Origin of the sequence: Pseudomonas sp. NPDC077451, assembly GCF_044543345.1 — a bacterium.
Taxonomy (GTDB): Bacteria; Pseudomonadota; Gammaproteobacteria; order Pseudomonadales; family Pseudomonadaceae; genus Stutzerimonas.
In genome coordinates this window covers 331,026-387,984 of record NZ_JBITVX010000002.1, presented here as the reverse complement: position 1 = coordinate 387,984, position 56,959 = coordinate 331,026, and the positions used below count along the sequence as shown (strand labels likewise).

The following is a 56,959-nucleotide window of genomic DNA, read 5'->3' as shown; positions in this document are numbered from 1 at the left end:
GGACAGAATGCCCGGCTGCCCCGTGAGGATCACCAAGGCACGGTCCTGCTCAGCGCGATCGAATGCCGCATTGAGCGCGTCGAACATGGCCGGAGACAGTGCGTTGACCTTGCCGTTATTCAGCGTCAGCGTGGCGATGCCGTCTTCGAGTTCGTAGGAAACCAGATCACTCATGACGAATATTCCTTGTTAAAAGTTCGCAGACGTTACCCAGCAGAACCCAAGAGGTAAAGCATCGTGACTGACCGACAGGTCATGGTTTGCGTCCGGCGCTCGACAGGCGTCGGAAGGAAAGCGAAGAGGCCTAGCCCTCGACCGGCTCCGGCTCGAGCTCAAGGACGGCAAGCAGTTCGGGATGCAGGATCGTCTGCAATTGGGGATCAGCAATGAACAGGCCGTAGGACCCATCCGGTATCCCACTGCTGATCCTGTAGGGGGTTCCGTCGGCATCGACCGTCAACTGAGACAGATCCAGATAACGAGGTTCACAAGGCAACTTGTTAGCGCCGCGTAGGACGACCACCTTTGGCCTAAGATGCAAGTGCGCGTGTTTCTCCAGCACCAACCCCACCTCTCCAGTGTGCAGTTCCACCAACGTACCGACTGGAAACACGCCGAGCCAGCGAATGAATTCATGTACCAGTGCTTCATCGAACTGCTGGCCGGCGCTACTGCGCAACACGTCGTACGCCGTCTGGATCGGGCGTGCGTCGTCATAGGCACGGTGGCTGGTTATCGCGTCAAAGGCGTCGACTATGGTGATCACCCGGGTCGTGAACGGGATCTGGTAATGGTCGAGCCCTTGCGGATAACCCTTTCCATCCAGCCGCTCATGATGGCCGTGCGCCGCGTGAATCGCAGCGGCAGGAATGTCTTCCTGGCTACACAGGGCTTGATAGCCAAACGTCGGGTGCAGCTTGATGTGCAGGAATTCTTCCTCGGTCAGCTTGCCCGGCTTGTTTAGGATCGCCGGGTCGATCTTCATCTTGCCTACGTCATGCAGCAGCCCGGCGATGCCCAGTAGTTCTATCTTATCGTCGGCCAACCCGAGGTGCGTTCCGAACCCCATTGCTAGAATGGACACAGATAGGCAGTGCAGACTTGTATAGAGATCCTGAGACTTCAGACGCGTCAACCAGAGCATGGCGCTTTCATTACGTAGCATGCTCTCGAGGTTTCGCTTCACCAATGCCTGACAGGCCTTGGTATCGATAGCCCGACCCTGCTGGACGTCCAGTAGAACCTGATCCAGAACCAGGGTACTGCTGAGATAAGCCTCGCGCGCTTCCTGTACCTCTAGGGAGAGGGGAATGCGGGCCATCTTGCGCGTCACGCGCAGCGGCGTCGCCGAAGGTACAATCATCTGCCCCTGATCGATCAGCACGCGACGAGTATCGTCGACGAACACGTAATCACAGCGTTCGCGCACCGCCTGGATATGCTCCAGCTTAAGCAGCGGGAAACCTTGAAAGAGAAAGTCTGTCTGCCGCCACGGACGATCCAGCTCGCAGATATACATCCCGAGCTCCAAGTGGCTGACGTGCAGACGACGCTTGGTGGCGATCTCTACCACCTCCGGCCGTTTACGCTTTGTTTTGAATAACTTCATCAAAGCCTTTCCTGGCTCTCATATTCACCACGCAAGATTGCGCACAGGCACAGCATTTCTTTGTAGTTCGAACCCTAGAACAACGATAGGTTCATTGCCACGCGCGCCTATCGGGATTTCCAACAAGCCCTTAAGCGCATGAAAAAACTAAAAAAGTTTTTGCCATCTGCATGCTCTTCCGCTACATTAGCGCGCCTCGAAGGACATCGCGTCCTTCGAGACCCGGTGAGGTGTCCGAGCGGTTGAAGGAGCACGCCTGGAAAGTGTGTATACGAGAAATCGTATCGTGGGTTCGAATCCCACCCTCACCGCCAGATCAAACGACAAAGCCCCCTTTAGCGGGGCTTTGTCGTTTCTGCCGTAAGCCATTCCAAGAATGGCGTCGCGCATTAAGCGCGAATGCTAGGCATATGCCCTACCAGTTATTCAAGGATAGGCGCAGCGCCGCGGTTCCTCCGCCACTATTGATGTTTCGATTCCACCCGCATTGGCAACAGCAAAGGTGTGAACGTTTCCAATCGAGCCATCAGGCCATTGGATTTAGCGATGCAGCGTTAAAAGACACCGGGCGACTTGGGACTGGCCATGGTGCAAAAACCTCGTCCCGAGCATGGACCTCGCATTAAAGGGCATAGCTAAAGCCAGACCAGCCGCCCGGGGTTCGAAACAAAGCGCTCTAGCAAAAGGCTCAGCTGGCGAAGAAATTCGACTGCAGCCCGCTCGCAAGCGAAGCACTACGCCAAGTCGCGGGCTCCGGCAAATCACCAAGACATTCCGTGGCCCACATATTGCTTTGTTTACGCTGAAGCTTAGACCGGGACTCGCCAAGCTAGCGTCCGCTCTGGAACAGCTAAGTTGCTCCGCCAGAACAACCAGAAAAATCAAAAGGCCGCCATCATGTTTAAGCACAAAAAGGTCAGGCAGGCTACGATGATCCTGTTCGCCACCGCGGTGATTCTGATCCTACCGAACCTCACTCGACTGATCAGCTAAGACTGCAAGAATGAGGGAACCAATGAAGAACCTGTACCGACTGTTGATTGCATTGATGGCAACGGTAACGACCACTGCAGCCATTGCTGCCCAGGTCGATCAGTCTGCCGCGTTGAAAGCCTTGCAGCGCACCAACACCGTCTTGATCGACGTGCGCACCGAACTGGAGTTCGCCGAAGGTGCCCTACCCGGTGCAACACGTATCGAGACAGAGAATCTTGCCGAGCGCATCACCGCGATTGCCCCGGACAAAGATGCTCCCGTAGTGCTCTACTGCCGTAGCGGCCGCCGAGCGTCAGCCGCGCAGGAGCTGCTTCAGGAGCTGGGCTACAGCCAAGTGATCAACGCTGGCGGGTATCAGGATCTGAACGGGCTCGTGCCGCTTCGCTGAAAGCACGCGCCCCTCACCGCGCCCCATCTTCGTTTCGCCTACCCCCTATCGTGGGAACTAATGCGCTGCAGTGGCTACTGAAAAAGGAGCCACTGCTTAAGCGCTTGGTCGCGCATACCGGGAGGAAACCACTTGATGAATTGGGATGTGGTGTTGGACGAAGGCCTTTGGATCAACATCGCCGTAATTGCCGGCATCACGATTGCCAGCTATCTCATCCTGCAGACCATCCTGCGGATCATCACCAACCGCCTTCGCAAGATGGCGAAAGGTTCGAGAAGCGGTTTCGTTGGCATCGCCGCGGAAATGCTAAGTCGCACCAGCCACATTCTGCTGATAGCCCTGTCGCTGCTGATTGCGCTGAAGGTCGTTGAACTGCCAGAGCGCTGGGAAACGGCGATGTCACATGGCTGGTTCATCGCGCTGGCGTTCCAGATTGCACTGTGGATGGATACGGCCGTTCGCCTGTGGATGGAAAGCCTGACACACGACGGCAAAGCTCGAAACCCGGTCACCACGACCATCATCGGGATCATGATCCGGATTGTGATCTGGACGATGATGCTGCTCTCGATCCTGGCGAACCTGGGAGTCGACATCACGGCGATGGTCGCCAGTCTTGGCGTAGGCGGTATTGCCATTGCCCTTGCGGTACAGACGCTGCTCAGCGATATATTTGCTTCGCTGTCGATCGGCGTGGACAAGCCTTTCGAGATCGGCGATTTCGTCGTCTTTAGCGGAGTCGCGGGAAATATCGAGCACATCGGGCTAAAGACGACGCGGATTCGCGCCCTCAGCGGCGAACAGATTGTCTGTGCCAATGCCGATCTGCTCAAGCAGATCCTGCATAACTACAAGCGCATGAACACGCGCCGGATCGTGTTCAAGTTCGGCATCACCTACAACACGCCATCGGAAAAGGTGCGCGAAGTCTCGGCGATGATGAAACGGATCATCGACGGTGTGGAAAATGCCAACTTCGACCGGGCGCATTTTCTTGCCTTCGACGACAGCCAGCTGACGTTCGAAGTCGTGTACATCATGCAGGTCTCGGACTACAACGCCTACATGGACGCTCAGCAAGAGATTAACTTGCAGCTGCTCGACGGCATCCGTGAGATGGGCCTGCAATTTGCCTTCCCGACCCGCAGTGTCGAGTTCATCGGTGGCAGCTTTCCCGAGGTGACGGTTGCCGGTGTCCCGAAGGAAAAACCGGCCGCCAACGAGGAGTCGCAACGCTCGCTGACAAACGGCTGACAGTCGGTGGCGGCGACCTGCCGAGAGCCGATCGCCGCCGACCGCTCAACTCATCGGACGCATTTGCTTGTGGGTCTCGATCAGCTGCGGCACTACGCCTGGATCAGCCAAGGTCGAAATATCCCCCAGTGCGTCGTGTTCGTCTGTGGCGATCTTGCGCAGGATGCGGCGCATGATCTTGCCTGAACGCGTCTTGGGTAAGCCCGGCGCCCACTGGATGACATCGGGCACCGCAATTGGCCCGATTTCCTTACGGACCCACTGTTGTAATTCCTGGCGCAACTGATCCGAAGCCTCCTCACCCGCCACCAGCGTCACGTACACATAGATGCCTTGCCCTTTGAGCGGATGCGGCACGCCAACCACCGCTGCCTCGGCCACTTTGCGGTGGGCGACCATCGCACTTTCGATTTCCGCAGTGCCCATGCGATGTCCGGAAACGTTCAACACATCATCGACCCGCCCGGTGATCCAGTAGTAGCCGTCCTCATCACGGCGGGCGCCATCGCCAGTGAAATACATGCCGCGAAAGGTCTTGAAGTAGGTATCGACGAAGCGATCGTGGTCTCGATAGATGCTGCGCATCTGCCCAGGCCAGGAATCAAGGATGACCAGATTGCCCTCCGTTGCCCCTTCGAGCAGGTTGCCGAGATTGTCCACCAGGCCGGGCACTACGCCGAAGAAGGGGCGCGTTGCGGAGCCTGGCTTCAGTGCGGTCGCGCCTGGCAGCGGGCTGATCAAAATGCCGCCCGTCTCGGTTTGCCACCAGGTATCGACGATCGGGCAACGCGATTTGCCGACCGTCTCGTGATACCAATGCCATGCCTCAGGGTTGATCGGTTCCCCCACAGTACCGAGCAAGCGCAGACTCGACCCATCAGCCCCCTCCATCGCAGCCGGACCTTCGGCCATCATCGAACGAATCGCAGTCGGCGCGGTGTAGAGGATATTCACCTGATGCTTGTCGATGATCCTGGCGATTCGCGTGACATCCGGATAGTTGGGTACACCCTCGTAGATCAGGGTGGTGGCGCCGTTGGCCAGTGGACCGTAGATGATGTAACTGTGCCCGGTGATCCAACCGACGTCGGCGGTACACCAATAGACCTCACCAGGGCGGTAATCGAATACCCGCTCGTGGGTCAGGGCCGCGTAGAGCAAATAACCACCAGAGGTATGTAGCACGCCCTTTGGCTTACCGGTGGAACCCGAGGTGTACAGGATGAACAGGGGTTCTTCCGCGCCCATTTCCTTCGGCGCACAAACATCCCCAGCCACGCGCATCAGGTCCTCGTACCAGATGTCGCGATGCGGGTGCCAGCGGATGTCGCCGCCAGTGCGCCGCACCACAATGATCTTCTGCACGCAGTGCGTCTGCGGGTTGGTCAACGCCTCATCCACGTTGGCCTTCAGCGGCACCTTTTTCCCACCACGGAGCCCTTCATCGGCCGTAAGCACCACTTTGGAATTGCCGTCGATAATCCTTCCGGCTAGGGCTTCCGGCGAGAAACCACCAAAGACCACCGAGTGGATGGCGCCGATGCGCGCGCAAGCCAGCATCGCCACGGCCACCTCCGGAACCATCGGCATGTACAGGGTGACCACATCACCCCGATGCACGTCCTGTCCGCGTAACGCGTTAGCGAACTTGCTCACCTCGTGATGCAGCTCGCGGTAAGTGATTTCACGGTGATCTGCCGGATCATCGCCCTCCCAGATGATCGCGATCTCATCGCCCCGAGTGTCGAGGTGGCGGTCCAGGCAATTGGCTGAAACGTTCAGCGTGCCGTCGGCGAACCATTTGATATCGACATGGTGGTCGTCAAAGGACGTTTGTTTGACTCGGGTAAACGGCTTGATCCAGTCGATGCGCTCGGCCTGCTCGCGCCAGAACCCGTCAGGATTGACCACCGACTGTTGATACATGGCTTTGTAAGTGGCTTCATCGGTCAGCGAACGGGCCGCCACCTCCGGGCTCACGGGATACAGGGACGCAGCGCTCATGGGCATTACCTCACTCGTCGGTCTCGTTATCTTTCGAATAACCCCTGTCGTACAGGCGAACCCTACGAATCGAACCAAGCGCCTGTCAGACATCACTATCGAGCTATGCGGGGCTACAGCTTTCCGCCGGCCAATGCTTCTGACCTCTACTGAGCATAGACCGTTAAAGGATCAGGTACTTTCCGCGCCGACGTTGTCATAACACTATCGAGATCACCGTTCGCCAAGCCGGACCCGCCTGCCTATGTCAACGCCTTCCAACGCCGTCTTCCGCCTGGCCAAAAGAATTTCCGAAAGTATCGCCTTTTATCCCATTCTGATTGCGGCGTTCTACGCCATCCTGGCGGTCACCATGCTCGCTTTCGAGACGACATCCATGGCCTCCTCGCTACAACCCCATTTACCGTCCGGGTTGACCGACCCGGATAACGCCCGCGACATTCTCAGCACTCTGATTACCAGCATCGTCTCGTTGACCGTATTCAGCTTTTCGATGGTGATGGTCGTGCTTAACGGTGCAGCGGCTCGCCTGACTCCACGGGTGCTTCCAGGGTTGATCAGTGACACGCGCAACCGAGTCATTCTCGGCATCTACCTGGGCAGCGTCCTGTACTACTTGCTGCTGATCAGCACCATCAACAAGAACCAACCAACCGACATCCCATCGGTCGGCGTTTTACTCGCGCTGCTGACGGGCATCCTCAACTTGGCGATGTTCGTGGTGTTCATTCGCTCGGTGTCACAGTCGATTCAGGTCGACTGGGTACTGAGCCAGCTTTACAGCGGTGCTTACGCCAACCTTGAAAAGCGCAAGCAACGCCTGGCAGCGGGCAAAACCATGCCGGATGATACAAATTGGTGGTGTCTTCCAGCGTCACGCCCCGGTTACCTGCGAGCGGTTAACGAGCGGCGGCTGGGCGAGTTGCTGAGCAAGCGCAACCTGTTAGCGGTAGTTCAGGTTGAGCCAGGCTTCTTTCTGGTTGAAGGCCATCCACTGATTCGCTTCAGTGAGCCCTTGAGCGACGAGGACAGAGCGGTGGCAGTCGACTGTTTCGACTTCCAGAACAACGAGTTCGCCAGCGCTAACGTGTCCTATGGCATGCGCCAGATAGCAGAGATCGCCGTAAAGGCAATCAGCCCAGCTATTAACGATCCCGGCACCGCGATGCGGGCTATCAACCTGATCGGCGTGTTGCTGCAACGGATTGGTGGTGTGCCGCCGTTCGACGTCGGCTGTTTCGACCATGGGCAACCGCGCCTCTTCTCCCCGCAACTGGCCATGCAACGCATGCTGGAAACCGTGATCGCGCCCATCCGGGTTTATGCCAGTCATGACCCGCTGGTGATGATCACGTTGCTGCAATGCATGAAGAACGCGCTGCACGACAGCCCAAGCGCCGAACAGGTCCAGGCGATTCATGACGAGATCCGGGCATTACGCGACCAGGCAGACGCCAAGGTCGAGAATTGGCGGGACCGTCATGCCGTCAACGACGCCATCGAGGGACTGTTAAAGCTCGACGGACGCAAGCATCCATGCGTGCAATTGCTCCCAATCGACTGCAAGGAGCCGACCGCATGCTGATTTGCAGAGATCGACGACAATACTGAGCGAATCGCGCCGTTATCAGGCAAGGTTTGCGAGCTCTGTCTGAGCCCTCCGCTCCGATAGATCTAAGGAATCGATAAGCTGTGTTAAGCCGGCTTTCACAGCCGTCGATGTTCAGAGTACCGCAGCTGCGCTCGTTTGATGATGCATTGAGCAAACGACAGCGCATTCGGCAACCGATACGATGCACATTGGCCTTTCAGCGCCATGTTGAAGGCTCTGTGCCTCGCCCTGGCAGAGCAGGATTTTTTTGTCCTCACCAAACCAGCCTTGGCGATACGGTCATTGTCGATCCGCCACGGCTCAGTCATCCTCGCGCTCGTTGGCCGTCCCGTAACAGGTGTTGTGATGAACGAGCAGAATGAGAACAGCTTGCCCCTTCATGGCCTTAAGGTCATAGAAATGGGCCAGCTGATCGCCGGCCCCTTCGCCAGCAAGATGCTTGGCGAGTTCGGCGCCGAGGTGATCAAGATCGAGCCGCCGGGTGTTGGCGACCCGCTGCGCAAATGGCGCAAACTCAAGGACGGGACGTCACTCTGGTGGCACGTCCAATCGCGCAACAAACAGTCCCTGACGCTGGATCTGAAAGCCGCCGAAGCCCAGGAGATTGTCCGTCAGCTAGTCGCCGAAGCCGATGTGGTAGTGGAGAACTTCCGCCCTGGCACCCTCGAAGAGTGGGGCCTGGGCTGGGATGAATTGTCCGCACTCAATCCGCGCCTGATCATGCTGCGCATCTCCGGCTACGGCCAAACCGGCCCCTACCGTGACCTGCCCGGCTTTGGGGTCATTGGCGAAGCCATGGGCGGCCTTCGCCACCTAACCGGGTATCCGGGCCAACCACCCGTGCGCGTGGGCGTGAGCATTGGCGACTCGCTTTCATCGCTGTATGGGGTGATTGGCGTGCTACTCGCCCTGCAGGAGCGCAACCGCAGCGGCAAGGGGCAGGAAATCGACGTAGCGCTCTATGAATCGGTCTTCGGCATGATGGAAAGCCTGGTGCCGGAATACGACGCCTTCGGCTATGTCCGCGAGCCGGCCGGCAGCGCCCTGCCCGGCATCACGCCATCCAACTCCTATCTGTGCAAGGACGGCGCATACGTCCTGATTGCCGGCAACGGCGACAGCATCTACAAACGTCTGATGAACCTGATCGGCCGTCAGGACCTGGCCGAAGATCCGCGCTTTGCCCATAACGACGGCCGCGCCCAGCACGCCGCACTCATCGACGCGGCCATCGGCGAATGGACGATTAAACACAGCCGTGCAGAAGTGATCGAGGCGCTCAAGGAAGCGCACGTTCCGGCCGGCTATCCCTACACCGCTGCTGATATCGTCAAAGACCCGCACTACCTGGCGCGGCAAATGATCGAACAGGTCCAGACCTTCGCCGGCCCGCTGAAAGTCCCCGGCATCCTCCCCAAACTCAGCCGCACCCCCGGCCGCATCGGCACCGGCGGCCCGCAACTGGGGGAGCATACTGAGGATGTGCTGGCGGGACTTGGGCTAAGTGATGAACAGGTTCAGGGGCTGCGCGAGCGGGGAATCATCTGAGTTCGCCCTTAGCCATGGTGCGTGCCTCCTGCAGCAGCAGCTGGTGGCGCGGCTGCCGGGGGCCCGGCCATAACAAAGCTCGACGCCCGCAGACATTAACGTCGGACCACAGCTACCTGCGAAGACTACCCTGGCTACTCCTCTTCGTTCACCCGATCCCGCAACTCCTTGCCTGGCTTGAAATGCGGCACGAACTTGCCGTCGAGCGGGACGGATTGGCCGGTTTTCGGATTTCGGCCGACGCGCGGGGCGCGGTAATGGAGGGAAAAGCTGCCGAAGCCGCGGATTTCGATGCGGTCGCCGGTGGCCAGGGCCTGAGCCATCTGCTCAAGCATTGTTTTGATGGCCAGCTCAACATCCTTGGACGAAAGAAGGCCTTGTTGGGTGACGATACGTTCGATCAACTCCGACTTGGTCATGGTTTTCCCTTCGTTTTCAAGCGGCTAGATCAATTAGGTTGCGCTCGTTTGTAGCATGTTGTTCAGAGTTTGAACAGCCTGAACGTTCGGGTCAGGTTTTTGGTTGGAGTGGTCGATGCGGCTGGGGTTTGGCGCGGAAGAAGCCCGACTTAGAGGGCGAGGCTGTGACGCTCGGCAGGCCCGGGCCTTGCATTCGCCGCGGGGCGCGCCTCCCACGAGAGCAGAAGCCGTGTAGCGGTTGGGATTTGTGGGAGGTTCGACCTCGAGGCGAAGCTTTTGGCGTTAAGCTGCTGAGTCAAACAGGAGGAACTTTATGAGTAAGGATGCTCGTTTTTCGTCAAACCGATTACGTGCGGGGCGTTGGTCTGGCGAGGGGCAGATTTATTTGGTCACGGCGGTAACTAAACTACGCCAGCCGGTCTTCCACGATCTCTTTGCCGCCCGTGAGTTGATACGTGTAATGCGAGCCGATGAGGCACGGGACTCACATAAGACACTAGCGTACGTGGTGATGCCTGATCACCTGCACTGGCTGTTGGAGTTACGACAAGGGTCTCTGTCGCAACTTGTAGGGCGCGTGAAGTCGATCTGCGCGAAGCGGATCGGTCGCAGGGTTTGGCAGGATGGGTTTCATGACCGTGCGTTGCGCAAGGAGGAGGATCTCCAGGCAATGGCTCGGTATGTGGTAGCTAATCCGCTACGGGCAGGGCTGGTGGAACGGATCGGCGATTATCCGCACTGGGATGCGGTTTGGTTGTGACTTTGTTGTTCGCACCTTCGGCGCGATTCGCCGCGGGGCGCGCCTCCCACGAAAAGCAGGGCGGTGCGGGATTTGGCTTTGTGGGAGGCCCGACTCGGGGCGAAGCTGTTGATTTGTGAGCGGGCGCGGGGTTCGCTTTCGCCGCGGGGCGCGCCTCCTACAAAAAGCAGAACGGAACAACACCGAAACGAAAAAGGGTGGGCTATCAAGCCCACCCTTTAATTCACCCTAGGACGATCAATCCTCGCGATAGCGACGCAGCTTGAGCTGCTTGCCGCCTACGCGGGTGTCCTTGAGTTTGCCTAGCAGGCGCTCGAGGCCTTCTTCCGGCAGCTCGACCAGGCTGAAGCTGTCGCGCACCTGGATGCGGCCGATATCTTCACGGGCCAGGCCGCCTTCGTTGAGGATGGCGCCGAGCAGGTTACGAGCGGCGATGCCGTCGCGGGCACCGAGCGCAGTGCGGCAGCGGGCGCGGCCTTCGGCCAACGGGATCGGTGCACGACGCTCGCGGTCGCCGCTACGCTCAGGACGATCGGAGCGCTCGCGCGGGCTGCTGGTCGGAACCAACGGTTGCTCTTTTTCGACTTCTGCCAGGGTCAGCGCCTGACCGTTAGTGGCTTTACGCAACAAGGCGGCGGCCAGTGCACGCAGGCTGCAGCCGGTGTCGGCAACTAGCTTGTCGAGCAATTCGCCATGACTGGCTTCGGCGTCGGCCACGAGCGGAGCCAGGCTGTTGGTCAGCTTCTTGATGCGCGCCTCAAGTACTTGCTGGCCGTTCGGCAGGCGGGCTTCGGCAACCTTCTGGTTGGTGACGCGCTCGATGACTTGCAGCATGCGACGCTCACGCGGCGTGACCAGCAGCAGTGCGCGACCTTCACGACCGGCACGGCCAGTACGGCCGATGCGGTGAACGTAGGACTCTGGGTCATAGGGCATGTCCACGTTGAACACGTGGGTAATACGCGATACGTCGAGGCCGCGAGCGGCGACGTCGGTGGCGACCACGATATCCAGGCGACCGTCCTTGAGCGACTCGATGACACGCTCACGCTGGTTCTGGGCGATGTCGCCGTTCAGCGCAGCGGCCTTGTAGCCCTTGGCTTCCAGCGCAGCGGCGAGATCCAGCGTGGCCTGCTTGGTCCGCACGAAAGCGATCAGTGCATCGAAGTCTTCGACTTCCAGGAGGCGCAGGACGGCTGCGATCTTTTGGTCGGCATGAACCATCAGGTGTGCCTGCTCGATGGCGGTCACTGTCTGGGTCTTGGTAGCGACCTTGATGTGCTGCGGCTCGCGCAAGTGTTTCTCGGCGATGGCGCGAATGGAGTGCGGCAGGGTCGCGGAGAACAGCACGGTCTGGCGGCTTTCCGGCATGGCTTCGAAGATGACTTCGAGGTCGTCCATGAAGCCCAGCTTGAGCATCTCGTCAGCTTCGTCGAGTACGAGGTACTGGATTGTGCCCAGCAGCGCGCTGTTGCGGCTCAGGTGGTCGACCAGACGGCCAGGTGTAGCGACGATGACCTGCGCGCCCTGGCGGATGGCCTTGAGCTGCGGACCCATCGGAGCGCCGCCGTAGACGGCGACCACGGTTAGGCCAGGCATCTGCTTGGCATAGGTTTCGAACGCGGTGGCAACCTGCAGCGCCAGCTCGCGGGTTGGCGCGAGAATCAGCGCCTGTACTTCCTTACGAGCGGGATCGATCTTCGACAGAATGGGCAGCGCGAAGGCTGCGGTCTTGCCGGTACCGGTCTGGGCCTGACCGATCATGTCGTGGCCGCCGAGAATTACCGGGATAGCCTGGCTCTGGATGGCCGAAGGCTCTTCGTAGCCCACTGCGGTAACAGCGGCGAGTACGGAGGGATGAATACCGAGTGCAGCAAAGCTGCCGATTTCCTGGGTCATGGGTCTTTTCCTGATGCTCCGCAAAGACCCATGTTCCGAAGCTGCGCATGCCATGCAAAACCCGAAGGTCACCCTGGCAGCCTGGTCGGCGGGGTTTGCGAAAACGTAATGAATGATGAATCGTCAAGGACAGCCGCGAGAAGCGGACAGCAGCCGAAGCAGCGCTTCGTGTGTTGCAGTACCTAACGCAAGCTGAGTTTCAGCCGGCGCGTACTATACCGGAATTCTGTGAATCTGTGCGTGTAATTTGTCTTTCGAGTTAGGTTCGCAGGGCCGGCTTAGAGCAGCCATATGAAAGCCAAACCTTCCGCCTAGATTGATTCTGTTTGGTTTGGCTTTTGATGGATGGCCGACCCGGGGCGTAGCTTTTGGATGTTGGCCGGCTGGTAGCGCCCTTTCGCCGCGGGGCGCGCCTCCCACAGGGTCGGCGTGAACCACCGGCTTCGATACATCATCGGCTTTTGTGGGAGGCCCGACCCGGGGCGAAGCTTTTGGCTGTTGGGCCGCCCGGAAATCGCCTGAGCTCAGCTCGCCGGCCGTAGCGCACTGATCAGCGAGTCCAGCGAGTATCCCAAACGCGGAGTTAGCGCTGCGGCGCGCTCACGCAGGCTCGCCTCGTCGAGTGTCTGCTCCAAATCGGCGGGCACGAACAAGACGACGTTCCCCTCCTTCACCGAACATTCCCAATAATGGCGATGAAACAAACCACGGAGCAGCGCCGCTCCAAGGGGTTTGTCCTCGTCAGTCCCCCACTGGTTGATGATCAGCCAACCATCCGGATTCAGCTTCTGCTGGCAGCGCTCAAGAAAACGCCACGCCAGATGCGCGGCGGCCGGGCCCACGTCTGTGTAAAGGTCGACGAAGATCAGATCAGCAGTCTCGGCCGAATCGAGCAGTTCCACCGCATCGCCAATGCGGATGTACAGCCGCGAATCGTTCTGCAGGCCCATATAACGCATCGCCAGTTCAGGCACGTCCGGACGCAGCTCGATGGCCTCGACGTCCTCCAGCGGCAGGAATTCAAGGCATGCCTGGGTCAGGGTCCCGGCGCCTAGCCCGAGGAACAGGGCTGTTTCCGGCGCCGCGTGCAGCAGACCGCCCATCAACATGGCACGCGTGTAGTCATACTCAAGCCAACTCGGGTCGCGGGTGAACGTACAGCTTTGCTCGACCGCAGCGCCAAACTCGAGAAACCGATAATCCCCCACTTCCAGCACACGGATCAGACCGAACGCGTCATGCACCTCGGCCAGCAACACTTCCTGCTTGTCCACTGCGCTTCTCCCAAACCTGTCGGTGCATCTTAACAGCCCGATTGGGAAGGGCTATCAGCGCCGAACCGGCACATCAGGTAAAATCCGGGCACTTTTTTACGGACGGAATCAATTTCCATGAGCCACGCCTGGAGCCCCACTAGCTGGAGAACCAAACCCATCCAGCAGCAGCCCGTATACCCCGATGCCGAACATCTGAAACGGGTCGAGGGCACATTGGCGAGCCTTCCACCGCTGGTATTCGCTGGCGAGGCACGGGAGCTGCGCCGGCAATTCGCCGAGGTGACGGAAGGCCGCGCGTTCCTGCTGCAAGGCGGTGACTGCGCCGAAAGCTTCGCCGAGTTTTCCGCACCGAAAATTCGCGACACCTTCAAGGTGCTGTTGCAGATGGCGATCGTGATGACGTTCGCCGCTGGATGCCCTGTAGTAAAGGTCGGCCGCATGGCCGGGCAGTTCGCCAAACCGCGCTCATCCGGGGACGAGACTATCGATGGCGTCACCCTGCCGGCGTACCGCGGCGACATCGTCAACGGCATCGGCTTCGATGAAAAAAGCCGCGTGCCGGCCCCGGAGCGGCTGCTGCAGGCTTATCACCAATCCACATCCAGCCTGAACCTCCTACGCGCTTTCGCCCAGGGCGGGTTCGCCGATCTGCATCAGGTGCATCAGTGGAATCTGGATTTCATCGCCAACTCGCAGATGGCTGAGAAATATCACCAGCTCGGCGCACGGATCGACCAGGCGCTACGGTTCATGCGCGCATGCGGCATGGACAACGCGCCGCAATTGCGCGAAACCAGCTTCTTCACTGCCCACGAGGCGCTGCTGCTGAACTACGAACAGGCATTCGTGCGCCAGGACAGCCTCAGCGGCGGCTGGTACGACTGCTCTGCCCATATGCTCTGGATTGGCGACCGCACGCGGCAGCTGGATGGGGCACACGTTGAATTCTTGCGCGGCGTGGGCAACCCGATCGGCGTGAAAGTTGGACCGAGCATGGCCAGCGACGAGCTGATCCGCCTGCTCGACATCCTCAATCCTGAGAACGATCCGGGTCGTTTGAATCTCATCGTGCGCATGGGCGCCGACAAGGTCGAGGAAGGCTTGCCGCGCCTGATCCAGGCCGTGCAACAGGAAGGTCGTCAGGTGCTGTGGAGCTCCGACCCGATGCACGGCAACACCATGAAAGCGTCCAGCGGTTACAAGACCCGCGATTTCGCCAAGGTGCTGGCCGAGGTGCGGCAGTTCTTCGACGTGCACCGCGCCGAAGGCAGCTACCCCGGCGGCATTCATATCGAAATGACTGGGCAGAACGTCACCGAGTGCATCGGCGGGTCGCGCCCTATTACCGAGGACGGGCTTTCCGACCGCTACCACACCCACTGCGACCCTCGGCTCAACGCCGACCAGTCGCTGGAAATGGCGTTCATGATCGCTGAAACGCTGAAACAGGTTCGGCCGAGCTGATACCAGCTGCGATGGGTTAAGCCCTGGCTCGGCTGGCGAGCCGGGGCATACCTCAGTTCAAACGACAGCGTAAATCGCTGGTGTCAGAAGTACGGAGCTGAAGCGGAGCTATCCGACCGTTACCAACTTACAACTGGCGTGGTGGGCTGAAGCCCACCCTACAGCGTTCGTTTGGGATGTATGGTTGAGGCCTACGGCTGCCGCTACAAACTCATCACATCGAGGAAGCGCGGCGTGGCGTCGTTGTCGATGCGCAGGCTGGTGAAGTCGAACAGGTTGCGGTCGGCCAACTGCGAGGGCACCACGTTCTGCAAGGCGCGAAACATGATCTCGGTACGACCCGGCGATTTGCGCTCCCATTCCTGCAGCATTTCCTTGACCACCTGGCGCTGCAGATTTTCCTGCGAACCGCAGAGGTTGCAGGGGATGATTGGAAACCCCTTCATCTGCGAATAGGCTTCGATGTCTGCCTCGCTGCAATAGGCCAGCGGCCGGATCACCACATTGCGGCCGTCGTCAGACAGCAGCTTGGGCGGCATGGCTTTGAGCGTGCCGCCGTAAAACATGTTGAGGAAGAACGTCTCGAGGATGTCGTCGCGATGGTGACCGAGCGCCATCTTGGTTGCACCGATCTCGTCGGCGAAGGTGTAGAGCGTGCCGCGACGCAGACGCGAACACAGCGAGCAGGTGGTCTTGCCTTCCGGAATTTTTTCTTTGACGACCGAATAGGTGTCCTTCTCGACGATGTGGTAGTCGACGCCAATGGACTTCAGGTACTCGGGCAGCACGTGCTCGGGAAATCCCGGCTGCTTTTGATCCATATTAACGGCGACAATTTCGAATTTGACCGGAGCCACTTTCTGCAGACACAGCAAGACGTCGAGCATGGTGTAGCTGTCTTTGCCGCCAGACAGGCAAACCATCACCTTGTCGCCTTCCTCGATCATGTTGAAATCAGTGACTGCCTCGCCGGCGAGGCGACGCAGACGCTTCTGCAGTTTGTTCTGGTTGACCGAGAGGTTGCCCATTTCAGAGTCCGGTGAGATGCGAAAGGCGCGCATTTTACGCGCAAAATGCACCGGCGCCCCACCCCATCCATCCAGCCGTTTGTAACGCTGGCCTTGTGCTAGGCTTTGCGACATGAACGATGATCTCGAACCCGAAATGGACCTGGCCGAGCAAATATTCGTGCTGCTGCGCGAACAACCGGAAGGTTGCAGCGAATACCAGCTGATCCAACAGCTCAAGGCCCGACATAGCACTCATATCCCCAACCTGCCGCTACTCGACAAGCTGGTGCTGTTCCGTACCCATTTCCTGGTATTTAACGCGCTGTACCAGCTGCGCGACCAGCTCTGGGGCGAGAGCCGCTACAACCTCCAGATTTCGCCGTTAAACGTGCAGCTTCAACCCTATGTGCCCGGTGCCAGCGGAGTCGCCGAAAACGATCCGTTGCGCGACTACTACCTGGACATGACCAATCTGCGCGACACCGACGAACAAGAAGTGGAATGCCTGTTGGCGAGCTTCTGGTCGCGCATGCGCGGCGATCACCTCGGCGAACGCAACGAAAATTGGGATCCGGAGCAGAAACGCGCCGCCTTGGAGCTGTTCGAGCTGGACCAGGAGGCCTCTTCGCTCAGCCTGCATACCATCAAACGGCGCTATCGCCAGTTGGTCAGCATTCACCACCCCGACCGTGGCGGCAGTACGACCCGCCTTCAGTCAATCAATCTGGCGATGGAAATACTGCAACGCTATTACCGATAGGTTCATAGCTTCCAATTGCTCTAATCAAGCCCAGTGCGCCGTACCGTCCGCTCCCTATACTGCGACTTAAGGTCGCACGCCCGTCCTACTGACGGCACGCCAGGCGAAGCGACCCTCCAAAACTGAGGAGACGCTGGCATGATCAATCACGTTTGGGGACTGTTTGCACACCCGGGCCAGGAATGGCAGGAAATCACTGGAGAGGAGCGTGAGGTCGGGCATTTGCACTTGGGAGAGGTGCTGGTACTCGCAGCGATACCGGCGATATCGGCGTTCATCGGAACCACCCAGATCGGTTGGAGCATTGGCGGTGGCGAGGCGGTAAAGCTCACCGAAAGCAGTGCATTGCAACTCACCTTGCTGTCCTACCTCGCCATGCTGTGTGGTGTGGCCGTAATGGGCGCCTTCATCCACTGGATGTCACGCACCTATGACGCAAACCCGACGCTGGTGCAGTGCATCGTGTTTGCCGCATATACCGCCACACCATTGTTCGTCGGCGGCCTGGCCGCGCTCTATCCGCACATCTGGCTGGGCATGATCGTGGGCACAGCGGCAATTTGCTACACGACCTACTTGCTCTACGTTGGCCTACCGACATTCATGAACATCCCTTCCGACGAGGGCTTCCTGTTCTCGAGTTCAGTGTTGGCTGTCGGGCTGGTCGTGCTGGTGGCGATCCTCGCGCTGTCAGTAATCATGTGGGGCATGGGGGTTGGCCCGATCTACGTACGCTAGCCTTGCCACGATACGGGCCGACGCGGAGGCCTCCGCGTCGGCCCGTTTTTGCCTGCGACATGGTGACGTTGAATCCCTGTCGCGCTTGAGCGTCTATACCAGCAAGACCTGCGCTCAAGCATCGGCATTAGGAGGCCCCCATGACCCCAGAATTCATCAGCTTGTTCACCCGGCCCGACCGCGCCTGGGAAACGATCCGTCAGAAGGAAGACGCCCACAGCCTGCATTACCTGATGCATTTGCTGCTGCTGGCGCTGATTCCTGCCGTATGCCTGTTCATAGGTGTCACCTTTGTAGGATGGAGCCTGGTGGACGCCGAACGTGTCCGACTCGATTTTGCCAGCGCTTTTCAGCTGTGCCTGTTGCTGTACATCACCATCATCGTCGGCACAGTGATCATGGGGTTTTTCGTAAGGTGGATGGCGCGCGCGTTTGAAGTACGCCCGAATCTGAACCAGTGCATTGGTTTCATCGCTTACGTCATCACCCCGTTCCTGCTCGCCGGCGTGACCGGGCTGTACCCGAATCGCTGGTTCGCAGCGATCGTTCTGCTCATAGCAGGCATCTACTCCACTTACCTGTTGTTCACTGGCTTACCAGCCTTCATGCGCCAGCGCAGCTCGCAAAGCTTTCTCTATGCCAGCTCGATCTGGGGTGTGGCGCTGCTGGTGATGGTGACGGTGCTGGTATCCATGATTCTGTTCTGGTCTCAGTTCCTGCAACCCAATTACGAACGCACCGTGCAAGCGAACCAGAGCTACGGCACCCAGGAAGAACGTCCTCAGGAAGAGCCCGGCGGTCTTTGAGCGATTGTCAGCCTGGCGGATTGCGGCATAATTCGGGGCTTCTTCGGAGGCCCCTATGCCCGACCAGCTACACGCCCGAGTCGAGGCCTGCTATGAACAGGCCGAGGCTTTTTTCAACAAGCGCTTCGAACGACCGAAAGTCAGCTTCAAATTGCGCGGGCAGAAAGCCGGCGTTGCGCATCTGAACACCAACCTGCTGCGCTTCAACCCGCAGCTGTATCAGGAAAACCGCGAGCACTTCCTCAAGCAGACCGTGGCTCACGAGGTGGCGCATTTGGTCGCTCACCAGATGTTCGGCGGCCGGATTCGCCCCCATGGTGAAGAGTGGCAATTGATCATGCGCGGCGTATACGAGCTGACCCCTGATCGCTGCCACAGCTACGAGATCACCCGGCGTCAGACGAGTGCTTACATCTACCGGTGTGCCTGTCCCGAGCGAGATTTTCCCTTTACCGCCCAGCGCCACGCATTGGTCCGCAAAGGCCGTCGCTACTTCTGCCGCACCTGCCGCGCCACCCTGGCCTTCAGTGGCGAGCAGCGAATCGACTGACCGACTCGCCGCCGCGCTATAGCCGTCTGGCGCGCCAGGCCGCAATCACGAACAGCGCAGCGAGCACCGCCATCAAAGGCAGCCATCCCGCATGCTCCCATACGTAGCCGGCGGCGTAGCCGACCACACTCGACCCGAGATAATAGGCACACAGGTAGAGCGCCGACGCCTGCGCCTTGGCGCCCTTGGCATGCACGCCGACCTGCCCGCTGGCCACGGCATGTGCAGCAAAGAAGCCTAAGGTGAATAACGCCAGCCCAATCACGATTGCTATCAGCCAGGGCGTCGAACACAGCCCTACGCCTAACAGCATCAGCGCGATACCGCCTTGCAGTACGCTTCTCGCACCCAGGCGTGGCACCAGCCGCCCGGCCCAACCCGCACTGAATATGCCGGCCAGGTAAACAGTGAACAGCAGACCGATAACCGTTGAGGAAAGGCCGAACGGTGCGCCGGCCAGACGAAAGCCGATGTAGTTGAACAACGCGACGAAGCCGCCCATCAGCAGAAAAGCCTGAAGGAAAAGATTGCGCAGGATCGGGTTGCTCAGATGCTCAGCAAAGTTGCTCAGCAGTCCGCGCAGAGAGAGCGGTTGTGGCTTGAAATGGCGGGACGCGGGAAGCAGCCAGACGAAGGCCCCCAACGCCACCAGACCTAAACCGGCAATCCCGCCCAGTGCCAGTTGCCAACCGCCAAGATCGCTCAGCAGGCCCGACAACAGTCTGCCCAAGAGCCCACCGAGGGCCGTCCCGCCGATATACAGCCCCATCGCCGCAGGCAACGACTCGGGATCGAACTCCTCCCCCACGTAGGCCATCGCTAAAGCCGGCAAGCCACTGAGTGCAAGGCCCAACAATGCCCGTAATACAAGCAACAGGGTCCAGGATTCAACCATTGCACAGGCAAGACCAAGCAGCCCAGCCAGCATAAGCGCTAGCGCCATGACCCGCTTGCGCCCCCAGCTTTCTGCCAAGCCGCCTGAAATCAACAGGCAGAGCGCCAGTGACAGCGTGGTCAATGACAGGGCCAAGCTGCTGGTGGCGGCCGACACGGAGAAATGCGAGGCCAACAGCGGCAGCAATGGCTGTACGCAATAGAGCATGGCAAAGGTTGCGAACCCTGCGCAGAACAGGGCCAGCGTTGCTCGGCGGTATGCGGTCGTGCCGCGTTTCAGGTGGGAATCAAGCGAGTCACAAGACATGAAAACAATCTCTACACCCGCACAACACGGGCCCAAAAAAGCCTCACAGGCTAGCACAACCCTAGTATCAGCAAGCTGCCTGCATACCGTCCCAGAGCCTCGTACCCAGGCAATCGGCTATCGAGCGCGATGGACGAAACACATCCAGCACGAGCCAGTTCATTGCGCCAGATCAATATAAGTGGTTTTAGCCCCTATAGCCCTTAGTCAAATAGACAGCTGACTTTGATTAAGCCGGGAACGCTTACTAGACTCCCACTACGCCACTCGGATTAAAGGTGAACGTAGTGCCGCACCATACCGACCCCGCACCTGTGGGAAAGCCGGAAGAAACACGGCTATTTGTCTTTCTGCTGGTTTTCCTGTTCCCCCTTCTAAGCGTCCTGACCGTATCCGGCTATGGCTTCATCGTCTGGATAAGCCAGCTGTTCTTTGGCCCACCCGGCCCGCCGAGCTGATTGCTCGAGATCGGAAGACCCTCTCCATTCATTGCTTGCTCGTTTCAGGGCAGGCGGAGCTTCATAAGAAAAAATGACCAATGCCTTGCATATCGCGAGCCTGCTCGTGCACTGCCGCCCCGAGCTACTCGATGCGGTGAAACAGAACCTGCTGCTATTGCCCGGCACGGAGCTTCATCAGGAAAGCGCCGCCGGAAAAGTGGTGGTGGTTCTTGAGGCGGAGCATGAAAGCCGCATTCTCGACACCATCAGCCACATCCAACAACTGCCTGGCGTCCTCAACGCTGCCCTGATTTACCACGAACTCCTCAGCCCCGAAGGAGAGCCTGAATGAGCCTCACACGACGTCAATTCGCCAAAGCCAACGCCGCGGCCATCGCAGCAAGCGTGGCTGGCATGCCTATCGCTACCAGTGCTAGCAACCTCGTTACTGATCCGCAGGCGACGGCGCTCAAGTGGCACAAGGCGCCGTGCCGGTTCTGTGGCACCGGCTGCGGCGTGATGGTCGCCACCAGCGGCGACCGTGTGGTCGCCACGCATGGCGATGTCAAGGCCGAGGTCAATCGCGGCATCAACTGCGTCAAAGGCTATTTTCTGTCGAAGATCATGTACGGCTCCGACCGTCTGACTGAGCCGCTGTTGCGGATGAAGGATGGCAAGTACGACAAACAGGGCGAGTTTCAACCTGTAAGTTGGGAGCAGGCCTTCGACATCATGGAAGAGAAATACAAGACCGCGATGAAAGACCACGGCCCCACTGCCGTAGGCATGTTCGGTTCCGGCCAGTGGACCGTGTGGGAAGGCTATGCGGCCAGCAAGCTGATGAAGGCAGGTTTTCGTTCCAACAACCTCGACCCGAACGCGCGGCACTGCATGGCGTCTGCCGCTGTCGGCTTCATGCGCACCTTCGGCATGGACGAGCCCATGGGCTGCTACGACGATATCGAAGCCGCGGACGCATTCGTGCTTTGGGGCTCGAACATGGCCGAGATGCATCCCGTGCTCTGGACCCGCGTGACCGACCGCCGCCTTAGCGCGCCGCATGTGAAAGTCGCTGTGATGTCGACCTTCGAGCACCGCAGCTTCGATCTTGCGGACATACCGATGGTGTTCACGCCGCAGACCGACCTGGTGATTCTCAACTACATCGCCAACCACATCATCGAGAGTGGCGCGGTCAACCAGGACTTCATCAAGAATCACACCAAGTTCGCCAAGGGCAACACCAACATCGGCTATGGCCTACGAGCGACCGATCCGCGGGAGATGAAGGCCGAGAATGCCGCTGCGGCAGGCGGCTGGACCGACATCAGCTTTGAAGACTATGCCGAATTCCTCAAGCCATACACCTTGGAGCGCGCGGCTCGCGAATCGGGTGTTCCGGAAGAGCGTCTGCAGATGCTGGCGGAACTCTATGCCGATCCGAAAACAAAAGTGATGTCGTTTTGGACCATGGGTTTCAACCAGCACACCCGCGGGGTCTGGGCGAACAACATGATCTACAACATTCATCTGCTTACCGGAAAAATCAGCGAGCCGGGCAACAGCCCCTTCTCGCTTACCGGACAACCATCGGCCTGCGGCACGGCACGCGAGGTGGGCACTTTTTCTCACCGCTTGCCTGCGGACATGGTCGTCACCAACCCCAAGCATCGGGCCGTCACCGAGAAGATCTGGAAACTGCCCGAAGGCACCATCCCGGAAAAGCCCGGCTTCCATGCCGTGCAACAAAGCCGCGAGCTCAAGGACGGTGGCCTGAGGGTCTACTGGACCCAGGCGACGAACAACATGCAGGCCGGCCCCAACATCATGCAGGAGGTACTGCCCGGTTGGCGCAACCCGGAAACCTTCATCGTTGTTTCTGACGTGTATCCCACGGTCTCGGCCCAGGCTGCAGACCTCATCCTTCCCGCTGCGATGTGGGTGGAGAAGGAAGGTGCCTACGGCAATGCCGAGCGTCGCACCCATTTCTGGCACCAGCTGGTCAGCCCGCCAGGTGAAGCGCGCTCGGACCTCTGGCAATTGATGGAATTCTCCAAACGCTTTACCACCGATGAAGTCTGGCCTGCCGAGCTGCTGGCCAAATCACCGGAGCTGAAAGGCAAGACACTGTTCGAGGTGCTTTTCAAAAACGGTCAGGTCGACACCTTCCCCGTTTCGGATATCGAAGAAGGCTACCGGAACCAAGAGTCGGAGGACTATGGCTTCTACGTCCAGAAAGGCCTGTTCGAGGAATACGCCCAGTTTGGTCGCGGTCATGGTCACGACCTCGCCGATTTCGACCGTTACCATCAGGAGCGCGGCCTGCGCTGGCCGGTTGTAGACGGCAAGGAGACCCTCTGGCGTTACCGTGAAGGCCATGACCCCTACGTCGAGAAAGGCTCAGAGGTACAGTTCTACGGTTATCCGGACAAGCGGGCGATCATCTTCGCACTGCCTTATGAGGCACCTGCAGAGATGCCGGATGAAGAATATCCGTTCTGGCTCAGTACCGGCCGCGTGCTGGAGCATTGGCACACCGGCAGCATGACCCAGCGTGTCGACGAACTACACCAGGCTGTGCCGGATGCGCTGGTGTACATGCATCCGGACGATGCGCGCGAGCTCAAGGCCCGCCGCGGCAGCGTGGTCAAGGTCATCAGTCGACGCGGTGAAATGCAGGCTCGCATCGAAACCCGTGGCCGCAACAAGCCACCGAAGGGGCTGATCTTCGTGCCCTTCTTCGATGCCAACAAATTGATCAACAAGGTCACCCTCGACGCTACCGACCCGATCTCCAAGCAAACCGATTTCAAGAAGTGCGCCGTGAAGATCGAAGTGGTCAGCATCGCCTGAGGAGAGTCACCATGAAATTCCGTTTACTGCCTTTGATACTCCTCGCGGTGTTTGGCGTGGCCGTCGCAGCCGGGCCCGATTACCCACTGGATGCGCCCGCCCCGGATGGTCGCCGGCCGGGCGGCACCATCACTCAGGAGTTCACCCCGCCTCCGCTCAAGGATGAGGAAAACAAGGATCTGAAGCGCGAGCGCAACTATCCGGAGCAGCCACCGACTATTCCGCACACCATTCGCGGCTATCAGGTCGATATAAACGGCAACAAGTGCTTGTCCTGCCACAGCCGTGCCAACAGTGCTCGTACTCAAGCGCCAATGATCAGCATCACCCACTTCACCGATCGCGATAGCCAGACGCTCGGCGCTGTTGCCCCGCGTCGCTACTTTTGCACCCAGTGCCATGTGGTGCAGCACGACGTGAAACCGCTGGTAGAGAACGACTTCGAGAACATCGACGACCTGCTCTATCACGAAAACCAGCAGAACGAACAGTGAGGACGCCTGGATGAAGTCGATACTGTCGTTCCTCAAGCGTTACTGGACCGTTCTGCGCCGCCCAAGCGTGCACTACAGTCTGGGCGTTCTAACCCTTGGGGGCTTCCTTGCCGGTATCATCTTCTGGGGCGGTTTCAACACCGCCCTCGAAGCGACCAACACGGAAGCCTTCTGCATTTCCTGTCACGAGATGGAAGACAACGTGTACATGGAGATCAAGGACACCATCCACTACACCAACCGCTCCGGCGTCCGCGCGACCTGTCCGGATTGCCACGTGCCACACGAATGGACAGATAAAATCGCGCGCAAGATGCAGGCTTCGAAAGAGGTCTGGGGAAAGATCTTCGGCACCATCAGCACGCGTGAAAAATTCCTCGGCATGCGCCGGGAAATGGCCGAGCGTGAATGGCGTCGTCTGAAGGCCAATGACTCGTTAGAGTGCCGCAACTGCCACAACTACGAGTTCATGGATTTCACTCGCCAGAGCAAACGCGCCGCCGAGTTCCACTCCAAAGCACTAGGCAAAGGCGAAGCGACCTGCATCGACTGTCACAAGGGCATCGCCCACCGACTGCCAGACATGCACGGCGTGCCGGGCTGGTAACTGTCCGGGCAGCGCTGATCCTGATGGGCAGCGCCGAATCATCATCGATGAACTTGAGCCCAGGGACGGGCTCAGGTACTCAGACCGCCTTGATTCACATCCCCCCCCGAAACGCTTCCGGCTCCTGCCCGCGCTTTACCCGCTGAACAACCTTGTTGCACCTGTGTCGAACTCCGGCTAATTATCGGAACGTCTCGATACCAACGTCAACAAGGAGTCCACCATGCGTTATCAACTGTTCGGTGCAGCCCTGATGGCGGTCAGCGCCATCGCTCACGCTGAGATCCAGACTCAGGAAATCCCCTACACCGCAGCCGACGGCACCAAGATGGTTGGCTACTACGCCTACGACGACGCTATCGAAGGCCAGCGCCCTGGCGTCGTGGTGGTCCATGAATGGTGGGGCCTCAATGACTACGCCAAAAGCCGCGCCCGTGACCTGGCCGGACTGGGTTACAGCGCCCTGGCAATCGATATGTATGGCGAGGGTAAGAACACCGAGCATCCGAAGGATGCGATGAGCTTCATGAAAGCTGCACTGGCCGACGCCGACGCGGCCAAGGCCCGCTTCAACGCCGGTGTGGATCTGCTCAAACAGCAACAGCAGACCGACGCCGCCAAACTCGCCGCCGTTGGCTACTGCTTCGGCGGCAAGGTCGTGCTGGACATGGCCCGCCAGGGCGTACCACTCGAAGGCGTTGTCAGCTTCCACGGCGCCTTGGCCACCGAAACCCGCGCAGCGCCGGGGAGTGTCAAAGCGCGCGTACTGGTCGAACACGGCAGCGCCGACAGTATGGTCAGTGCCGAAGACGTCGCCGCACTGAGCGCCGAAATGGTCAAAGCCGGCGCCGACTATCAATTCGTCAACCTGCCAGGCGCCAAACACGGCTTCACCAATCCAGGGGCTGACAAGTTTCAGGAAAAAGGCGTCGATGTGGCCTACAACAAAGCCGCCGACGAGCGCTCATGGAATGACATGCAACGCTTCCTCGACGAAACGTTCGACAGCAGCCGCCCTTAACCCAATGGCTTGACGCACCGGTCATGATTGCAAAGGGGCTGGACGCTTCCGTTGTTTGGAATGTTCGAGATGCCATGAACAAGCTAGATGAGCAGCGTGTTCTGGTGCTGTGCGTATGGAACCGCTTGATAGCTTGGGTTCGTTGATGCTTCACATTGACGTGGTCCTTCGCGGCTCTCCATCCGGCAACAACCGTAGCTGTCTGACGGCCCAGCCTCTCCCCGTTTGGGGAGAGGCTGGGGGAACACCGCCATCCAAGCCCACCCCGCACACGCCGCTGGTTTTTTTACTTCTCCCGGTGTTCCGCCTCCCAGAGCAGCCTCTGCCCGGCTCCCGTGCTAGCATTACGGCCCACCGCAACTCCCCCCATTCCGAATCGATCGCGAGTCATGGCCGAACACGATTTTCGCTACACCCTGCTCAACCCAGGACACACCCTGACCGAATGCCGCGCCTTGGCGCCGGGCCGTTACCAGGTCACCGGCAACGGTGGCAATGTTCGCTCAGGCGACGTCCTTATCGTCACGCTTAAAGGCAGCCGAGACCTCTCCCAGCGCCTGACCGTCGACAAGGTTCGCCACCTGATCAACCCGCCAGGCCAGTGGATGGCCGTGGCGAACGGACCGGTGTTCAAGGAGCTGGCGATCATCAACTGGCAGGTCGACTGCGACGGTTGCGGTAAGCAACTGGATTTCGAGTTCGCCGTAGACGCCGCCAAGGGCGAAGCCGCGCGCGCGCCAGCGGCCGAAGCGAGGATTGCCGAACTGGGCTGGACGAACGACACCGGCCGACACCTCTGCCCAGCCTGCCAGAGGGCAAAGTCATGAAAAAAACTATCCTGGCCGGCTTGTTCTTCTTGTCCGTAACCGGTTGCTCGGTCGAACCCTTAACCCTGCAGAACGAAGTCACCTATATCGCCGAGTGGATCGGTGACGAGCCCGTGGTAGGCCGTAACCCTGTGTCGCTGACCTTTAGCGAAGACCGCGCCTATGGCAACGCCGGTTGTAACCACTGGTTCGCCAGCTACCAGCTCGACGGCCATAAGCTGCGCTTCAGCGAAATCGGCAGCACGCGCAAGATGTGCGCCGATCACATCATGAAGCAGGAACAGCACTTCCTCGAACTGCTCTCGCAAATCGAACGTTGGGACGTCTCCAAGATCGATCAGCTGCGCTTCTGGCCCACCGAAGGCGCTCCGCTGCGAGTTTGGCCGGAACAGAACTGATGCGCCAAAGATGGGCACGCCGACAGTGGCGTGCCCTTCGATCAAGCGAAAGCTCCTGTCCGGATCAGCATTCAAAGCCTCCGGCAACCAGCCATACCGCTCGGGCCGTCTGTAATCAGCACCATCAAAAGCCGCTGAAACCCGCATAGCCACTGCTGCTCAGGCCACGCACCGATAACTTAGGGCTGCGTCTTGACAGCTACCAGACGCGACCGCAGCCATAGCTGCCAGAATTGGCACGCGCCCTGCAATAACCCAGGTAACCAGTTTTTGGGGACCCTGGTAAAGGCAGGCCAGGGATTCCCCTCTTTTATACCCAGACGAAAAGGCCGCTCAGTGAGCGGCCTTTTTGTATTCGGTTATTCACATTCCCCGGTAAATCTCGCGGCGGAAGATCAACGGCTTCGGGCCATGGTAGATCCCAAAACTGGCCAGCCCCTGGCTCGCCTCCCGCCCTACGTCCTGCCAGTCATACCAGAGCCATTCGGGCACCTGTTGAAACCCAATCCGGGCTTCACCGGTGGCATCCGGCTTGGTGATGATCAGGCTACCTTCGTACCCGATCTTTCCGCCGTCGATCCGTAGATCCTTGCCCGCCAGATTGCCCACCTGTTCGGTTGCCTGTGCGTTCCCCCAAACCGTCGCACTGCAGGTATCGCCGGCCTCAGGGCGAAAGATGCTCGATGCCTGCCAGGTCTCGATGACCCAAGGTAGGCTCAGGTCCTGCAGCTCGGAGCCGTGGCCGTTGCCGATCCGTAGCCGGCCAAGGCGAAACTCGCTTTGCCCCAAAATCGCCCCGAAAGATTCGCAAGCGCTGCCATGACAAACACCGTCCCTGTCTGTCAGCGCTTCGGCAGCAAAGCGCAAGCGGAGCTGGAATGGATGGTCGTCGGCGCCTGGTTGCGCAGCTCGCAGGTAGCGCAGCCAATCCGCATCCCAGATATAGGTCCGCTGCCCGTCCCCATTGTTCTTCCCACTCTCGCGGGGCGAGAGGGATTCAATCTCTTGCCATTCCAGCTCATCGGGATCGCCGTTTCCGTACTTCAGTTTTGCGGCAAGATTCACTTCTCGGTCAGCCTCCAGCCAACTCGGCGAAGGACCGGGACTGAATCCCCAGAAACCATCGAAATCGTAGTTATCGGTGGGGTATTCAGTTCCTTCCGAGACGCCGTAACCGGTGATCGTCAGCGTCGGAGGAGTAGAGAACCCGACTGGCTGATCCTGATAGCTGAACACTCCGCAACCTGGGCTCAGCACGCCTTCAATGCTGGCCTTCAGGTGATGCGGGATGAACCGGCCGATCGGAGCCGACTCGCTGACTGGCACCGCCACGCCTAAGTAGGGAGGCGGCTCGACACGCAAACGAAACACGCCGACTTCCGATAGCGCGATATCCTGAGTTATGGTTCCATCCCAGCCCGCTGGCGATCCCGGAGGAAAGTGGTCATAGTGACTGTCGACCGGCAGGAGCAGTTTCCCGTCCTTTCCGCCTATGGCTCGAGAGGGTGCTTGCACGACGGGACTAACCTTTATCTGACCCTGCCGATAATTAACGGTCGCTTTCGCCGAGCAAAGGTCACCTTCGGCCGGCCAGCCTACCGGTGTGATTGTCGTCGAAAATACCTGCCCGACTTTCCGAAAAACGTCGCAGTGGCTGTCTTTATTGGAACAGGTCTCGGAGGGCTGGACACAGAATCCCGCCGGCGCGAAGACGAAGCTATCGCTGCCGCTCATCGCCCCGCTGTCTTTCTCTCCGATGCCGCCCGGATAGTACGCATTGAGCAGCATCCGACCGGCTTCGGAATATTTCACCGCGAGCGAAGTGAATCCCTCCTTGTCGAAACGAAGCGCGAGCGACGTAGCCTCTTCAAAGGTCTGCCCAACCGCTGCTTTGTTCACAATAACCCGTTGTGAGCTGTCCGTTAGATCGCTTTCAGACGGAGTAACGAAGCTGCTCCAGAAACGTACCTCGCGCGGGACCGAGCTATCGGTAAACGCCGGTTCGCAGTGCGGGCTTTTTGCATCACCAAGGTTAACGACCGCACGCATGTGGACCGTCTTTTCCTGATCAGCCAGCATGTCCGGCACCTCGAAAATAAAGCCGCTCTGCGAAAAGGTCACATTGCATTCGGATGACAAAGGGGCTTTACCAACCTGGCAAAGCGTCTGTTTAGCCGATGGGGGATTCGAGGCGGAGAGCCCGAGTGGCATCTGAAGCGCTAGTCCCTGTAATTTGAAGCTACCAGTGCCATTGACCAGAGACTGATTACTACCCCCGACCCAGCCGTTGCCCGCCAAAGTCACCGATACGGTACCTGGATAGGGCTGGCATGCAGCCGGAGCAGCATTGGTACACGCCTTGAGCGTAACCGTTTGCGGACTGCAGGTATGCGCGCCCTCGCCGGTGACGAACTCGAAATGATCAATTGCTGAAGAGCTGCCACACCAATGCCGCGCTCTGGCTTGCCGGCCAAACTCTGTAGCTCCCCATAACACGTCGCCAAGGCGCACTTCATCAATAAAACCTCGTAGGCCATTGCTGCCGACACCGCCGATATTAAGGTATCTATTATTGATGACAGGGCCCAGCCCAACAATAGCTGTATCCGAACCACTAACCTTCAATTTACCATTGATATAAATATTTGCGTTAATCGTGGGCAGAATAAATATAAAAGATCGATACTCTAGATTAAAACCAACATGGTTCCACCCTTCACCAACCACCGTAGATATGACCAACTCTCTGCTGCGGGTGTTAACTCTCAAAACTAAGCGTCCTGACGAGTCCAGCTCGAGCCTATAGTTATCGCCCTTATCGAGCAGTGCAACCGAGCCACTTGTCGGCAACTCGCTTACGTTTAACCAGAAACTAGCACTAAGTTCATTAGAGAAGCTCAATGCTGCGCTGTGCGGCACGCTGACAAGGCCAGTTCCGGAAAATTTTCCGTAACGGCAAGTCCCCCAAGGGCTGGCCAAAGCGGGGGTCGCTCCGGCTGTCTCTGCAGCACCGCTAGCGGAACCAACCATATCAAGCGTGCCACTGTTGCGCACGGTTGCGTTCCGCCATGTTGCCTCATCGAAGCGCAGATATAGAGGCAGTAGCTCATTAATATCTTTAGAGTCACTGCATAGATAAGTTGGAGAGACACCACTGTAAGCGCATTGACCGTATATCCGACTATTGCCTATGCCCTGAATGGTCACCTGGCTTCCCCAGCCTGTTGCCGCTAGCACATCGCCATATACAAATGAACTATTTAAATATATCTTGTTTGTATTGCTGACCGTACCTACCACATCGGTACCATTGAGCTCTATCGGATTTCCCTGGGTGAAAATATCACCTTGGACTGACGATGAGGTTACAGTCACCTTGCAACAACTACTCCCTACATTACCCGTAACCTTAGAATCTTCAATAGATATTATATTCGCTGAAGAGATATCTCCCTGTACCGTAGTGCCATCTATAAACACCCCTGCCCCACCGGAACTGTTGACTCCACCGCCGACACTACCGCCGCTCAGAGTTATCTCACGATTCGCACTTTCCACAAACCCAGCGACGATCGTATTGGTCAGGGTAATTTCATTATTGAACCCGACATTCCCCTCGATCTCGCTATTCACCATAACCGCTCCACCGGAGCCGGTCACACTACCTTTCACGGTGGTGCCTCCCAACGTCACGCTTGCTCCCACGACAGAGCCGAAGATAACGGTACCAGCGCTACTTCCTCCCGATGTTATAATAACCCCATAAGACGAACGTAACATTATGTTATGTGCAGAAGAACCGACAACACTGGCATCGATTAAAAACCCGTTTTCGGCCCAAAGCGTGCTAGATGCATTAGCCACAACGGCATCACCGGCATTTAGCGTAACTTTCCCGTAGTTGCAGACGTAGGTATTACCATTTGCCGTCCAGCTCTTACTTGAACACGGAGGGTATTGTCCAGCGCTCAGGTTATATGTCGCCGCCTCAACCGTAGCGCTAAATAACAGTGCGCAGGCAACTAGTAGAAATGTGCTGATGCCAAACGCGGCCATATCTAGGCCTTTCGTAAGTAGCAGCCCCGGCAGTTGAAGGCGCCCTGCCCTATGGATAAGACTCATGGCACCTCCACGACGGCAGCCAGTTTGCGATAAACATAATCCGGGCTTCCTTCCGTCGCGTACTGCGCAGTTGCAGAAATCTGACGAAATCTGACGTTGTTGTCTTCTTCCTGGATAAGCCCTGCATCGGTTAGTGGTTTTGGTTCCTCAACCTTCACATCGAATCCATCGAGGCTAAAGCTCGCCTCGGGCGACTGTTTTGCAAGGACACGGGCGATGCCCCACTCCAATCCCGCCCGCGCGGCCTGATACGCACGCACTTGTTGAATAGCCATGCTGCTGGTGGAGCTCTGGATTTCGGACATGCGCGACATCGCGACAACCGCACCGGCAACGACGACGATCACGAACATTGCGGCGACCAGACCGAAGCCGCCTTGACGGCTGCGCAGCAAGGAAAGATCAGGGCGCATTGTCGACGTGAACCTGTTGCAGCAGGGTGACGGTTCCGCCTTCATTGGTGAGCACCAGCTTGAGCGTAACAAGGCCGTTACGGGTATTAGTTCCGGGTTCGTAGGTAAAGCTGCTTTTGCCACAGTCCACGTGATTCACGACCATAGAAGCCTTGGAGTAATCCGCTGCAGCAAGATCGGGAAATTCCGCTCGCACAAGAACTCCCGCCGCGCATCGATAACCGACGACCTTGTTGGCCAGATAAAAGCGGTGTTGAGGTGAAGCAAACGCGAATCGGAAGTTCGACAAGTCCGCACTAAGCACGCCCCCTGTCCAGCTGAATACCTTCGGCGATATTGGCGAGATCGTCCCGTCGACAGGCTCGGGAAGCCCAATGAGCGAACCGGTGTTGTAAATAATCAGCCAATGCTTGCCAGGGTCCTTCTGCGGCTCCATCGGGGAGAGGATCTCGATGGTGCATGGACCGGCCAACGGAGCACAGATCGGCGGGTCCTGACGAGGCCCGTTGGGGTCCGGTTGATTGGCGCGATAGCGGCCCGCTGTTGCAATGGGCACGCTTCGAATTTCATCTTTGGAGACGGCCAGCGAATTCGGCACCGCCAACCGGATATCCCGCGCCATGCGGTTGAGCGCAGTTGCAGCGAGATCGGTGAGCTCAGCGCGGCGGCTTTGGTCAGCGAAGCCTTGCAGGGGGCGTGTCATGACGGTGGAGATCATTACCGCGACGATTCCAGCCAGGGCGATGACCATGATTAGTTCGACCAAAGTGAATCCCCGACCGGCGTGTTTGCCGGATTCTGCTTGCTGGCGATTCGTCGCGCTGTGGTGAAGACTGGTCGTGAGCAACCCAGTTGCTAAGTGCATTGCAGGGGACATTATGGGCATGAGTCTTCCCCATAGCAGGTGCGCCAACCAACTAACTGCAGTTCCTTACTTGATGGATGTGTAACGGTCACGGTTACTTGTATGGCATCAATACCATTGAGCCCATTCTTTATCTCTTTGGCTTCAACTCGCACCGCATAGCCATCTAAACCAATTTCAGCACCATTAATGTCATAGGGTTTACTGGTGGCCAGCTCGTGATACTTCCTGACATCCTGAAAGCAGGCTCGCTCGTTACAATCGCTCGGCGTAATTTGAGAATACGATTGTTGCAGAATCTCCTCCATATACGCCTCCGCAATATACAAACTCTGCTGCCGCAACATCGGATCGGCAGAGCGGCCGGTGATATTGGCCATGGCTGAAAACAGCGCGGCGGCGGCGATGCCGATGATAACGATGGTGATGACCAACTCGACCAAGGTCATGCCGCGTTGAGGTCGGGTCATGGGAGACACCTCGGCCCCGTGGCGCGGCCGTAGGGTGTGAAACCGCGAAGCGTTTTCCACCGTTGGTTCTGACAATGAAGACGGGGTTGGAGGACATAGGTGGATGGGTGAAGCGTCATCCACCCTACGTTTGCGCACGGCAGGTTGCGGTTGAGGGGCGTAGCGTCGGAGCCCATAGTGGATGTGCCAGTGCGGTGACCATTGTCCCTCTCTTTGGGATTCGCAGACGCAGCCCAACCCAGGATTAGAAGCCGAGTCATCGGCCCGCCTCGACAAAGCCGGTGGCGGCGTGGACGGTGAAGACATGGCCACCGACATTTGCCGTATCCGTTCCAGTTGTTGCACATACCGAGAGCTCTTCGATATTTGCCACGACACAGCCTAGGGAATTGAAGGTGATATCGAGGCCCTTGTTGAGCGTTATGCCCGACGGAATCAGCTTGGAGTAATCCTCACCCATCGTGGAGGTACAACCACTCCCACGATAACTCAGCGCATAACCGTTGCCATCAAGTACAAATCGGACCGGGCAGCCACTCGCCACTGCCAATTTCTGCGCATAGCGAACTGACGAAAGAACTTCTTCGAAATAAAAGCGCTCATCGAAAGTCTTGCGATCGAAAAAGCGCGGGATGGCCACGGCGGAAATAATGCCGAGAATCACGACCACCATGATCAACTCGACGATCGTAAAACCGCGTTGTTCAACCATTGGCCAGCCCTTTTATTCAAGCGGGTTGGGGCGGGAATTGACCAGCTCCCAGAAATTCGTGGCAACCCGGCCAGAAGCCGGGTTGCACTGCAGCCGTAGGACGGGTGAAACCCGTCAGACATAGGCCGCACGAATTTCAGGCATTGGCGAGTGTACTTGCCCTGCGTGGCTACAGTAATTAGCCGCCGCAATTAGCAGAAGTAACAGGTAGACTTCCCCCGCCCAAAGCAGCAAACACCGGAGGCGCAGCTACAACTACCGGGTCAGCAGTAGCATCCGCTGCTACAGCAGCCGTATAGCTAAATCCACAGGTCCCTCTCAACTCAGCAGGAAGGCCCTTTTGGACCACACTATTAGTATTTACAATTTCAAAGTCCTGCTCCAATCCTGCAGCAACAAGCAACCCACCCAATGTCGGGTATCCGTTCGAAACGTCCACACTTTTATTTTCTATAAGAATAGCGTTATTTGTGACTTCGCTAGGATCAACCAGAATTGCTGAGTGCACGATTGCGCTGGCCGACTTCGCAGCCCCTAGTGCTCCATTAATCGATGCCGCGCGCGCATCCGACCCAAAATCCGCAAATCTCGGCAACGCAAACGCAGCCAAAATCCCCAAAATCACAATAACCATAATCAACTCAATCATGGTGAAACCGCTCTGTTGCTTTTTCATAGTTGTCGCTCCTTGTTGACTCAGTTGAAGTTGACGAAAACTTCGCCGGTATTGGCGTTGTATTCGATGACGTCGTCACCGCCATCGAGGTTGTAGGTGTATAGGCAGCGAGTGCTATTGGCCGTGGCTGTGAATGCCGGATTGGTGCCGGTCAGACTCTGGGAGGAGGCTTGCAGCAGGTTGCTCCAGAGGTTGCGGCATTCATCGGCAGACATACTGGTGTTGGCGAGCGGAGTGCCGCTGCGTTCGGTGCCCACGGGCCAGCCGTTGACGTTCACGTCCATCGCGCCGTTGCCGTAGCCCTGCACGTTGATCTGGCAGTTATCGGCCAGGCAGGCATTGCTGCCGCCGTTGCGGTTGAGTTCGTATTGGCCGCGCAACAGCGAGACGGCAGACGTCAGCGCACCGCCTGCGCTGCGCACGCTGGCGCGATGGGCGTCCTTGGCCGAGTCGATGAAGTGTGGCAAGGCCACAGCAGCGAGGATCCCGAGAATGGCGATCACAATAACCAGCTCGATCATCGTAAAGCCCTTGTTTCGCCGCATTTCGCTTGCCCGCTGTCGGTTTTCTGTCATCTGGTTACCTGTGATTAAGCACTCTGCAACCGCCGTGCCTGTCGGATCACGTCTGTAATCAAGTTGTTCGAAGCTCATCACCCTCTCCCCTGCGCCGCGCTACCCAGTTCCCACATCGGCAAAAACACACCCAGCGCCAGCACCAGCACCATCACGCCCATGCAGACGATGAGGATTGGCTCAATGGCGTCGGCCAGTTGCTTAAGGTCGTAATCGACTTCCTGTTCGTAAAAATCAGCCACTTCGATAAAAAGGTCGTCCAGCGCGCCGGTTTCTTCGCCGACGGCCATCATCTGCAGGACCAGTGGGGTGAACAGGCCAGAGTTGTGGGCCGAGCGAGTCAGCGCTTCGCCGCGTTCGACGCTTTCGCGGATGCCGAGAATCGCCTGGCCGATATGCTGATTTCCAACGCTGGCGCTGTTGATCGAAAGGGTCTGCAGCAACGGCACGCCGGCGCGGTACATCATCGCGAAGGTTCGGGTGAAACGCGCCAGAGCGATGCGTTCGAAGATGCCGCCGACAATGGGCAGGCGCAGTTTGATGCGGTCCCATTGGAGTCGTCCGGCATCGGTCTCGATCCATTTGAAGAAGGCGTAAAGCCCGCCAACGATGCCCAGCAGCAACAGCCACCAGTAGTCGCGCATGAAGTTGGAGGTGCCGATCAGTACGCGGGTGGCCCAGGGCAGCTGGGCGTGGAACTGGGCGAACACCTTAGCGAAAGCCGGGATCACCAGCAGGTTGATCACCGCGAGCGCGACGCCCATGGCGACCATGACGAAGATGGGATAACGGGTCGCCTGCTTGATGCGCTTGCGGGTTTCACGCTCCAGCTCGAGATAGGCAGACAGCTGCTTAAACGCCTGGTCGAGCTGGCCGGTGTTCTCGCCAACGCTGACCATACTGACGAACAGGTTGTTGAACACTTTGGGGTGGGCGTTCAGCGCGACGGCCATGGATTGACCGCTCTCCAGACTGGCACGCACGTCCTGCAGGATCTGCCGGAAGAACAGGTTTCGGTTCGACTCTGCCAGACCGCCGATAGCGCGGATGATCGGCACACCGGCCTTGCTCAGGCTGTACATCTGGCGGCTGAAGATGATCAGCTCATCGAGATCGACGCGTTTGCGCCGGAGCTTTTCGCGCAGCACCGCCAACGCATCACCGTTGCCGGCCTGGCTCTCGCGGGCTTCGATGGTCAGCGGAGTGATCTGTCGTGACAACAACTCGCCCGCCACGGAGTCGGCGCTGGCACCCTCGAGCGCGCCGCTGATCTTGACGCCCTGCGCGTTGCGGCCGGTGTAGCGGAAGCTAGGCATCGGCACGCCCCCCCCTGTCGCCACCAGCCGGCGCGATTCTGCACATGAACAATGGCCGCGCGGGTTCCAACCGCCCTGCGACGCCAAAAGCATCGCCCCGAGGTCGGGCCTCCCACCCGAGCAGCCGGTGCACATCGAACCCTGTAGGAGGCGCGCCCTCGCGGCGATTGGGGGCACCGGGAGAACGCGACCCGCCACTGGGGCGTTGGTCGCTAACCCATTCGGCGGGATTGGTATGGGCGCTGGTGTCCGAGCAGCTGCGGATCGCCAGCAAGCTGGCTCCTACCGGAGCGGCGCGGCGTGGCGCAGCCTGGGCGTTCACACCGTCACCTCGTCATCCGCCAGGGTGGCGCACACCTTGAGCACTTCATCCACGCTGGTGATGCCAGCAATGGCGTAATCCAATGCACATTCGGCCAGCGGCCGGTAATGCGGTTGCTTGCGCGCGGCTTCGGCGAAGCCTTGCGGATCACCACGACGCAGCGCGGCGATCATCGGTTCGTCGAGTTCGAGCAACTCATAGACACCGATCCGGCCGCTGTAACCACTGTTGTGGCACTGGTGGCAGCCGCTGCCGCGACGGAAACGCTTGTCGGCCAGCGACCCGCCGTGCAGCGTTTCCAGCCAGACCAGCTGACGCGGATCCGGCTGGTGTTCTTCCTGGCAGTTTTCACAGACGCGACGGATGAGGCGCTGGGCCAGCACCGCGTTCAGCGCCGTGGCGACGAGGAAAGGCTCCACGCCCATGTCGATCAGGCGCATGGCCGATGTCAGCGCATCGTTGGTGTGCAACGTCGACAGCACCAGGTGACCGGTCAGCGCGGCGCGCAGGCCGATCTCGGCGGTCTCCTGATCGCGGATCTCGCCGACCAGTACGATGTCCGGGTCCTGACGCAGCGCGGCTCGCAGCACGCGCGCGAAGGTCAGCTCGATCTTGGCATTGACCTGAACCTGATTGACCCGCGGCAGGCGGTATTCCACCGGATCTTCCACGGTGATGATCTTCTTCTCGGGGCTGTTCAGCTCGGAAAGCCCTGCATAGAGCGTGGTGGTTTTACCCGAGCCGGTCGGCCCAGTGACCAGCACCATGCCGTGGGGACGTTGCAGCAGACGACGGAAGCGCTCGAGCATCGCCGGCGGCATGCCGGTGCCGTCGAGCTGAAACATCGCCCCGCTCTGGTCGAGCAGGCGCATCACCACCGATTCGCCGAACTGCACCGGCATCGTCGACACACGCACATCAATGTTGCGGCCCTTCACCCGGATGTTGAAGCGACCATCCTGCGGCAAACGCTTCTCCGAGATGTCCAGGCCGGACATGATCTTCAAACGCATGACCAGCGCCGACGCGACGCGATGCTCTTTCATCACCTGCTCGTTGAGTACACCGTCGATACGCTGACGGATCCGCACCACGCCTTCGTCGGGTTCGATGTGAATGTCGGAAGCTTTCATCTGCACGGCATCTTCGAACAGCGTCTGCAACAGCCGCACAACGGGCGCGTCGCTGTTGCTCTCGGCACCGAGGCGCGACAAGTCGAAGTCGCTGTCTTGCAGTTCGCCTTCCAGCTCACCGGCCAGCGAGGCGATTTCGCTGGTGCGTCGGTAGAGCTGATCGAGGGCGCCCAGCAGCTCGCTTTCACGGACCACCGCTGGGAATACCCGTTTGCCCAGCAAACGCTCCATTTCGTCCTGGGCGAAGAGGTCGAGCGGATCGGTCATGCCGACCAGCAGCCCCTCAGCCTGGCGCGACAGCACGATGACGCGGAAACGCCGTGCCATTGCCTCGGGCAGGCTCTGGGTCAGCTGATTATCGAACTTGTAGTGTTTGAGCTCGACGAAGGGGATCTGCAACTGCTCGGAAAGCGCCCGAAGCAGGCGTCCTTCATCGATGAAACCGAGATCCAGTACCGTGCGACCGAGCTTGGAGCCGGTCCGCTTCTGGTCCTGCAATGCGAGCTGCAACTGAGCGTCACTGATCAGCCCGGCCTGGACCAGGAGGTCGCCGAGGCGAATCTTGCGCTGGCGGATGTCCTGAGTCATTGCGTCCCTCCGAGGGAACCGGCACGTTCAGTGGCGAACTGACGCGCGCTTTCATCCAGGCCCTGCCCTTGCAGCGCCTGGCGATAATGCCGACCGGCCTGTGCCGGCTGATCGAGTTGTTCCAGCGCGATGGCCAGGCCGAGCTGCCATGCGCCCTGCCCTGGTTGAATAGCGATTAGCTGACGGTAGGTCGCAGCGCTTGGAGACCACTCGCCGACCTGTTGGTACAGCGCAGCGAGCAAGGCGTGATAGGCGGTGTTGCGCTGCAAAGGCGGCGCGTTCTGCTGCAACGTCGCGATGGCGGCGCCTTGATCGCCGAGTTGCAACTGGCCGCGCGCGAGCAGCTCACGCAGCTCAGCATCGAACGGGCGGGCCTGTAACTGAGCCGGCAGCCACTTCAGCAACGCGGCGGTATCGCCGGCGCCGAGGTAGGCACGAGCCAGCCAGCGGCTGATCTCTACGCTGTCCGGTTGTGCCTGGTGCAGTGCCTGCAGCTGCCGAATAGCCGATAGGTGATCACCCCGACTCAGCGAGTCGCGGACCTGCGCCAGTGCATCGGGCTGATGCGCACCGATCGTGATATTTCCAGCGCCTGCGGGAACAACGGGTTCTGCGGCAACCGCAGCACGCGGCACGGCCTTAGGCTCAAGTGTCGATCTGGCGCGGGCCGGCTCGTTGAGTGCCTCAGCCGGCTCGACGTCACGGGTCACCCAGTCGGGCAACTGCGCCTCGTCCATACCCGGCGACTCGGCAACCGGCATGGATTCGGTCTGCGGGTCGGGATCAGCCGCACTGCCAAACGACACGTCCAACCATAGCTGCGAGCGATCACCGATCGTTTCGAGGCGATCAGCCACGTTCAACTGATCACCGAAACCGATGATCAGCACATTAACGTTGCCGTCCTGCGCCTCGACGCGCCAAGACAGCGTCTGCCCTTCTTTCTCGATGCGCCCGGTGCGGGCCTCGCCCTTGAACTGCACATCGCTGAGGCGGAAGCTGACCGAGCCGTTCGTATCGATTCGCTGGTAGCTGACGGATCGATCGAGTAGCAGCTGCAGGACGAAACGCCGCCCATCGTTCTGTGGCAACACCTCCAGCAGTCGCGTCAGCGCTACAGCCTCTGGCGTCGGCGCAACTCCTTCGACCGGTGGCGGGACAGCGACGGGCGCCGCAGCCATGGGCTGCGCGGCCGGTTGCAGGCGCCCGGAGAGCAGGAACAGCGCAACGGCCAGCACCCCGATTGCGGCAACGATCAGCAACCCGCGACGCAAACGCTCATAGCCCTCACGCCGTTTCGCAGCGGCTTCGTCCACGGCATAAAGGCTACCCAGCTGCTCACGCTCGGCCGGCGCGGCGCGGCGCGCCTCAAGATCCCGCAGCATGTCGTTGACCAGGCTCACGGCAGCACCTCGGTGAGTTGCGCCAGCCATGGCCAGGCACCGGCGATCAGTGCCAGCGACAGGCACCCAGCGGTCATCTTCCAGCCGAAAAGACGTGAGGTGTTTCGCCAGAACGGCTTCGCACCTTCGGTATCGTCCAACGCCCGATGGACATGCCGCGCCAAGACCTGACGAGCCCCTTCACCGAACGCCACCATCAGGCATTTGTTCGCCAGAATGTTGAGCAACCTCGGAATTCCGCCACTGCCTCGCACCAACAAACGTACCGCCGCAGCCTTGAACAGCGGCTCGCCCCGATAGCCCGCCACGGCCAGGCGTTCCTGCAGGTAGCGCGTAGCATCGCTCACATCCAGCGGGCGCAGGCTGTAGGAAAAGGTGATGCGCTGACGCAGCTGACGAAAGTCTTCGCGGGCCAGGGTCGCGTCCAGTTCCGGCTGACCGAACAGCACCACCTGCAACAGCTTGTTGTGTTCGGTCTCGAGGTTGGTCAACAGGCGCAAGGCTTCCAGCGTGGCAGTCGGCAGCACCTGGGCTTCGTCGATCAGCAGAACGGTGCTCTTACCCTGCGCGGCCAGCTCGATCAAGCGCGCGTGGAGAGCGTTGAGCAAGCCGTGGTTGTCCAGCTCGCTCGCCTCGGCAATGTGCAGTTCGTGGGCCAGCGCCTGGCGCAAAGCCATTGGCGTCAACGTCGGATTCGGCAACCAGGCGACCTGGTAGTGAGCGGCGTCCAGTTCGTTGAGCAGCGCGCGACAGAGCAGCGTCTTGCCCGTGCCCACTTCCCCGGTGACCTTGATGAAGCCCTCGCCCTCACCCAGCGCCACGCGCAGCAGATTGAGGCAGGCCTGATACGGCGCCAGCTGAACCATGAAGCCTGTGTTCGGTGTCAGCGCGAATGGCTTCTCGCGCAGGCCGAAAAATGCTTCGTACATACCGGCGGTTACCTGGTCGACCGGAAGGATTCGGCGGATTTACGCAGATCATCCAACCAGACCTGATCGTCCACCACTTGTGGCCGCATGAGGATCACCAGCTCGGTCTGCAGCAAGGCTTTGCGTTGTTGCTGAAACAGCGTGCCCACTATCGGCAGCTTCGAGGCCCAGGGAATGTTTGCATCGGTATTGGTGTTGCGGTTTTCCAGCAGGCCGCCGATGACCACCACCTGACCGCTGCGGGCGCGCACGATGGAGTCGGACTGACGTGTAGTCGACAGCGCCAGCGGCAGATTGAAGACATTGTCCGAGCCGCCGAGCTGGATGGTCTTGTTCTGGTCCTGCACGCGGCTGACGGTCGGCCGCACGTGCAGCGTGACCTGGCCGTTCTCATCGATCTGCGGGGTGACATCCAGCGATATGCCGGAGAAGAATGGCGTCAGGGTGATGTCCAGGTCCGGTGCAGTGGTGCCGCCCACGAGCGACGTCGTGGTAGTCGAAACATCGGTCACGAAGAACTCGTCCGTGCCGACCTTGATGACCGCCTTCTGGTTGTTCAGTGTCGAAATCCGTGGGCTGGACAGCACACGTACCTCGCCTTGGGTCTCCAGCAGTTGCAGCACGCCACTGAAGTCACCGACCTGCACCGCAGCACTGAACACACCGCCGACGCTGTTCGGCCCGCTCAGCGCGTCGCCCTGCACGCCAAGGCTGAAATCGGCATTGCCCATGCTGCCGAGCTGAGCCCAGTTGATGCCGGACTGAAAGCCATCGGACAGATTCACCTCGAGGATCTTGGTTTCGAGGATGACCTGACGTTGCAGGTTGCGCTGAGCCAGGATCAGAAAGCGCTCTACAGCCTGCTGATCCGCGCTGGAGGCTCGCACCACAAGCAATCCGCTTTGCGGATTCACGACGACCTGATTGCCTTCTTCGCCGCCGATCATCATCTCGATCACGGCTCGCACTTCGCTCCAGAAGTCCACGTTGCTGGTGGTCAGCAACTGGCTGGCATTCACCGTCGAGGAGGTACTGCTGGTCGTGGTGCCTGCCGCGCCGACGCCGGTGCTATCGCTGCTGGTGACCTGGCCCGAGCTTACGCGGGTGTCGGTCATCCCCTGGCGCTGGACGTTCAGGTAGTCGAGATCGTAGGTGCGGGTAATCGCCTCATTCGGCTGGATCTGATAGCCGTAGGCGGTACGCTGGTAGTCATAGCCGTAGCTATCCCGAACCGCCGCCAGGGTTTCTTCGAGGGTGACGTTACGCAGGCTGAAGGTTACGTTGCCGGTCACGCCGGGGTGCACCAGCAGATTTTCCCCGGCGCTGTTCATCAGGCTGAGGAAAAACTCGCGGGCCGGCATGTCGCTGACGGCCACGTCGAAACGAGGCCCCGAGACGACGAGCTTGTCGGCTGCCAAAGGTGGGATCAGTCCCGCCTGCACCGAAACTGGCGGAACCACTTTCAGCTGGTTCTGTTCCAGGCTTTCCTCGAACAGGCGGTTGCTCTGCTCGTACAGACGTTGATCGCCGTCTTCGAAGGTCTGACAGGCAGAAAGCAGGCAGATCAGGCTCAACACGCCGAAGCGAGACATCTGGGTCGGCATCATGGCTGGGTACGGCTCGTTTGAATGATGGGGGCGCTGAGGTGCAGTTCTTGCTGCTGACCTTGGCGATCAATGACGACGGCGTGCCGGTGAATTGCAAGGATGCGGGCATCTCCCACGCGGTCACCGACCTGCAGGCTGTTTCCGTTGATCACGGCGCTGGCACGCCCGGGGCCACGCAGGATCGCCTGCAGGTGCAAGCTGGCAGCCGCGTCTACCGGCGCATCACCAGCCGCCCGCCCGGCCGGCGGTTGCGTGGGATCCAGCGCGACGACAGGCGCGGCGCCGAACAGCGAAGCCAGGCAGAGAAGTTTGACTGCAGTTCTAAACACCAACCCACCCCGCATCGCGACTCAAGGTATGCAAGTCGAGGGTGACGCGAGCCCGGCCAGCACCCTCCTCACCGACTTCGTAGTTCAGGCTGTCCCAATGCAAGCGCCAGCCACTCGCCTGAACGGCGTTGAGATAGGCCAGTAGGTCGAAATAGCCGCCTTCGAGGGTCAGACGCAGGCCATGGCGATAGAACACCACCGGTGGCGTCTTTTGCTCCTTGCCCTCAGCCGTTGCCGCAGCGGGCACCGCGAGCGGCCCGCTCGAGCTTTCCAGGGCAACCAGTTTGAGCTGGGTCTGGTTACGCAACAGATCCTGCAGCAGCCCCTTCATCCGGGTCGGCGATACCAGGGTGCTGGTTTCCAGATCGATACGTTGCAGCAGCTCGTCATGGCTGACCTGTGCAGCCGCCAGTGCCTGCCGGTAGCTCAGGTTCGGATCGGCCGCAAGCTTGGCCTGGATTTCCAGCAGGCTGCTCTCAGCCGCGAGAAGACGGGTATGCGCAGCCTGTTGCCGACTGGTTTCGGCGGCAATGCGCAGGCCCAGCGGCTCGGCGATCAACAACACGTAGAGCATGATCAGCAGCGACAGCCCCACCCCGAAGGTCAGCCATTGCTCGCGCGGCGCCAGCCCCTGCCAGTGTTGGATGAGCTTATTCATCGTCCGGCTCCGTCACGGCCTGGGAGGACAAGCGGAACTGCAGCAGATCGCTGTCGTCGCGCTGAAGATCGAAACGGGCGAACTCGCGTCCGCTGAACGCGCTGCTCTGACCCAGGCTCTGCAAATAAAGCGGGAGCAGTTCCTGATCCTGCGTCAGACCCTGCAGTGCCATTTCATCCCCGCCCGCCTGCAGGCGAATCCGGGTCAGCCAGAGCCCTTGCGGTGGGTGGCGATCAGCCAGTCCCTGCAGCAACTCCGAGAAGCCGGTGCTGCGTTGCGCATCCAACGTTTTGAGGTGGTCGGCGAGTCGTCGCAGTTCTCGGTTCTCGGCTTCGCGTTCGGCCAGCTGCAGCGGAAGCCGCGGATCGAGCATCGGCTCGCGAAAATCTGCCTTGACCACGTCTAGCCTGGCCTCTGCCTGCCCGGCCTGCTGTTCGGCGAGTACGGCAGCTTGGCCGGCGGTATGCAGCTCCCAGCCCTGCCATGCGCCATGGATCGCCAGCACTGCGATAACCAGCGCGACGCCCAACTGCATCTGCCTGGGGCGTGGTCCACCGCCGCTACGGCGTTCGCGTTGATAGAGGTTGATGTTCTGCATCAGCAAGCATCCTGACGCAGGGCGGCACCGACAGCGCCGATACAGAAGGCCTGGCTCGATTCGGCGAGGTCACCGGCCGGCTGCCCCGGGAACAGCTCACGTAAATCCAGCCGTTGCAGATTGACAGCCAGCCCGGCCGCCAGCGCCTGATGGGTCCGCTCACCGTCCTGTTTCATCGGCAATAGCAACAGGCGGCTGATATAGCCTTTGCCCAACTGACTTTCGTAGTAGTCGAGCGAGCGCTGGATCTCCAGGGTCATGCTGGACAGATCCTGCTCGGCTCGTGCCAGACCGTGTTCGATACGCCGTGCCATATACAGATCGGCACCGTTCTGTACACAGATCAAGCCTTCGCTGGTACGTAGGCGCAACAGCGCCAAATTGATGGCATCGGCACCGGCCAGCAGCCCGAGGTTGCGAAAGGCCATTTCAGTGATGTCGATGCTTGCCAGGATCAGGCCGGCATGCTGGACGAGTGAGCGAAACTCATTCATCCGGGACTTTTTCAGCACCACGCAATAGACCATGCGCGTGCGGCCACGATAAGCGTCCTCCGGAAGGCTAAAGCAATCGATGACAACGTCTTCAAGCGGCTCGCTGAGCAAATCCTTGACGCGCCAGCGCATGGCGTCACGCAGCTCTTCAGCCGGTACCTCTGGCGCTTCCAGCAGGAACATCTGATAAGCCGAAGGGTGCAGCAGGAGATTGACCGACATACCGCTGAGGCCATGCTCGGCAACGGCTTGCTTGAGCAATTCAGCTTGCGCCTCCGGCTGACCCTCAAGGTAGTCGCAACGCAGCAACTGTGGTGTCTCGCCCTCAGCACGCTGAACCTGCGCGAGTGCGACGCCTTGCGGCCCGAACTCAAGACCCAGTAGCCCCATTGCGGTGGCTTTGCGACGTTTGAAAAATAGCCCCATCAGGGAAGGCACTCCTGCCGCTTCGCGACTTGCACAACTCTAAACACGAGACGGAACACACGCACCCAATCTGATATCAGATTGCCATCTATCTAGGAAGCCTAACAAAAAGCGTTATCTAGTCCAATCACCGACACCTCTGCTCTTCACGACAAGGCGTCAAAAACCTTCCACCGTATCGGCCACTGCTGCCCCTCAGTTAGGCCACTCGTCGCTAGTCCGCGCCTGAACAATCCGCGCCGGAAAAGTGGCAGCTTTGGCCACGTCGCAACAGCTGAAGCAACAGACGTACCAAAAAACAGGGTGGACTTAGGCGGATGACCAACGGACGGCGATCAGAACAACCGCAACTGCTCGAAGCCGCTTCGCAGGTCGATCAAACGAACCCCGACGCCAATCAACCGCACCGGTCGCTTGCCACGGGCAAAGGCGCCCGCCAGAAGGTCGGCATAGTCTTCAAGCTCCAGTCCGGCACCGGACTGTTCGAGGGTCGTCTGGGTGAAGTCATGGAACTTCAACTTCACGAACGGCTTGCCGGGCCGGTAGCCGCTATCGAGTCGCGCCATTCTGCCGGCGAGTTGCTCGAGCAACTCCGGAAGTCGCTCAAGGCAGGCGGCGAGGTCTGGTAAGTCGCGCTCGTAGGTATTCTCGACGCTGACCGACTGGCGCCGGCTCTCGACCTGAACCAGGCGCTCGTCGACGCCATGCGCCAGCCCCCACAGTCGCTCACCGAACGAGCCGAAATCCCGAACCAGATCAAGGCGCCTCCATCTGCGCAGATCAGCACAGGTGTGAATACCCATGCGCTTCAGCTTCTCCGCCGTCACCCGGCCGACACCATGGAGTTTGGTGACCGGCAGAGCGAGAACGAAATCGTCCACCTGATCTGGGGTAATCACGAACAGACCATCCGGCTTGTTCCAGTCGCTGGCGATCTTTGCCAGAAACTTGTTAGGCGCAACGCCCGCTGAAACCGTGATGCGCAGCTGCTGCCAGACTCGCCGGCGGATGTCCTGTGCGATGCGGGTGGCGCTGCCGGCAAAATGTTCGCAGCCACTCACATCGAGAAAAGCCTCGTCGAGCGATAAGGGTTCGATCAGATCGGTGTAGGTCCGGAAAATCCCGTGGATTCCGCGCGAAGCTTCCTTATAGGCATCCATCCGCGGCCGCACGATCAGCAGATCCGGGCACAGCTTCAGCGCATGACCGGAGGCCATCGCGGAGCGCACGCCGTATGCGCGAGCTTCGTAGTTGCAGGTGGCAATAACGCCGCGTCGATCAGCCAAGCCACCAACCGCAATAGGCCGGTTGGCAAGACTGGGATCGTCGCGCATCTCGATCGCGGCATAGAAGCAATCGCAATCGACATGGATGATTTTTCTGGACGGGATAACGGTAAGAAACTCGTGACTGGACTAAACCGCCGCTCCCCTTGAACAACTCCATCAAGAGCGAAGCGGGCCGCGCGACATTATGGCCGATCCGGGTCGCCCCGAGGATATTGTGAGGATGAGCGGATAAGCGAGCCGGCGACTTCGAGGCGATCACTTTTCCGGAACCTTCTTGGAACCGGCGGCCACTGGCAATTCGCTGTATTTACTCAGCTGAACAAACCAGTCGGGCGGCAAACCGACCAGAGGTAAAACGAGCGAAAGCGCGGCGCTAGAGGCCGCGCCATCGCTTGCAAGCCCCGGCCAATGCGGCTACCCACGAACAATTCCCGGACCACCGAGTCGGAATTTAAGAGGTAGAGCAGCAAACACTTCCAAGCTACCCGGAGGATTACCGATGAAGACCTTGAGTATTGCCACTGCCCTTTTCACCAGCCTGCTTGCGACTGGAGCAATGGCCAATCAGGAAGCCATGCAGGACGACGAAGACCTTGGCTTGTCAAGCACGGCCCAGGGCAGCGCAATGAATGAAAACCACCAGCGCGCCGATACGGCAAACATCAAGAATGACCCCAAGACCCTCAAGCAGAAGATGGAAAACGAGGTGCAGGACGATTGGCGCGGCGATGCCGAGGAACGCCGCGAGGCAGACGTCAGCAAGCCGGAACAGCGCTGATCATCAATCGGGTCAGAGTTCGAGGGGATAAGGCTGCACCAGCGCCTTGCCATACCCCTCGACAAACTCGCCCGGCATGCGCTTGGGCTTGCCGGTAGACAACTGAATGCAGACGAATGTGGTTTGCGCACGTAACAGCGTCACCCCGTCCGCCGGCCGGATCAGCTGGAAATCACGCTTCATCTTCAGTCGCTGATCGGAGTCCACGATCCAAGTACCGAGCTGCAATTGATCGCCCTGATACGCAGCAGCCAAGTAGTCGATTTCGTGTCGCAGTACCGCCATCGCTCGATCAAGCCTACGGTAGTCGCCCAGCCCAAGCCCCAGATGCTGCGAATGCTGCCAGGCGCAAGTTTCCAGCCAAGTCACATAAACCGCATTGTTTGCGTGGCCGAGCTCGTCGATATGCTCGGATTGCACGTCAATATCGATGACGAATGAGTCAGCCTGGTCCCAGATCATGCGTACCCTCGCTGTGCTGTGCGCCGCAGATGCGGCCGAATCGCCTATTGGAAGCCACCTGCCGCCTGATTGTCACGCATGCGGGCCGGATCTATGGCCCACCATTCAGCATGCCAGACCATGTCGCCCTGATGACGACGCTCAAATTGCGGGCAAAACAAAAAGGGTCATTTCGTGAGAAATGACCCTTTGATGCCCAAAACGGGCAAAAAAAATGGCGTCCCCTAGGGGACTCGAACCCCTGTTACCGCCGTGAAAGGGCGGTGTCCTAGGCCACTAGACGAAGGGGACGAAACCTTCGATGAACAAACCGTAACCGCTACGACCTGTCGTGGATTGGTGGAGCTAGACGGGATCGAACCGTCGACCTCTTGCATGCCATGCAAGCGCTCTCCCAGCTGAGCTATAGCCCCGGATTTAATGTCTCTCGACTCGCCCCGCTCTCGCGTTGCGATTTTGAATAATGGCGTCCCCTAGGGGACTCGAACCCCTGTTACCGCCGTGAAAGGGCGGTGTCCTAGGCCACTAGACGAAGGGGACGCAAGGCCCTTCAAAGGCAACCGGCGTGAACCGGTGTGGCAATCGAGATTGGTGGAGCTAGACGGGATCGAACCGTCGACCTCTTGCATGCCATGCAAGCGCTCTCCCAGCTGAGCTATAGCCCCATCTCGAGGACGGGGCGCATATTAGGTGCGGCCTCTCGGAGTGTCAACGATATTTTTGCCTGACCCCGAAGATTTTTTGGCATCAGAACAAATACTTACCGGCGACGAGTGGCAAACGCTGAACAGCTGCGGGACGGCGCCAACCGCGTCCCGAGAAGCCATCGCGGATCACGCCATCGCGGCGAAGAGCTTTTCCCACTCTTTCACTTCTTTCTTCGAAGCGCCGCCCAACAGCTCCAACGCCTGGCGCAGACGGAAGCGGGTCAGGTCGGGCCCGATGATCTCCATGGCGTCGAGCACCGACACGGAGCTGGCCTGGCCGGTGATCGAGGCGAACATCAAGGGCATCACATCACGCAGCTTCAATTCGAGATGCGCCCCAACCGCTTGGATGCATTCGGTGATGCGCTCTTTGTCCCACTGACGCAAAGCTTCCAGCTTCCACAGCGTCAGCTGCAATACCTGACGGACCTGAGTGGCGTCGAGCTTCTTGTGCTCGAACAATGTCGGATCAAGGGTCAGTGCGCCGGAGAAGAAGAAGCCAGCCAATGGCGCGATCTGGCTGAAGGTCTCGACGCGCTGCTGCACGTGGGGCGCGATCTTCATCATGTACTCGGGGTTGAACGCCCACCTCTGCACCTCGGCTGCGAACTGCTCGACTGGTAGCTCGCGCAGCCACTGGCCGTTGAGCCAGGACAGCTTTTCGACATCGAAGATCGGCCCACCCAGCGAGACGCGATTGATGTCGAAGTGTTCGATCATTTCCGCCAGCGTGAATTTTTCTCGCTCGTCCGGCATCGACCAGCCCATGCGGCCCAGGTAGTTAAGCATCGCCTCGGGCATAAAACCCATGCGCTCGTAGAAAGTCACCGAAGTGGGATTCTTGCGCTTGGAAAGCTTGCTCTTGTCCGGGTTGCGCAGCAGTGGCATGTAGCAGAGCTGTGGCTGTTCCCAACCGAAATATTCGTAGAGCTTGATCAGCTTCGGCGCCGACGGCAGCCATTCCTCGCCGCGCAGCACATGGGTGATGCCCATCAGATGGTCGTCGACGACGTTGGCCAGGAAGTAGGTCGGCAGACCATCAGCCTTCATCAGTACCTGCATGTCCATGCGATCCCAGCCGATTTCGACCGTGCCGCGGAGCATGTCGTTGACCTGGCATATGCCCTCGCTTGGCACCTTCATGCGGATCACGTGCGACTCGCCCGCCGCAATGCGCTGCTGCGCGGTTTCGGCCGGGATGTGCATGCAATGCCCGTCGTAGCGCGGCGTTTCCTTGTTGGCCATCTGCTCGGCACGCACCTGATCCAGGCGCTCGGCACTGCAGAAGCACGGGAACGCGTGCCCCTTGGCGACCAACTCGTCCGAATATTTCTTGTAGATCTCGCCGCGCTCGCTCTGCCGATACGGACCGTGTGGACCGCCCACGTCCGGGCCTTCGTCCCACTCGATGCCCAACCAACGCAGCGCGTCATAGATCTGCTGTTCCGACTCGCGCGTGGAGCGCAACTGGTCGGTGTCCTCAATGCGCAGGATGAACTGGCCGCTGTGCTGGCGCGCAAAGCACAGGTTGAACAGCGCGATATAAGCGGTGCCGACATGCGGATCGCCGGTAGGGGATGGTGCGATACGGGTGCGAACGGTGGTCATGATGTTCTCGAATCAAGGCACAGGAAGACACGACGGCTGCGATAGCCGGTTCGGCCGGCTGGGTCAGCGCGTGTAAAGGCGCGATGTTAACAGGCGCGCATCCACCGCCTCCACCAGACGGCCTTCCGCAACTGGCAACGACTGCATCAGAAAATCAAGAAACGCCTTGACCTTCATCGCCTGAAAACGTCGCGAGGGATACACCGCATACACCTCGCCTATCGGCAGATCGACATCTGGGAGAAGCTCGACCAGATGACCTTCACGCACCTCCTGGTCGGTGATCATGGTCGGTAGCGCCGCGATGCCTGCTCCGGCCAGTGCAGCCTCGCGGGCAAAGGTGATGTTGTTGCAGGTCAGCACCCGGCGGCAACTGACGTTCTGTTCGAGGATCGGCCAGTAGCGCACCGGGTCGCGCGACAGCGTGATCGCGCGGTGGCTGGCGAGATCCTCCGCCCGCGAGGGCACGCCATGCTGGGCCAGATATTCCGGACTGGCGCAGAGTCGCCGCCGGGTCTCGAAGAGCTTACGCCCGATCAAACTGGAGTCCTGGGGTTGTCCCACCGAGATGACGATGTCGACACCCTCCTCTACCGGGTCGATGTGCCTCGATGCCAGTTCCACTTCGGCATTGATCTCCGGATACAAGCGCATGAAATCACCCAGCACTCGACCCAGGATCCACTGACCGAATTCGATCGGCGCGGAGATTCGCAGCAGCCCGGCCGGCGCCTGCTGAAGCTGCATGACGGCCTGCTCAGCTTCGGCGAAATCGACCATGATCTGCCGACAGCGCTCGTAGTATGCCTGCCCCACTTCGGTCAGCCGCAAGCGGCGCGTGGTGCGGTTGATCAACCGCACGCCCAACCGCTCTTCGAGCTGGACGATACGACGGCTTACCGTTGACTTCTGCATGGCCAGGCTCGAAGCCGCCTGGGTAAAACTGTGGCACTCGACCACACGAGTGAAGATCAGCGCGTCATCCAGACCCATCGCATTGTTCCGTATTTGCAACAAAGTTTCGCAATTGTAACGGGTTATTACTCAAGCGGAACGCTGCTAGATTGCCGGCTCACTCCGCCAATGAGCGACCCCATGCCCGCCCAGCTGAAACGCCGATTGATCATCTTCGTTGCCCTTGTACTGCTGGTCGCAGCCGGGTTCTTCGCTCAATGGTATTTCGTTGGTCGTCATTACGAACACACCGACAACGCCTATGTACAAGGTGAAATCACACGGATTTCCAGCCAGCTCGCCGCGCGTATTGAACAGGTCCACGTGCAGGATAATCAGCATGTGCAACCAGGTGATCTGCTGGTCAGCCTTGAGCCAGGCGACTTCCGCCTCGCGCTGGAACAGGCCAGGGCCAACCTGGCGATTCGTGAAGCTGAACTCACCCAGGCACGCAGCCGCCTGGCGCAGCAGAGTAGCCTGATCGCCGCCAGCCAGGCATCGGTTGGCGCGGCTCAGGCAAATCTGGAACGCAGCCAGACGGACCTGTCGCGCGTCGAAGCGCTACGAAAGCCCGGCTTCATCTCGGAAGAACGCGTCACCACGCTGTCTGCCGACGCAAAGGTCGCCCGCTCGCAGCGACAGAAAGCCGGAGCCGACCTGGCAGCGCAACGCCAGCAGGTCGACGCGCTGGAAGCGGACGTCAAACGTCTGGACGCGCAAATTAGCAGCGCTCGAGCCGAAATCGAGCAAGCCGAGCTGAACCTGGGCCGTACGGAAATTCGCTCGCCGATCAGCGGGATCGTCGGGCAGCGTTCGGCGCGCAACGGCCAATACGTGCCGGTCGGTGCCTACCTGATGTCGATCGTTCCCGACGAGGAAATCTGGGTTCAGGCCAATTTCAAGGAAACCCAGATCGGCCGGATGCAGGTTGGACAAAACGCCGAACTGACCTTCGACACCTATCCTGACACGCCCATCGATGCCCGCGTCGAAAGCCTGTTCCCCGCCTCCGGCGCGCAGTTCAGTCTGCTGCCGCCGGACAATGCCACCGGTAACTTCACCAAGGTGGTGCAGCGCATTCCGGTCAAGCTGACCTTTGCCAGCGATAACCGGCTCAAGGGCCGTATCCGCCCCGGCATGTCGGTGGACGTGAAGATCGACATCCGTGGCCGCTGATGCCCTGATCCGGCCGGTCGGTGAGCCTAGCCGACGCGACTGGATTGCCGTGATGAGCGCCATGCTTGGCGCCTTCATGGCGGTACTGGATATCCAGATCACCAACTCTTCGCTGAAGGACATCCAGGGTGCATTGTCCGCCACGCTGGAGGAAGGCTCCTGGATCTCCACCTCCTATCTGGTGGCGGAAATCATCATGATTCCGCTCACCGCCTGGCTGGTGCAGCTGCTCTCTGCGCGGCGCCTGGCGGTCTGGGTATCGATCGGTTTTCTGATCTCGTCATTGCTCTGTTCCTTTGCCTGGAACCTGGAAAGCATGATCGTGTTTCGCGCACTGCAGGGCTTCACCGGCGGCGCGCTGATTCCGCTGGCCTTCACCCTGACGCTGATCAAGCTGCCGGACCATCATCGCGCCAAGGGCATGGCGCTGTTCGCCATCACCGCGACCTTTGCACCCTCGATCGGGCCCACGCTGGGCGGCTGGCTCACCGAACGCTGGGGCTGGGAATACATTTTCTACATCAACGTGCCGCCCGGGCTGCTGATGATCGCGGGCCTGCTGTACGGTCTGGAGAAAAAGCCGCCGCACTGGGAGCTGCTCAAAAGCACCGACTACGCGGGCATCGTCACGCTCGCGATGGGGCTGGGATGCCTGCAGGTATTTCTCGAAGAAGGACATCGCAAGGACTGGCTGGAATCGACCCTGATCGTCCAGCTGGGCTCGGTGGCAGTGGTCAGTCTGATTCTTTTCGTGATCCTGCAGCTGTCGCGGCCTAACCCGCTGATCAACTTGGGAATCCTGTGTGAGCGCAACTTCGGTCTGACCAGCATCGCCAGCCTGGGCATGGGGCTCGGGCTTTATGGATCGATCTATCTGCTACCGCTGTACCTGGCGCAGATCCAGAACTACAACGCGCTGCAGATCGGCCAGGTCATCATGTGGATGGGCATTCCGCAGCTGTTCCTGATTCCACTGGTTCCCAAGCTGATGAAGATCATTCCTCCAAAGCTGCTATGCGCTGCAGGCTTCGCCCTGTTCGGCATCTCCAGCTTTGCCTCCGGCGCACTCAATCCGGACTTTGCCGGCGACCAGTTCCATCCGATCCAGATCATCCGAGCGCTCGGCCAACCCATGATCATGGTCACCATATCGTTGATCGCCACGGCCTACATCCAGCCGCAGGATGCCGGCTCAGCGTCCAGCCTGTTTAACATTCTGCGCAACCTCGGCGGCGCGATTGGCATCGCTTTGCTGGCGACACTGCTGGACAGTCGCGCGAAGATCTATTTCGACTATCTGCGCGAGTCGGTGGTGCCGGGCAACCCTGCTGTCGCGGAGCGGCTGAGCGCCCTGACTCAGCAGCTGGGCAGCGAGCAGGCCGCACTAGGGCGGATCAGCGAGATCACTCATCAGCAAGCGATGATCATGGCGTACAACGATGCCTTCCACTTCGTCGGCATTGCGCTAGCCGCCAGCATGGTTGCTGTGCTGCTGACGCGGCGCCTGCCTGACGACATCAAAGGTGGCGCAGCCCACTGAGGCAGGTGGTATTTCGCCAAGGGTCACGGGGGAAAACTCGCCCTTACAGGACCGAGCGTCTTATGCGTCCCGCAATGTAGAGGCGATTTATTTGCCCGAGTCGCCTTGCGACGCACCGAAAGCATCACACTTGCAGCAACCTCTCGCGTAGTTTGTGGATCTCGTCGCGAGTCTGCGCGGCGGCTTCGAATTCCAGATCGCGCGCATAGGCGAGCATCTTTTCTTCCAGCTGGCGAATCCGTTTGCTGATCTCGCTCGGTGAACGGAGTTCGTTCTCGTAGCGCGCCGCTTCTTCCGCCGCTTTGGCTTCGCCGCGACGCTTCTTGCTGCGCGAGCCCGGCACGGTAGCGCCTTCCAGAATGTCCTGAACATCCTTGAACACACCCTGCGGGACGATGCCGTTGGCTTCGTTGAAGGCGATTTGCTTGTTACGCCGGCGCTCGGTTTCGCCGATGGCCCGCTCCATCGAGCCGGTTATTCTGTCGGCATACAGAATGGCCCGGCCGTTGAGATTACGCGCCGCGCGGCCGATGGTCTGGATCAGCGAGCGCTCGGAGCGCAGGAAGCCTTCCTTGTCCGCATCGAGGATCGCCACCAGCGACACCTCGGGCATGTCCAGACCCTCACGCAGCAGGTTGATGCCTACCAGAACGTCGAACACGCCCAGGCGCAGGTCTCGGATGATCTCGACCCGCTCCACGGTATCGATGTCCGAGTGCAGGTAGCGCACCCGCGCGCCGTGATCGCCGAGGTAGTCGGTGAGATCCTCAGCCATTCGCTTGGTCAGCGTCGTGACCAGCACACGCTCTTCCTTGACCACACACTTGTTGATTTCCGAAAGCAGATCGTCGACCTGCGTCAGCGCTGGGCGTATCTCGATCTGAGGGTCGACCAGCCCGGTGGGCCTTACCAGCTGCTCGATCACTCGCCCTGCGTGCTCAGCCTCGTAAGGTCCGGGCGTCGCCGAGACGAAGATCGTCTGTGGGCTGATCGCCTCCCACTCATCGAAACGCATCGGCCGGTTATCCAGCGCCGATGGCAGACGGAAGCCGTATTCGACCAGCGTCTCCTTGCGTGAGCGGTCGCCTTTGTACATGGCGCCGACCTGCGGAACGCTCACGTGGGACTCGTCGATCACCAACAGCGCATCGGCTGGCAGATAGTCATAAAGCGTCGGTGGGGCCTCGCCAGAATCGCGCCCGGACAAATAGCGCGAGTAGTTCTCGATGCCGTTGCAATAGCCCAGCTCCATGATCATTTCCAGATCGAAACGGGTGCGTTGCTCGAGTCGCTGAGCCTCCACCAGCTTGTTGTTGCTGCGCAGGTAATCGAGGCGATCCTTGAGCTCCACCTTGATGTTCTCGATGGCATCCAGCAGGGTCTCGCGCGGCGTCACGTAGTGGCTCTTGGGATAGAAGGTGAAGCGCGGCAGCTTGCGGATTACCTCGCCGGTCAAGGGATCGAAGGCAGACAGACTTTCCACTTCGTCATCGAACAGCTCGATGCGCACCGCTTCCAGGTCCGATTCGGCCGGATAGACATCGATCACATCGCCACGCACGCGAAAGGTCGCACGGGCGAAATCCATTTCATTGCGGGTGTACTGCAGCCCGGTGAGTCTGCGCAGCAGCTCACGCTGGTCCAGGCGATCGCCTCGATCGATGTGGAGCACCATTTTCAGGTAGGTTTCGGGGCTACCCAAGCCGTAGATGCACGAAACAGTAGTGACGATGATCGCGTCCGACCGCTCCAGCAGCGCCTTGGTCGCTGATAAACGCATCTGCTCGATATGGTCGTTGATCGAAGCATCCTTCTCGATGAAGGTATCGGACGACGGCACATAGGCTTCCGGCTGGTAGTAATCGTAGTAGGAGACGAAATACTCAACCGCGTTGTTCGGGAAGAACGCCTTGAACTCCCCATAGAGCTGAGCTGCAAGCGTCTTGTTTGGCGCAAGCACCAGCGTGGGCCGCTGCACGTGGGCGATCACGTTGGCGATGCTGAAGGTCTTGCCCGACCCCGTTACACCGAGCAACGTCTGGTGCGACAAGCCGGCCTCGATGCCTTCGATCATCTGCCGAATGGCTTCAGGCTGGTCTCCGGCTGGCTTGAAGCGCGTGACCAATTCGAACTGCGACATATCGACCTCTTCAGATAGCGAGACGACTCGAAAATGAATATTCGAGCCGCTATGGCGGTGTTTCCAGACGTGCAACGTGCTGCTGGCGACGCGGCGCTCAGCAACCACAACCCCTTTCAATGCGGGCTCGCTCAGCGATATCAAGTGCTCGGGCGACGAGCAGGCAAAGCCAGGAAAACTCGCGGCCTCCGCTGGGCTTAAACCGACAGAAAAACCGCCCTAGCATATCGCGGCACAGGGCCAGTCCCGTTATACTCTTGCCCCGTTTGCGCACCGCCCTCAGCGCGAAGCGAGGGTGCTGCATCAGTCACCTCCTCTCTTCGAGCCTCCCCATCATGAGTTTGTTCTCCGCTGTCGAAATGGCGCCGCGCGATCCGATCCTCGGCCTCAATGAAGCCTTCAATGCCGACACTCGGCAGAACAAGGTCAACCTGGGGGTGGGCGTCTACTACAACGAAGAAGGTCGAATTCCCCTGCTGCGCGCTGTGGCTGCCGCCGAGATGGCGCGTCTGGAGCTGAATGCACCGCGTGGCTATCTGCCCATCGAGGGCATCGCCAGTTATGACATGGCTGTACAGGGCTTGCTGTTCGGTGCCGACTCGTCGCTGGTTGCCGATGGCCGCGTGGTTACTACGCAGGCCTTGGGCGGCACTGGCGCGCTGAAGATCGGCGCGGATTTCCTCAAGCGCATGCTGCCCGATGCGGTCGTCGCCATCACCAATCCAAGCTGGGAAAACCACCGCGCACTGTTCGAGGCTGCCGGCTTTCCCGTGCAGAACTATAGCTATTACGACGCGGCCAGCCATGGCATCGACCGCGCCGGCATGCTTGAAGACCTGAAAAACCTGCCGCCCCGCTCGATCGTCGTGCTGCACGCCTGCTGCCACAACCCGACCGGCGTCGACCTGCAGCTGGAGGACTGGAAGCAGATCCTCGAAGTGCTGCGCGCCAATGATCACGTGCCGTTTATCGACATCGCCTATCAGGGCTTCGGTGACAACATCGAGGAGGATGCCGCTGCCGTGCGCCTGTTCGCCGACTCAGGCATGAGCTTCTTTGTATCGAGCTCCTTCTCCAAGTCATTCTCGCTATATGGCGAGCGCGTCGGCGCGCTGTCGATGGTGACCCAGAACCGCGACGAGTCGGCCCGAGTCCTGTCACAGATCAAGCGCGTGATCCGCACCAACTATTCCAACCCGCCAACCCATGGCGCGACCGTGGTGTCTGCCGTGCTCAACAGCCCTGAGCTGCGCGCCATGTGGGAAACCGAGCTGGGCGAGATGCGCACCCGCATCCAGGACATGCGTCTGACCATGGTTCGACAGCTGGCTGAAAAAGGCGCTAAGCAGGATTTCAGCTTTGTCGCCAAGCAACGCGGGATGTTCTCCTACTCAGGCCTGACCGCCGCCCAGGTCGAGCGCCTGCGCGTCGAATTCGGCGTATATGCGATCGGCACCGGGCGCATCTGTGCCGCAGCATTGAACCACAGCAATCTGGACCACGTGACTGACGCGATCGTGCAGGTTCTCTGAGCTGCCGAGGGTTGACTTTCCCTTAGTTATCATTAGGATACGCACCGCTGTTCCGCGATAGCTCAGTCGGTAGAGCAAATGACTGTTAATCATTGGGTCCCTGGTTCGAGTCCAGGTCGCGGAGCCAACTTCAAAGCCTCAGGTGAAAATCTGGGGCTTTTTTGTTTCCATCAGACTCTCACCAGAGACCCTGTCCCAG

51 protein-coding genes and 6 tRNA genes (1 of these 57 running past the window's edge) are annotated in these 56,959 nt (G+C 59.5%); 24 read left to right on the top strand and 33 right to left on the bottom strand.

The features are described 5' to 3' along the window. Both ACIGHL_RS05570 and ACIGHL_RS05565 read right to left on the bottom strand, forming a co-directional pair. Positions 1-174: the 5' end (the start) of a crotonase/enoyl-CoA hydratase family protein gene (locus tag ACIGHL_RS05570; RefSeq protein WP_128119304.1), read on the bottom strand. 522 nt of this gene lie to the left of the window's left edge; only the first 174 of its 696 coding nucleotides appear in the window; the start codon lies at positions 172-174; its stop codon lies beyond the left edge, outside the window. A 130-nt stretch (positions 175-304) separates the two neighbouring features. Beyond that, on the bottom strand, positions 305-1,609 hold the full coding sequence (locus tag ACIGHL_RS05565; RefSeq protein WP_128119305.1) for an HD-GYP domain-containing protein: 1,305 nt from the start codon (positions 1,607-1,609) through the stop codon (positions 305-307). A 224-nt stretch (positions 1,610-1,833) separates the two neighbouring features. Here ACIGHL_RS05565 and ACIGHL_RS05560 point away from each other — a divergent pair. The 3 genes from ACIGHL_RS05560 (at position 1,834) to ACIGHL_RS05550 (ending at position 4,250) form a co-directional block, all read left to right on the top strand. Further along, positions 1,834-1,923: transfer RNA gene (locus ACIGHL_RS05560), tRNA-Ser, on the top strand. Between the two features lie 701 nt (positions 1,924-2,624). Continuing rightward, positions 2,625-2,993: a rhodanese-like domain-containing protein gene (locus tag ACIGHL_RS05555; RefSeq protein WP_241509009.1), complete on the top strand. Its 369-nt coding sequence runs from the start codon at positions 2,625-2,627 to the stop codon at positions 2,991-2,993. Between the two features lie 135 nt (positions 2,994-3,128). Continuing rightward, complete coding sequence (locus ACIGHL_RS05550) at positions 3,129-4,250, top strand: mechanosensitive ion channel family protein (RefSeq protein WP_128119307.1); 1,122 nt, start codon at positions 3,129-3,131, stop codon at positions 4,248-4,250. Positions 4,251-4,295: 45 nt separating this feature from the next. On the opposite strand, the gene acs is transcribed toward ACIGHL_RS05550, so the two are convergent. Continuing rightward, a complete protein-coding gene (gene acs, locus ACIGHL_RS05545; protein WP_128119308.1) occupies positions 4,296-6,254 on the bottom strand; it encodes an acetate--CoA ligase in 1,959 nt (652 codons plus the stop codon). Between the two features lie 244 nt (positions 6,255-6,498). Here acs and ACIGHL_RS05540 point away from each other — a divergent pair, with 244 nt between their 5' ends. Together ACIGHL_RS05540 and ACIGHL_RS05535 are read left to right on the top strand one after the other, a co-directional pair. Next, the gene (locus ACIGHL_RS05540; RefSeq protein WP_128119309.1) at positions 6,499-7,839 is read left to right on the top strand and encodes a DUF2254 domain-containing protein; all 1,341 of its coding nucleotides are present in this window, start codon (positions 6,499-6,501) and stop codon (positions 7,837-7,839) included. Positions 7,840-8,211: 372 nt separating this feature from the next. After that, positions 8,212-9,414, top strand: a complete 1,203-nt coding sequence (locus ACIGHL_RS05535) for a CaiB/BaiF CoA transferase family protein (RefSeq protein WP_128119310.1) — start codon at positions 8,212-8,214, stop codon at positions 9,412-9,414. Positions 9,415-9,548: 134 nt separating this feature from the next. On the opposite strand, the gene ihfB is transcribed toward ACIGHL_RS05535, so the two are convergent. Next, entirely contained in the window at positions 9,549-9,833 is a 285-nt protein-coding gene (ihfB, locus tag ACIGHL_RS05530) for an integration host factor subunit beta (protein WP_045164450.1), read from the bottom strand. A gap of 313 nt (positions 9,834-10,146) precedes the next feature. On the opposite strand from ihfB, the gene ACIGHL_RS05525 reads away from it, so the two are divergent. Then, positions 10,147-10,593, top strand: a complete 447-nt coding sequence (locus tag ACIGHL_RS05525; protein ID WP_128119311.1) for an REP-associated tyrosine transposase — start codon at positions 10,147-10,149, stop codon at positions 10,591-10,593. Between the two features lie 237 nt (positions 10,594-10,830). On the opposite strand, the gene ACIGHL_RS05520 is transcribed toward ACIGHL_RS05525, so the two are convergent. Both ACIGHL_RS05520 and ACIGHL_RS05515 read right to left on the bottom strand, forming a co-directional pair. Further along, entirely contained in the window at positions 10,831-12,492 is a 1,662-nt protein-coding gene (locus ACIGHL_RS05520) for a DEAD/DEAH box helicase (RefSeq protein WP_128119312.1), read from the bottom strand. A gap of 524 nt (positions 12,493-13,016) precedes the next feature. Then, positions 13,017-13,766 (bottom strand): spermidine synthase, encoded by a 750-nt coding sequence (locus tag ACIGHL_RS05515; RefSeq protein ID WP_216706863.1) that lies wholly within the window; start codon positions 13,764-13,766, stop codon positions 13,017-13,019. 117 nt (positions 13,767-13,883) lie between these two features. On the opposite strand from ACIGHL_RS05515, the gene ACIGHL_RS05510 reads away from it, so the two are divergent. Next, a complete protein-coding gene (locus ACIGHL_RS05510) occupies positions 13,884-15,233 on the top strand; it encodes a class II 3-deoxy-7-phosphoheptulonate synthase (protein ID WP_128119313.1) in 1,350 nt (449 codons plus the stop codon). Between the two features lie 203 nt (positions 15,234-15,436). On the opposite strand, the gene ttcA is transcribed toward ACIGHL_RS05510, so the two are convergent. Beyond that, positions 15,437-16,261, bottom strand: coding sequence for a tRNA 2-thiocytidine(32) synthetase TtcA (ttcA, locus tag ACIGHL_RS05505; protein ID WP_128119561.1), 825 nt, complete (start codon positions 16,259-16,261; stop codon positions 15,437-15,439). Positions 16,262-16,373: 112 nt separating this feature from the next. Here ttcA and ACIGHL_RS05500 point away from each other — a divergent pair, with 112 nt between their 5' ends. The 4 genes from ACIGHL_RS05500 (at position 16,374) to ACIGHL_RS05485 (ending at position 19,097) form a co-directional block, all read left to right on the top strand. Continuing rightward, entirely contained in the window at positions 16,374-17,003 is a 630-nt protein-coding gene (locus ACIGHL_RS05500) for a DNA-J related domain-containing protein (protein WP_128119314.1), read from the top strand. A 138-nt stretch (positions 17,004-17,141) separates the two neighbouring features. Then, positions 17,142-17,741: a Yip1 family protein gene (locus tag ACIGHL_RS05495; RefSeq protein WP_128119315.1), complete on the top strand. Its 600-nt coding sequence runs from the start codon at positions 17,142-17,144 to the stop codon at positions 17,739-17,741. A 140-nt stretch (positions 17,742-17,881) separates the two neighbouring features. Further along, positions 17,882-18,547 carry a Yip1 family protein gene (locus ACIGHL_RS05490; RefSeq protein WP_045428544.1) on the top strand — a complete coding sequence of 222 codons (666 nt, stop codon included), beginning with the start codon at positions 17,882-17,884 and terminating at the stop codon, positions 18,545-18,547. Between the two features lie 55 nt (positions 18,548-18,602). Next, positions 18,603-19,097, top strand: coding sequence for a SprT family zinc-dependent metalloprotease (locus tag ACIGHL_RS05485; RefSeq protein WP_064482028.1), 495 nt, complete (start codon positions 18,603-18,605; stop codon positions 19,095-19,097). A gap of 16 nt (positions 19,098-19,113) precedes the next feature. Here the strand turns inward: ACIGHL_RS05485 and ACIGHL_RS05480 are convergent, their stop codons facing one another. Next, positions 19,114-20,298: an MFS transporter gene (locus ACIGHL_RS05480; RefSeq protein WP_128119316.1), complete on the bottom strand. Its 1,185-nt coding sequence runs from the start codon at positions 20,296-20,298 to the stop codon at positions 19,114-19,116. Positions 20,299-20,585: 287 nt separating this feature from the next. Here ACIGHL_RS05480 and ACIGHL_RS05475 point away from each other — a divergent pair, with 287 nt between their 5' ends. The 8 genes from ACIGHL_RS05475 to ACIGHL_RS05440 all read left to right on the top strand — a co-directional run bounded on the left by ACIGHL_RS05475 (position 20,586) and on the right by ACIGHL_RS05440 (position 26,938). Then, complete coding sequence (locus ACIGHL_RS05475) at positions 20,586-20,756, top strand: nitrate reductase (protein WP_081262905.1); 171 nt, start codon at positions 20,586-20,588, stop codon at positions 20,754-20,756. 73 nt (positions 20,757-20,829) lie between these two features. Then, positions 20,830-21,090: a chaperone NapD gene (locus tag ACIGHL_RS05470; RefSeq protein WP_045428550.1), complete on the top strand. Its 261-nt coding sequence runs from the start codon at positions 20,830-20,832 to the stop codon at positions 21,088-21,090. Then, on the top strand, positions 21,087-23,591 hold the full coding sequence (napA, locus tag ACIGHL_RS05465) for a nitrate reductase catalytic subunit NapA (RefSeq protein WP_045428552.1): 2,505 nt from the start codon (positions 21,087-21,089) through the stop codon (positions 23,589-23,591). Before ACIGHL_RS05470 ends, napA begins: the two co-directional genes overlap by 4 nt. Before the next feature lie 11 nt (positions 23,592-23,602). Beyond that, entirely contained in the window at positions 23,603-24,085 is a 483-nt protein-coding gene (locus ACIGHL_RS05460) for a nitrate reductase cytochrome c-type subunit (protein ID WP_128119318.1), read from the top strand. 10 nt (positions 24,086-24,095) lie between these two features. Continuing rightward, complete coding sequence (locus tag ACIGHL_RS05455) at positions 24,096-24,692, top strand: cytochrome c3 family protein (protein WP_045428556.1); 597 nt, start codon at positions 24,096-24,098, stop codon at positions 24,690-24,692. 223 nt (positions 24,693-24,915) lie between these two features. After that, entirely contained in the window at positions 24,916-25,713 is a 798-nt protein-coding gene (locus tag ACIGHL_RS05450; protein ID WP_128119319.1) for a dienelactone hydrolase family protein, read from the top strand. 389 nt (positions 25,714-26,102) lie between these two features. Continuing rightward, positions 26,103-26,540 (top strand): hypothetical protein, encoded by a 438-nt coding sequence (locus tag ACIGHL_RS05445; protein WP_128119320.1) that lies wholly within the window; start codon positions 26,103-26,105, stop codon positions 26,538-26,540. Beyond that, a complete protein-coding gene (locus ACIGHL_RS05440; RefSeq protein WP_128119321.1) occupies positions 26,537-26,938 on the top strand; it encodes an META domain-containing protein in 402 nt (133 codons plus the stop codon). Before ACIGHL_RS05445 ends, ACIGHL_RS05440 begins: the two co-directional genes overlap by 4 nt. Positions 26,939-27,301: 363 nt before the next feature. On the opposite strand, the gene ACIGHL_RS05435 is transcribed toward ACIGHL_RS05440, so the two are convergent. The 17 genes from ACIGHL_RS05435 to dinB form a co-directional block, all read right to left on the bottom strand. After that, positions 27,302-30,610 carry a DUF6701 domain-containing protein gene (locus ACIGHL_RS05435; protein ID WP_446697511.1) on the bottom strand — a complete coding sequence of 1,103 codons (3,309 nt, stop codon included), beginning with the start codon at positions 30,608-30,610 and terminating at the stop codon, positions 27,302-27,304. Between the two features lie 446 nt (positions 30,611-31,056). Then, a complete protein-coding gene (locus ACIGHL_RS05430; RefSeq protein ID WP_128119323.1) occupies positions 31,057-31,473 on the bottom strand; it encodes a pilus assembly protein MshP in 417 nt (138 codons plus the stop codon). Next, a complete protein-coding gene (locus tag ACIGHL_RS05425) occupies positions 31,463-32,338 on the bottom strand; it encodes a PilW family protein (protein WP_128119562.1) in 876 nt (291 codons plus the stop codon). The genes ACIGHL_RS05430 and ACIGHL_RS05425 overlap by 11 nt, the downstream gene beginning before the upstream one ends. Positions 32,339-32,349: 11 nt before the next feature. After that, the gene (locus ACIGHL_RS05420; protein ID WP_241509013.1) at positions 32,350-32,808 is read right to left on the bottom strand and encodes a prepilin-type N-terminal cleavage/methylation domain-containing protein; all 459 of its coding nucleotides are present in this window, start codon (positions 32,806-32,808) and stop codon (positions 32,350-32,352) included. Between the two features lie 256 nt (positions 32,809-33,064). Then, positions 33,065-33,520 carry a pilus assembly FimT family protein gene (locus tag ACIGHL_RS05415; protein ID WP_128119324.1) on the bottom strand — a complete coding sequence of 152 codons (456 nt, stop codon included), beginning with the start codon at positions 33,518-33,520 and terminating at the stop codon, positions 33,065-33,067. 178 nt (positions 33,521-33,698) lie between these two features. Beyond that, on the bottom strand, positions 33,699-34,196 hold the full coding sequence (locus tag ACIGHL_RS05410; RefSeq protein ID WP_128119325.1) for a pilin: 498 nt from the start codon (positions 34,194-34,196) through the stop codon (positions 33,699-33,701). Between the two features lie 20 nt (positions 34,197-34,216). Further along, positions 34,217-34,771, bottom strand: a complete 555-nt coding sequence (locus ACIGHL_RS05405; RefSeq protein WP_274540952.1) for a type IV pilin protein — start codon at positions 34,769-34,771, stop codon at positions 34,217-34,219. Positions 34,772-34,848: 77 nt separating this feature from the next. Next, complete coding sequence (locus ACIGHL_RS05400; RefSeq protein ID WP_128119326.1) at positions 34,849-36,087, bottom strand: type II secretion system F family protein; 1,239 nt, start codon at positions 36,085-36,087, stop codon at positions 34,849-34,851. A gap of 318 nt (positions 36,088-36,405) precedes the next feature. Next, positions 36,406-38,130 (bottom strand): GspE/PulE family protein, encoded by a 1,725-nt coding sequence (locus tag ACIGHL_RS05395; RefSeq protein WP_128119327.1) that lies wholly within the window; start codon positions 38,128-38,130, stop codon positions 36,406-36,408. Continuing rightward, complete coding sequence (locus tag ACIGHL_RS05390) at positions 38,127-39,533, bottom strand: tetratricopeptide repeat protein (RefSeq protein WP_128119328.1); 1,407 nt, start codon at positions 39,531-39,533, stop codon at positions 38,127-38,129. The genes ACIGHL_RS05395 and ACIGHL_RS05390 overlap by 4 nt, the downstream gene beginning before the upstream one ends. Continuing rightward, positions 39,530-40,462: an ExeA family protein gene (locus tag ACIGHL_RS05385; RefSeq protein WP_128119329.1), complete on the bottom strand. Its 933-nt coding sequence runs from the start codon at positions 40,460-40,462 to the stop codon at positions 39,530-39,532. Before ACIGHL_RS05385 ends, ACIGHL_RS05390 begins: the two co-directional genes overlap by 4 nt. 8 nt (positions 40,463-40,470) lie before the next feature. Next, entirely contained in the window at positions 40,471-42,069 is a 1,599-nt protein-coding gene (gene mshL / locus ACIGHL_RS05380) for a pilus (MSHA type) biogenesis protein MshL (RefSeq protein ID WP_046161867.1), read from the bottom strand. Then, the gene (locus ACIGHL_RS05375; protein WP_241509015.1) at positions 42,066-42,398 is read right to left on the bottom strand and encodes a type II secretion system protein N; all 333 of its coding nucleotides are present in this window, start codon (positions 42,396-42,398) and stop codon (positions 42,066-42,068) included. The genes mshL and ACIGHL_RS05375 overlap by 4 nt, the downstream gene beginning before the upstream one ends. After that, on the bottom strand, positions 42,391-43,056 hold the full coding sequence (locus ACIGHL_RS05370; RefSeq protein ID WP_128119331.1) for a type II secretion system protein M: 666 nt from the start codon (positions 43,054-43,056) through the stop codon (positions 42,391-42,393). Before ACIGHL_RS05370 ends, ACIGHL_RS05375 begins: the two co-directional genes overlap by 8 nt. Further along, positions 43,049-43,654, bottom strand: a complete 606-nt coding sequence (locus ACIGHL_RS05365; RefSeq protein WP_128119332.1) for a PilN domain-containing protein — start codon at positions 43,652-43,654, stop codon at positions 43,049-43,051. The genes ACIGHL_RS05370 and ACIGHL_RS05365 overlap by 8 nt, the downstream gene beginning before the upstream one ends. Continuing rightward, positions 43,654-44,574, bottom strand: a complete 921-nt coding sequence (locus tag ACIGHL_RS05360; RefSeq protein ID WP_128119333.1) for a type IV pilus biogenesis protein PilM — start codon at positions 44,572-44,574, stop codon at positions 43,654-43,656. The genes ACIGHL_RS05365 and ACIGHL_RS05360 overlap by 1 nt, the downstream gene beginning before the upstream one ends. A gap of 335 nt (positions 44,575-44,909) precedes the next feature. Then, complete coding sequence (dinB, locus tag ACIGHL_RS05355; protein ID WP_128119334.1) at positions 44,910-45,965, bottom strand: DNA polymerase IV; 1,056 nt, start codon at positions 45,963-45,965, stop codon at positions 44,910-44,912. Positions 45,966-46,362: 397 nt separating this feature from the next. On the opposite strand from dinB, the gene ACIGHL_RS05350 reads away from it, so the two are divergent. After that, positions 46,363-46,641, top strand: a complete 279-nt coding sequence (locus tag ACIGHL_RS05350) for a hypothetical protein (RefSeq protein ID WP_128119335.1) — start codon at positions 46,363-46,365, stop codon at positions 46,639-46,641. A gap of 12 nt (positions 46,642-46,653) precedes the next feature. Here ACIGHL_RS05350 and ACIGHL_RS05345 read toward each other — a convergent pair whose 3' ends face one another. The 7 genes from ACIGHL_RS05345 to ACIGHL_RS05315 all read right to left on the bottom strand — a co-directional run bounded on the left by ACIGHL_RS05345 (position 46,654) and on the right by ACIGHL_RS05315 (position 50,411). Beyond that, entirely contained in the window at positions 46,654-47,103 is a 450-nt protein-coding gene (locus tag ACIGHL_RS05345; RefSeq protein ID WP_128119336.1) for an acyl-CoA thioesterase, read from the bottom strand. A gap of 215 nt (positions 47,104-47,318) precedes the next feature. Then, a tRNA-Glu gene (locus ACIGHL_RS05340) sits at positions 47,319-47,394 on the bottom strand. A 46-nt stretch (positions 47,395-47,440) separates the two neighbouring features. Next, positions 47,441-47,516 (bottom strand) — tRNA-Ala (locus tag ACIGHL_RS05335). A gap of 51 nt (positions 47,517-47,567) precedes the next feature. Next, positions 47,568-47,643: transfer RNA gene (locus tag ACIGHL_RS05330), tRNA-Glu, on the bottom strand. 49 nt (positions 47,644-47,692) lie between these two features. Next, positions 47,693-47,768, bottom strand: a tRNA-Ala gene (locus ACIGHL_RS05325). A 168-nt stretch (positions 47,769-47,936) separates the two neighbouring features. Further along, positions 47,937-49,418, bottom strand: coding sequence for a glutamate--tRNA ligase (gene gltX / locus ACIGHL_RS05320; protein WP_128119337.1), 1,482 nt, complete (start codon positions 49,416-49,418; stop codon positions 47,937-47,939). A gap of 63 nt (positions 49,419-49,481) precedes the next feature. Then, entirely contained in the window at positions 49,482-50,411 is a 930-nt protein-coding gene (locus ACIGHL_RS05315) for a LysR family transcriptional regulator (RefSeq protein WP_128119338.1), read from the bottom strand. 102 nt (positions 50,412-50,513) lie between these two features. Between ACIGHL_RS05315 and ACIGHL_RS05310 the strand changes: the two genes are divergently transcribed. Together ACIGHL_RS05310 and ACIGHL_RS05305 are read left to right on the top strand one after the other, a co-directional pair. After that, positions 50,514-51,548, top strand: a complete 1,035-nt coding sequence (locus ACIGHL_RS05310) for an HlyD family secretion protein (protein ID WP_128119339.1) — start codon at positions 50,514-50,516, stop codon at positions 51,546-51,548. Continuing rightward, positions 51,538-53,088 carry an MDR family MFS transporter gene (locus tag ACIGHL_RS05305; protein WP_128119340.1) on the top strand — a complete coding sequence of 517 codons (1,551 nt, stop codon included), beginning with the start codon at positions 51,538-51,540 and terminating at the stop codon, positions 53,086-53,088. The genes ACIGHL_RS05310 and ACIGHL_RS05305 overlap by 11 nt, the downstream gene beginning before the upstream one ends. Positions 53,089-53,212: 124 nt before the next feature. Here the strand turns inward: ACIGHL_RS05305 and uvrB are convergent, their stop codons facing one another. Continuing rightward, on the bottom strand, positions 53,213-55,228 hold the full coding sequence (gene uvrB, locus ACIGHL_RS05300) for an excinuclease ABC subunit UvrB (protein WP_128119341.1): 2,016 nt from the start codon (positions 55,226-55,228) through the stop codon (positions 53,213-53,215). Positions 55,229-55,563: 335 nt separating this feature from the next. Between uvrB and ACIGHL_RS05295 the strand changes: the two genes are divergently transcribed. Then, positions 55,564-56,760: an amino acid aminotransferase gene (locus tag ACIGHL_RS05295; RefSeq protein WP_216706874.1), complete on the top strand. Its 1,197-nt coding sequence runs from the start codon at positions 55,564-55,566 to the stop codon at positions 56,758-56,760. 51 nt (positions 56,761-56,811) lie between these two features. Then, a tRNA-Asn gene (locus ACIGHL_RS05290) sits at positions 56,812-56,887 on the top strand. Positions 56,888-56,959 lie beyond the last annotated feature (72 nt).

Bases quoted from the DNA above. Each gene is read 5' to 3' on its own strand.
- ACIGHL_RS05360 (WP_128119333.1), bottom strand. From the start codon at position 44,574: ATGGGGCTATTTTTCAAACGTCGCAAAGCCACCGCAATGGGGCTACTG.
- ACIGHL_RS05295 (WP_216706874.1), top strand. From the start codon at position 55,564: ATGAGTTTGTTCTCCGCTGTCGAAATGGCGCCGCGCGATCCGATCCTC.
- ACIGHL_RS05315 (WP_128119338.1), bottom strand. From the start codon at position 50,411: ATGGGTCTGGATGACGCGCTGATCTTCACTCGTGTGGTCGAGTGCCAC.
- napA (WP_045428552.1), top strand. From the start codon at position 21,087: ATGAGCCTCACACGACGTCAATTCGCCAAAGCCAACGCCGCGGCCATC.
- ACIGHL_RS05455 (WP_045428556.1), top strand. From the start codon at position 24,096: ATGAAGTCGATACTGTCGTTCCTCAAGCGTTACTGGACCGTTCTGCGC.
- mshL (WP_046161867.1), bottom strand. From the start codon at position 42,069: ATGATGCCGACCCAGATGTCTCGCTTCGGCGTGTTGAGCCTGATCTGC.
- ACIGHL_RS05450 (WP_128119319.1), top strand. From the start codon at position 24,916: ATGCGTTATCAACTGTTCGGTGCAGCCCTGATGGCGGTCAGCGCCATC.
- ACIGHL_RS05440 (WP_128119321.1), top strand. From the start codon at position 26,537: ATGAAAAAAACTATCCTGGCCGGCTTGTTCTTCTTGTCCGTAACCGGT.
- ACIGHL_RS05495 (WP_128119315.1), top strand. From the start codon at position 17,142: ATGATCAATCACGTTTGGGGACTGTTTGCACACCCGGGCCAGGAATGG.
- ACIGHL_RS05395 (WP_128119327.1), bottom strand. From the start codon at position 38,130: ATGACTCAGGACATCCGCCAGCGCAAGATTCGCCTCGGCGACCTCCTG.
- acs (WP_128119308.1), bottom strand. From the start codon at position 6,254: ATGAGCGCTGCGTCCCTGTATCCCGTGAGCCCGGAGGTGGCGGCCCGT.
- ttcA (WP_128119561.1), bottom strand. From the start codon at position 16,261: ATGGGCAACCTCTCGGTCAACCAGAACAAACTGCAGAAGCGTCTGCGT.
- ACIGHL_RS05415 (WP_128119324.1), bottom strand. From the start codon at position 33,520: ATGGTTGAACAACGCGGTTTTACGATCGTCGAGTTGATCATGGTGGTC.
- ACIGHL_RS05365 (WP_128119332.1), bottom strand. From the start codon at position 43,654: ATGCAGAACATCAACCTCTATCAACGCGAACGCCGTAGCGGCGGTGGA.
- ACIGHL_RS05550 (WP_128119307.1), top strand. From the start codon at position 3,129: ATGAATTGGGATGTGGTGTTGGACGAAGGCCTTTGGATCAACATCGCC.
- ACIGHL_RS05310 (WP_128119339.1), top strand. From the start codon at position 50,514: ATGCCCGCCCAGCTGAAACGCCGATTGATCATCTTCGTTGCCCTTGTA.
- ACIGHL_RS05425 (WP_128119562.1), bottom strand. From the start codon at position 32,338: ATGCACTTAGCAACTGGGTTGCTCACGACCAGTCTTCACCACAGCGCG.
- ihfB (WP_045164450.1), bottom strand. From the start codon at position 9,833: ATGACCAAGTCGGAGTTGATCGAACGTATCGTCACCCAACAAGGCCTT.
- ACIGHL_RS05460 (WP_128119318.1), top strand. From the start codon at position 23,603: ATGAAATTCCGTTTACTGCCTTTGATACTCCTCGCGGTGTTTGGCGTG.
- ACIGHL_RS05565 (WP_128119305.1), bottom strand. From the start codon at position 1,609: ATGAAGTTATTCAAAACAAAGCGTAAACGGCCGGAGGTGGTAGAGATC.
- ACIGHL_RS05445 (WP_128119320.1), top strand. From the start codon at position 26,103: ATGGCCGAACACGATTTTCGCTACACCCTGCTCAACCCAGGACACACC.
- ACIGHL_RS05510 (WP_128119313.1), top strand. From the start codon at position 13,884: ATGAGCCACGCCTGGAGCCCCACTAGCTGGAGAACCAAACCCATCCAG.
- ACIGHL_RS05500 (WP_128119314.1), top strand. From the start codon at position 16,374: ATGAACGATGATCTCGAACCCGAAATGGACCTGGCCGAGCAAATATTC.
- ACIGHL_RS05525 (WP_128119311.1), top strand. From the start codon at position 10,147: ATGAGTAAGGATGCTCGTTTTTCGTCAAACCGATTACGTGCGGGGCGT.
- ACIGHL_RS05520 (WP_128119312.1), bottom strand. From the start codon at position 12,492: ATGACCCAGGAAATCGGCAGCTTTGCTGCACTCGGTATTCATCCCTCC.
- ACIGHL_RS05430 (WP_128119323.1), bottom strand. From the start codon at position 31,473: ATGCGCCCTGATCTTTCCTTGCTGCGCAGCCGTCAAGGCGGCTTCGGT.
- ACIGHL_RS05420 (WP_241509013.1), bottom strand. From the start codon at position 32,808: ATGACCCGACCTCAACGCGGCATGACCTTGGTCGAGTTGGTCATCACC.
- ACIGHL_RS05370 (WP_128119331.1), bottom strand. From the start codon at position 43,056: ATGAATAAGCTCATCCAACACTGGCAGGGGCTGGCGCCGCGCGAGCAA.
- ACIGHL_RS05540 (WP_128119309.1), top strand. From the start codon at position 6,499: ATGTCAACGCCTTCCAACGCCGTCTTCCGCCTGGCCAAAAGAATTTCC.
- ACIGHL_RS05535 (WP_128119310.1), top strand. From the start codon at position 8,212: ATGAACGAGCAGAATGAGAACAGCTTGCCCCTTCATGGCCTTAAGGTC.
- ACIGHL_RS05350 (WP_128119335.1), top strand. From the start codon at position 46,363: ATGAAGACCTTGAGTATTGCCACTGCCCTTTTCACCAGCCTGCTTGCG.
- uvrB (WP_128119341.1), bottom strand. From the start codon at position 55,228: ATGTCGCAGTTCGAATTGGTCACGCGCTTCAAGCCAGCCGGAGACCAG.
- ACIGHL_RS05345 (WP_128119336.1), bottom strand. From the start codon at position 47,103: ATGATCTGGGACCAGGCTGACTCATTCGTCATCGATATTGACGTGCAA.
- ACIGHL_RS05385 (WP_128119329.1), bottom strand. From the start codon at position 40,462: ATGTACGAAGCATTTTTCGGCCTGCGCGAGAAGCCATTCGCGCTGACA.
- ACIGHL_RS05480 (WP_128119316.1), bottom strand. From the start codon at position 20,298: ATGTCTTGTGACTCGCTTGATTCCCACCTGAAACGCGGCACGACCGCA.
- ACIGHL_RS05470 (WP_045428550.1), top strand. From the start codon at position 20,830: ATGACCAATGCCTTGCATATCGCGAGCCTGCTCGTGCACTGCCGCCCC.
- ACIGHL_RS05410 (WP_128119325.1), bottom strand. From the start codon at position 34,196: ATGAAAAAGCAACAGAGCGGTTTCACCATGATTGAGTTGATTATGGTT.
- ACIGHL_RS05490 (WP_045428544.1), top strand. From the start codon at position 17,882: ATGACCCCAGAATTCATCAGCTTGTTCACCCGGCCCGACCGCGCCTGG.
- ACIGHL_RS05400 (WP_128119326.1), bottom strand. From the start codon at position 36,087: ATGCCTAGCTTCCGCTACACCGGCCGCAACGCGCAGGGCGTCAAGATC.
- ACIGHL_RS05555 (WP_241509009.1), top strand. From the start codon at position 2,625: ATGAAGAACCTGTACCGACTGTTGATTGCATTGATGGCAACGGTAACG.
- ACIGHL_RS05405 (WP_274540952.1), bottom strand. From the start codon at position 34,771: ATGACAGAAAACCGACAGCGGGCAAGCGAAATGCGGCGAAACAAGGGC.
- gltX (WP_128119337.1), bottom strand. From the start codon at position 49,418: ATGACCACCGTTCGCACCCGTATCGCACCATCCCCTACCGGCGATCCG.
- ACIGHL_RS05485 (WP_064482028.1), top strand. From the start codon at position 18,603: ATGCCCGACCAGCTACACGCCCGAGTCGAGGCCTGCTATGAACAGGCC.